A 57,671-nucleotide genomic window follows, 5' to 3' on the forward strand; every position below is an offset into this window, starting at 1 on the left:
TCCCCAGGCGGGCACTTGTACATCGATCGATCTGAGGGGAGACCCTAATGAATTACAACTGGGATTGGGGCGTGTTCTTCAAGTCCACCGGCGTGGGCAGCGAGACCTATCTCGACTGGTACGCCACAGGTTTGGGCTGGACCATCGCCATCGCCGTCGTGGCCTGGATCGTCGCGTTGCTGCTGGGCTCCGTGCTCGGCGTCATGCGCACGGTGCCGAACCGCGTGGTGTCGGGCATCGCCACCTGCTACGTGGAACTGTTCCGTAACGTGCCGCTGCTGGTTCAGCTGTTCATCTGGTACTTCCTGGTGCCCGACCTGCTGCCCGAGAACCTGCAACAGTGGTACAAACAGGACCTCAACCCGACCACCTCGGCCTACCTGAGCGTTGTCGTGTGCCTGGGCCTGTTCACCGCCGCCCGAGTCTGCGAGCAAGTGCGCACCGGCATCCAGGCGTTGCCACGTGGCCAGGAATCGGCCGCCCGCGCCATGGGCTTCAAGCTGCCGCAAATCTACTGGAACGTGCTGCTGCCCCAAGCCTACCGGATCATCATTCCGCCGCTGACCTCGGAATTCCTGAACGTTTTCAAGAACTCCTCCGTAGCCTCGCTGATCGGCCTGATGGAACTGCTCGCGCAGACCAAACAGACCGCCGAGTTCTCTGCCAACCTGTTCGAAGCCTTCACCCTGGCGACCCTGATCTACTTCACCCTGAACATGAGCCTGATGTTGCTGATGCGCATGGTCGAGAAGAAAGTCGCGGTGCCTGGCCTGATTTCTGTGGGGGGTAAATAATGGACCTCGATTTCAGTGGAATCGTCCATGCCGTCCCCGGCATGTGGAACGGCATGGTCATGACCCTGCAACTGATGGTGCTCGGCGTCGTTGGCGGGCTCATCCTGGGCACTATCCTGGCGTTGATGCGTCTGTCCCACAGCAAACTGCTGTCGAACATCGCCGGCACCTACGTGAACTACTTCCGCTCGATCCCGCTGCTGCTGGTGATCACCTGGTTCTACCTGGCGGTACCGTTCGTGCTGCGCTGGATCACCGGCGAAGACACGCCGATCGGCGCGTTCACCTCGTGCATCGTGGCCTTCATGATGTTCGAAGCGGCGTACTTCTGCGAAATCGTCCGTGCCGGTGTGCAGTCGATTCCCAAAGGTCAGATGGGCGCAGCCCAGGCGTTGGGCATGAGCTACGGCCAGATGATGCGCCTGATCATCCTGCCGCAAGCGTTTCGCAAGATGACGCCGCTGTTGCTGCAACAAAGCATCATCCTGTTTCAGGACACCTCGCTGGTCTACACCGTCGGCCTGGTGGACTTCCTCAATGCTTCGCGGGCCAGTGGCGACATCATCGGCCGCTCCAATGAGTTCCTGATCATCGCAGGTCTCGTGTACTTCACAATCAGCTTTGCCGCCTCGCGGCTGGTCAAGCAACTGCAAAAAAGGTTTGCCGTATGATTTCTATCAAGAACGTCAACAAGTGGTATGGCGACTTCCAGGTACTGACTGATTGCAGCACCGAGGTCAAAAAAGGCGAAGTGATTGTGGTGTGCGGGCCGTCCGGCTCCGGTAAATCCACCCTGATCAAATGCGTCAACGCCCTGGAACCGTTCCAGAAAGGCGACGTGGTGGTCGATGGCACCTCCATCGCCGACCCGAAGACCGACCTGCCGAAACTGCGTTCGCGCGTCGGCATGGTGTTCCAGCATTTCGAACTGTTCCCGCACCTGACCATCACCGAAAACCTGACCATCGCGCAGATCAAGGTGTTGGGCCGCAGCAAAGAAGAAGCCACCAAAAAAGGCCTGCAACTGCTTGAGCGCGTCGGTCTCTCGGCTCACGCTCACAAGCACCCGGGCCAGCTCTCCGGTGGCCAGCAACAGCGTGTGGCGATTGCCCGCGCGCTGGCCATGGACCCGATCGTCATGCTGTTCGACGAACCGACCTCGGCGCTGGACCCGGAAATGGTCAACGAAGTGCTGGACGTGATGGTGCAACTGGCCCACGAAGGCATGACCATGATGTGCGTGACCCACGAAATGGGTTTCGCTCGCAAGGTGGCGGACCGGGTGATCTTCATGGACCAGGGCAAGATCATCGAAGACTGCAAGAAAGAAGAGTTCTTCGGTGACATCAACGCCCGCTCCGACCGTGCGCAGCATTTCCTTGAGAAGATTCTGCAGCACTGATAACAGCACCGCCCCACCCTGTGGGAGCGGGCTTGCTCGCGAAGAGGCCATCACCTTCAACATCGATGTTGGCTGATACACCGCTTTCGCGAGCAAGTCCGCTCCCACACTGGATCGGTGGTGATCTGGAGATTTGTGTTGTGGTTGACCCAAGGCATCTGTGATGAAATGCGACCCCACTCTCTATCGCGCAGCAAAGCCATCACTTGCCGTGAAACCCCGTCTGATTCGCCATCTGTTTCTGCCACCGCTGGTCATCTTGTTGATGGTCGGGCTGGGCTATGTCGGCTTCTGGGTCAGCGAACACTACGGAATTCGCAGCCTCAGCGAGAACGGTCAACGTCAGCTGGAACTGCACGCCCGTGCGGTCGAAAGCGAGATCAGCAAATACACCTATCTGCCCAGCCTGCTGGAACTCGAATCGAGTGTTTCAGAGCTGCTGGCCGACCCGTCGCCTGAACACCGGCAAGCGGTCAATGACTACCTCGAAGGCCTGAACCGGCGCAGCCGCAGTCGGGCGATCTACGTGATGGACACCACCGGTCGGGTGCTGGCGACCAGCAACTGGCGTGATGTCGACAGCTACCTGGGTGAAGACCTGTCCTTCCGTGCCTATTTCCAGAATGCCGTCCGCGGCCAGCCGGGGCGGTTCTACGGCATCGGCAGCACCAACGGCGAACCCGGTTACTACCTGGCCCATGGCCTGGAAGAGCAAGGCAAAATCATCGGCGTCGCGGTGGTCAAAGTCCGCCTCGAAGCCATGGAAGAACGCTGGCAGCGTGCACGCCTGGAAGCCTTCGTCAGCGACGAGAATGGCATCATCATTTTGTCCAGCGATCCGGCGCGCCGGCTCAAATCGGTTCGCCCGCTCAGCGACGACACCAAAGAACGCCTGGCCCGCAGCCTGCAATATTACTGGTACCCGCTCAACGAACTGGAACCGCTGGCCCGTGAGCGACTGTCCGAAGGCGTGGAAAAAATCACCTTCCCGGCCAACGCCGAGCTGGTCTCGGATGAACAGGAAATCAGCTACCTGTCGCAGACCCGACCGTTGAGCGATACACCGTGGAATTTCACCCTGCTCACACCGCTCCAGGATTTGCGCCGTGAAGCGATCAATCAGGGCATTCTCGTCGCTGTGGCCTTCGCACTGGTGGCGTTCCTGCTGATCGCCTGGAACGAACGGCGCAAAGTCATCGCCACCCGCCTCGCCGCCCGTGAAGCGCTGCAAGAAGCCAACAGCCAGCTGGAACGCAAGATCACCGAGCGCACCACCGACCTGCGCGCCAGCAACGAACGCCTGAAAAGCCAGATCCGCGAACGGCGCCAGGCCGAAGAAACCCTGCGTCGGGCCCAGGATGAACTGGTCCAGGCCGGCAAACTCGCGGCCATCGGCCAGATGTCCACCAGCATTGCCCACGAATTGAACCAACCGCTGGCCGCGTTGCGCACCTTGTCCGGCAATACCGTGCGCTTTCTTGAGCGCGGTCAGCTGGACATCGCCAGTGCCAACCTGAAAACCATCAACGAACTGATCGACCGCATGGGCCGGATCACTGCCAGCCTGCGCTCCTTTGCCCGGCGCGGTGACGACCAGGGCCAGGCCAGCCTCGGCAAAGCGGTAGAGGCGGCCTTGCAGTTGCTCGGTGCGCGCCTTGAAAGCGCTCATTTGCTGCTGCACCGCGAGTTCAGCGATGTGCAAGTACAGATCGACCAGACCCGCCTGGAACAGATCCTGGTCAACCTGATCGGCAACGCGCTGGACGCCATGCAAGCGCAGCCACTGCCCGAACTGTGGCTGGAGGGTGACGTCGTCGACGGCAAATATCGCCTGCGTGTACGCGACAACGGCCACGGTATCGACGCCGAAACCCGCAAGCACTTGTTCGAACCTTTCTTTACCACCAAACCCGGCGAACAGGGCCTGGGCCTCGGCCTGACCCTGTCGGCGAGCCTGGCCGCCGCCACCGGCGGTCACCTCGGTGTCGAACACCCGGCCTGCGGTGGTACCGCTTTCGTCCTCAGTTTACCGTTGGTAAGCCCCCTTCCCGCCGAGCCGATATGAACAACGACCTTAGTGTGCTGATCGTCGAAGACGATCCCCATGTCCTGCTCGGTTGCCAGCAGGCCCTGGCCCTGGAAGATATTCCCTGTGAAGGCGTCGGTAGCGCTGAAGAGGCACTGGCGCGGGTCGGCGACAACTTCGCCGGGATCGTCATCAGCGACATTCGCCTGCCGGGTATCGATGGCCTGGAGCTGCTAAACCGGCTCAAGGCGCGCGATCGCAGTCTGCCAGTGGTGCTGATCACCGGCCATGGCGACATCTCGATGGCGGTCGGCGCGATGCAAAAAGGCGCCTACGACTTCATGGAGAAACCGTTCTCCCCCGAACGCCTGGTCGATGTCGCGCGCCGTGCCCTGGAGCAACGCAGCCTGGCCCGCGAAGTGACCTCCTTGCGTCGGCAACTGGCCGAACGCGACTCCCTTGAGGGGCGGATCATCGGCCGCTCACCCGCCATGCAGCACCTGCGCGAGCTGATCGCCAACGTCGCCGACACCTCGGCCAACGTGCTGATCGAAGGCGAGACAGGCACCGGCAAGGAGTTGGTCGCGCGTTGCCTGCACGACTTCAGTCGCCGTCACTCGCAGCAATTCGTCGCGCTGAACTGCGGTGGTCTACCGGAGAACCTCTTCGAAAGCGAAATCTTCGGTCACGAAGCGAATGCGTTTACCGGTGCCGGAAAACGGCGAATCGGCAAGATCGAACACGCCAACGGCGGCACGCTGTTCCTCGACGAAGTAGAAAGCATGCCACTGCCGTTGCAAATCAAATTGCTGCGGGTCTTGCAGGAACGCACGCTGGAGCGGCTCGGCTCGAACCAGAGCGTCGCGGTCGACTGCCGGGTGATCGCAGCAACCAAGTCCGACCTCGACGATTTGAGCAAAGCCGGCCAGTTCCGCAGCGACCTGTATTACCGCTTGAACGTGGTGACCCTGGAACTGCCGCCGCTGCGTGAACGCCGTGAAGACATCCTGCAATTGTTCGAACACTTCCTGCAGCAATCGTCCCTGCGCTTTGACCGCACGCTGCCTGAACTGGACAACCAGACCCTGTCGACCCTGATGAGCCACGACTGGCCCGGCAATGTGCGCGAACTGCGCAACGTCGCCGAGCGTTTTGCCCTCGGCTTGCCAGCCTTCAAGAAATCCGGCAGCGGTGGCGCCGCCCAAGGCCTGGCATTCTCCGAAGCGGTGGAAGCCTTCGAGCGCAACCTGCTCAATGACGCCTTGCAGCGCAGCGGCGGCAACCTGACCCAGGCCAGCCTGGAACTGGGCATGGCCAAGACCACGCTCTTTGACAAGGTCAAGAAATACGGGCTGAGCCACTAACCCGAAATCGAGAATACCCGTGGATCTACTGTTGAAAGCTGCACTGGGCGCCGCCGTGGTGGTGATACTCGCCTTCCTCGCCAAGACCCGAAACTATTACATCGCAGGCTTGGTGCCGCTATTTCCGACCTTTGCGCTGATCGCCCATTACATCGTCGGCAAGGGCCGTTCGCTGGACGACCTGAAGACCACCATCGTGTTTGGCATGTGGTCGATCATTCCGTATTTCGTTTACCTGGCGACCTTGTATGTCATGGTCGATCGGCTGCGACTGGAGGCATCGCTGGCGGTGGCTGCGGTTGCGTGGCTGATGGCGGCGACGGTGTTGGTCAGTGTCTGGGTGCGTATTCACGCCTGATAACGTGTCGCGCTGCAAAAGATCATCCGAACGCAGCCCGAACCTTCGGCAGCTCCGGTCATTGATTCAATTGAATTTGTAGCTGATCGCCGCCTGCACTTCGGCCTGGTTCACGCGGCCTTCTTGCTTGACGATACTGCTGTCCGCCGCGGAGTTGGTCAGGTGAGTCCAGGTGGCACTGGTCACCAGCGACCACTGTGCTACCAGCGGGAACTCGAAGCTCTGGGTCAACGCCACATTCTGCAAGCCGCCACTGGCCTTGTACGGACGGAACTCCGAATCCCGGGCATCTTTGTTAGAAACGCCAAAGAACGTCTGAGTCTGCCGGCCATCGGCAAATTTCGCGGCCAGTTCGCTACTGCCAATGATCCCCAGCCCCAGCGGATAACCCACTTCCCCGCCCACACGACCGAGCACACCACCCTGGCCGCGATTAGCACCCACGGTATGGCCGACGAAAGCGAAAATTCGCCAGAAATCAGCCGGGCTGTACTGAACGAAGCCACCGGCATCGCCCATGGCCGACACATTGTGCAGGCCCCGCAGCGTGCCGTTGGAATTGCGTCCAGGAATGTAATTGATAAACGGCCCGGCGCTGAAACCGTTGGCTTTCACGGCGCTCCAGGTCAAACCGTCGTCGGTGCTGAGGCTGACATCGCCCCAGTCCAGATCAAAGTAAGGCACCGGCACGACTTCATAACGACTGCCGCTGGGATCATAAGGCTGAGAGCTCACGCCGAGACCGGCCTCACCGGTTATTCCGGCCGCCTGCGCGGTGGCGCAAAAGCCGCCCAGGCACAGCAGGACAGCAAATACGACAGAGGTAATCCTGAACATAGAACGATTCCTTAGCAGTACATGCGCGCATCAATCCCCAGGTCGATTTTCCCGCGCCTGCACTCATGTTGTTTGTAGCGACCTACAAAAATTGTAGCTCGGCGGACACATTTTCCGCACAGCATACCCCAGAGCCCCAGCCTACAGGGCGTGAAACAACTTGGCACACTCCCTGCTCTACCCCGTTGCAAGCGCAACAGCGCGCCCCTGCCCAATAGGTAATGCAGATGATTGACTGGCATATCGTGTGTGATTTCGACGGGACCATCACCCGCACCGACGTGATCGACAGCATCCTCCAACGTTTCGCCGACCCAAGCTGGGAAGCGATCGAGGACGAGTGGCTGAGCGGTGCTATCGGTTCGCGTGAATGCCTCAGCCGCCAGCTATCGCTGGTCAAGGCCTCCCCCGCCGAGCTGCTCGAGTTCTTCGACAGCGTCGAGATCGACGCCGACTTTCCGGATTTCGTCGACCACGTGGTCGGTCTCGGTGCTTCCCTGGAAGTGGTCAGTGACGGCATCGAGCAAGGCATCGCGCGAATTCTGGCACGCAACTACGTCAGCCTGCTGCCGATCCTCGCCAACCGTCTGCGTCAGGTCGACCACAACAGCTGGCGCATCGACTTTCCGTATTCGAGCGACGCCTGCCGTGCCGCCTCCGGCAACTGCAAATGCAAATCCACCCCCAGCAGCAAACGCGTGCTGGTGATCGGTGACGGCCAGTCCGACATGTGCGTGGCGTCCACTGCCGACTTCGTTTTCGCCAAGGACCGTCTGGCTGAACATTGCGAGCGCAATGGCATCGCCTACGCCCGCTTCGACAGCTTCGCCGAAATTCCCGCCTTGCTGGCCAAACTGCCAAACGGCAGCGCCGCCAACGCCACCTCCTTCAATATTGATGAACAGCAGGAACTCTTCCACCATGTCTGATATCCGAATCGCTACGCCAGAAGACCAGATCCTTCTGGACAAAGAAGCCAAGTACTGCTCCTACGGCGACACCGTTCACTACATCGATCCGCCGCGTATTTTCAGCCGTTGCGAAGGCTCCTACGTCTGGGACACCGAAGATCAGGCTTACCTCGACCTGCAAATGTGGTACTCGGCGGTCAACTTCGGTTACGCCAACCCACGCCTGAACAACGCCCTGAAACAACAGATCGACACCCTGCCGCAAATCGCCAGCCAGTACCTGCACAAAGGCAAGATCGAGCTGTCGGAAATGATCGCGGTCGACGCCAAGAACAAGTTCGGCCTCGACGGTCGCGTGCACTTCAACGTCGGCGGTTCGCAGTCCATCGAAGACTCGTTGAAAGTGGTGCGTAACGCCACCAACGGCAAAAGCCTGATGTTCGCCTTCGAAGGCGGCTACCACGGCCGTACCCTCGGCGCCTCGTCGATCACCTCGAGCTACCGCTACCGTCGCCGCTACGGTCACTTCGGTGAGCGTGCCAACTTCATCCCGTTCCCGTACCACTTCCGTGGCCCGAAAGGCATGACCAAGGAAGAATACGGCAGCCAGTGCGTGCAGCAATTCGCCCGTCTGTTCGAGACCGAATACAACGGCGTCTGGGACCCGAAAACCAACCAGTGCGAATACGCAGCCTTCTACGTCGAGCCAATCCAGGGCACCGGCGGCTACGTGATCCCGCCGATGAACTTCTACAGCGAACTCAAGCAAGTGCTGGATCAGCACGGCATCCTGATGGTCGTCGACGAAATCCAGATGGGCTTCTGGCGTACCGGCAAGCTGTGGTCGATCGAACACTTCGACGTCAAACCGGACGTGATCGTCTTCGGTAAGGCGCTGACCAACGGCCTCAACCCACTGGGCGGCATCTGGGCTCGCGAAGAGCTGATCAACCCGAAGGTTTTCCCGCCAGGCTCGACTCACTCCACCTTCGCCTCCAACCCGCTGGGTACGGCGGTCGGTCTGGAAATGTTCAAAATGACCCACGAAGTCGACTACGGCTCGATGGTCATGGCCAAGGGCAAATACTTCCTGGACGGTCTGCAGGACCTGCAGAAACGCTACCCGATCATCGGCGACGTCGACGGCCTGGGCCTGGCACTGCGCTGCGAAATCTGTGGCCCGGACGGTTTCACTCCGGACAAGGCCACCCTGGACTTCATGGTTGATGAAGGCATGAAGGGCGACATCGAAATCGACGGCAAGCGTCTGGGCCTGATTCTCGATGTGGGCGGCTACTACAAGAACGTCATCACCCTGGCTCCATCGCTGGAAATCAGCTACGCGGAAATCGATCTGGGCATCGCCCTGCTCGACCGCCTGCTTGACCGGGCCATGAAACGATGAACCAAACAGAGATCGATCTCGGCGAAGGTAGTACCGGTTTCGTTCTCGGCAGTGGCGAGGTCGCGGTGTTGTTGATCCACGGCCTGACCGGCACCCCGACGGAGTTGCGTCGGGTTGCCATCGGCCTGGCCAAATCGGGTTGCACGGTGTACGTGCCAACCCTGGCCGGGCACTGCGGTGACAACACCGACCTGCAAGCCACTGGCTGGCAGGACTGGTACGAAGGTGTACGCAAGACGTTCGTGGGCATACGCCAGCGGCACGAGCAGGTGTTCGTCGGCGGTCTGTCCATGGGCGCGGTCATGTCCATGTACGTCGCCTCCGAGCATCCGGGGCAGGTCGCCGGCCTGCTGATGTATTCAACCACCCTGCGCTACGACGGCTGGAACATCCACAAGTTGGCGTTCCTGACCCCCTTGCTGATGAAGATTCCATTCGGCGTGAACATCTGCAGCTTCGAAGAAACGCCGCCCTATGGCATCAAGAACGAGCGTCTGCGGGCGATCGTCGAACGCCAGATGAAGGACGGCGAAAGCAGCAATGCCGGGCTGTTGACCATGGAAGGCGTCACCGTGCGCGAATTGCACCGGATGAATGCCGTGGTCAAGAAACGCATGCCGTCGATCAAGACACCGGCTCTGGTGCTGCATTCCATCGAGGACGACATCACCAGCCGCTGGAACGCCGATTACGTCGAACGCCATCTCGGCGGCCCGGTCACCAAGGTCCTGCTGGACAACTGCTATCACATGATCACGGTCGACCTGGAGTATCGCCGCGTTGTGGATCTGAGCGCGGACTTTGTCCACCAGCTTTCCATGAAGCCGGGCGAGCGTGAAGAGTATCGACAGCTGGCGTAGCTTAAGGACAAGACGTGATCACCGCCCGTGCCTATTCAACCATCGAGGCCATCGAACGCTGCGCCTGGAATGACTGCTTCCCCGGGGAACTGGAGGACTGGAATTACTATCGGGCCGTTGAACAGGCAGGTATTGGCGACTTCCAGTGGCGTTACCTTGCGCTCTATGAAGGCAGCACGTTGATTGCCGCGGCAGCGGCATTTACCACCCAGTACTCGCTCGACACCACGGTGCAGGGCGTAGGCAAACGCGTCAGGCAACGCTTGCGCCAGTGGTTGCCGGGTGTGCTGGATATTCGCTTGTACACCCTTGGTTCGCCGCTGACCGAGCAAGGCCACACTGGCACCGCCAGCCATATTACTGACGACCAGCGCCCGGCGCTGCTGCGTCAGTTACTGACGCTGGCGCGCAATGATGCCGATGTGGCCGGCATCGGCCTGCTGGTGATCAAGGATGCGCCCAGCCACGATCAGCAGTGGATTGACGTCTGCCGCGAGGCCGGACTGCAAACCATCCCCGGATTACCGAGTGCAGTGCTGCCAATCACCTTCGGCTCGCTGGACGCCTATCTCGGCACCCTGGGCAAATCCACCCGCAAAGACCTGCGCCGCAATCTTCGGGCACCCGGGCCGCGCATCGAATGGCGACGTTCAATAGACGATGTGCTGCCGCAGATGATGGTGTTGTACGAAGCCACCCTGGCGCGCAGCGAGATTGAGTTCGAATGGCTATCGCCGGCGTATTTCAGTGGCATCCTCGAACACCTCGACCAACGCGCGGCGTGCGTGCTGTATTGGGTGGGCGAGCAACTGGTGGCGTTCAATCTGCTGCTGCTGGATGAACATCGACTGGTGGACAAGTTTTTTGCCCACGACCTGGAACAGACCCGCGAGTACAACCTGTACTTCCGAAGCTGGCTGGCCAATGTCGACTACTGTATTCAACACAAGATCCCGCTGTATGAGTGCGGCCAGGCTGGCTATGCCAGTAAGCTGCGGCTCGGCTGCAAGTTCGAAGGCAATACGCTGTTTTTTCACCACCGTAACGCGCTGCTCAACGCTTTGCTCAAACTCGTGAAACTGTTTGTCCGACCGGATAAGTCCGACCCTGCCATGGCTGCCGCGATAAGCGAAACCTGATGATCAAAGACCGACGCCGTAAAGCCCTGCCCTTCGCCATCTCCCGCTGGAGTGTCCAACGCAAGCTGGTATTGGCGTTCTGGCTGGTCAGTGTGATCCCGACCATGATTGCCGCCGAACTCGCGGCCACCACGCTGTCGCAGATTTTCGATAGCAACGTGCGGATCTGGTTGCAGGAATCGACCAAGATCGTCGAGGACGAAATCAGCGAGATCGTTCATGGCAACGCACGGATAGCACGTTTGTTCCTGCGTTTGACCCGGCCACCGACTGACCGCTCGGCCACCAGGCACGACAAAATGACCACCGAAATCGCTGATGCCATGGGCATCGATCTGGTGGCGCTGACTCGCCTCAGCGATAAGAAAATCGTGTTCAGCACGGCGGACGAAAACATCGTCGAACAAATCAGCACCGCCCCCAATGCGGTGTTGCAGACTATTCAGATAGGCGGAATTTCGACCGGCACGGTGGTCTCGACCTTCCGCACCACGCTCGATGGCGTGGACTACCAGATGCTGATAGCGACCTATCTGGACAGCAGCTTCCTGACCAGTGTTGCCGACGTCCACTCGCTGGACCTGCGCCTGTACCTGGCCAAGGGCGATACGTTCTCCGAGATTTTCTCCAGCCAGCGCTCCGAGGATCGTCCGGCTCACATGCCTGAGAATATCGAAGCGGCACTGAAACAGACCAAGCAGCCTATCGAGCAGTTTACCAACCGCTACAGTGGGCTCTATCGGCCGATTCTCAACAACAACGGTGAGCTGCAAGGGGTTATTTTCAGCGGTTTGCTGCGCCACAACAGCCTGGTGGGCCTGGTCAACCAGACCAACCTGTTCCTGGCGATCTTCCTGCTGGGTTCGGCCCTGTCTCTGTGCGTCGGCTGGCTCGTCTCGCAACGCCTGACCCAACCTTTGCGCAATCTCTCCAAAGGCGTACGGGCGGTCATCGACGGTGATTATCGCCAGCGGATACCGGTCACCGGCAGCGATGAACTGGCCGAGCTGAGCAGCACCTTCAACCACATGACCGAACGCCTTGGCGAGTTGCAACACCTGGAATCGCAACTGCGCCGCCGCGATCGCTTGCATGCACTCGGTGAAGTGGCCATGGGCCTGGCCCATGAAATTCGCAACCCGCTGGGCATCATCAAAACGGCGACCCAATTGCTGCACCGTCGCGCCGACCTGCCCGACACCGACAAACGGCATCTGGAATACGTGATCAGCGAAGTGAGCCGGATCAACGACCTGATCACCGAATTCCTCGACTTTGCCAAACCCAGCGCGCCCATGCGCTCCACCCAACTGGCGCGGCCACTGGTTGATGAATTGATCGGTTTTTGCGCACCTGAGCTGGCGACCCACAACATCGACGCGCGGATCGAAGACAACGCGCCGGCCGCGACCATGTACGCCGACGCACGGCAACTCAAACAGGCCTGCCTGAACCTGGTGCTCAATGCCATCGACGCAATGCCCGACGGTGGTCGCCTGACCCTGGGCATTGCCAGCGACAAGCAGTACACCGTCATCAGTGTTTCCGACACCGGCCAAGGCATCGAGCCGGACATGCTCGAACGGATTTTTACCCCGTTCGTCACCACAAAGGCTTCAGGTACGGGTCTTGGGCTGGCAAAAGTCTTCTCGATCATGGAAAACCACGACGGACGGGTCGAATGCATCAGCGAAAAAGATGCTGGTGCAACATTCAGCCTGTACATTCCGGCCAACGGTGAAAACAACAGCGACGACGAGGACAGTGATGACGCATAACATTCTGGTGGTCGATGACGAGCCCAAACTCTGCGACCTGTTGGCCTCTGCCCTGAGCCAGAACGACCTCCAGGTGTTCACCGCGAGCAATGGCCTGCACGCGCTCAAGGTGCTGGAACAGGAAGACATCGATCTGGTGATCAGCGACTGGCGCATGCCCGGCATGGATGGCCCGCAGTTGCTGGCAGAAGTCAAAGTGCGCTTTCCGCAACTGCCGGTGATCGTCATGACGGCCTACAGCACGGTAAAAAACGCCGTGCAGTCGATGCGCAACGGCGCCTTCGACTACATCGCCAAACCATTCGACATCGATGAGCTGGACATTACCGTCAGCAAGGCCCTGCAGTTTCGCGACATTCTCAAAGACAACCAGCGCATGCGCGCCGAGCTTGAGGAGCACGCGCAGATCGACAGCCTGGTGGGCGACAGTCCGACCTTCCGTCGAGTGCTGCAAGCAGTGGATTCGGTGCGCGAAAGCAACGCGACCATCCTGCTCACCGGCGAAAGCGGTACCGGCAAGGAAATGGTCGCGCGGGCCATCCACAAACACGGCAACCGCGCCGACAAACCCTTCATTGCAGTGAACTGCGCGGCAATCCCCGAAGGCTTGCTGGAAAGTGAAATGTTCGGCCATCGCAAAGGCGCTTTCACCGGCGCCGTGGCCGACCGGGTCGGGCGCTTCATGCAGGCCGACAAGGGCACGCTGTTTCTCGATGAGGTTGGCGACATGCCGCTGGCGTTGCAGGCGAAGATTCTGCGCGCCTTGCAGGAGCGCGTGATCGAACCGGTTGGCGATCCGCGCGAACGCAAAGTCGACGTGCGAGTGATCGCTGCCACCAACAAAAACCTGCTGGAAGCGGTGGCCAACAAAGAGTTTCGCGAAGACCTTTACTATCGCCTCAATGTGTTCCCGATCCCCCTGCCCGCCTTGCGTGAACGGATCGAAGACATCGCCCCATTGGCCCGGTACTTTGCACACACCCTGGGCGCCACCGCCGGCAAACGCATCAACGGCTTCAGCCCGGAAGCCTTGCAGGCCATGGCCAATTATTCGTGGCCGGGAAACATCCGCGAACTGCAAAACTGCGTTGAACGAGCCACCATCGTGGCCTCGGGTGCAGTGATCGAGGAAGACGATCTGCCGGCCTATCTGTTCGCCTCAAGGCGCTCCGGCGACGGCGCCAGCGCGGTCCTCAACGATAGTACCGGTGTGCCGTCCGACCTCGACGCCGCACTGGCCGAAGTCGAAAAGAACTACATCCTGGCGGCCCTGCAACAAAGCAACGGCGTGCAGGCGGCCGCCGCGCAGCTGATCGGTATCTCGGAGCGCAGCTTCTGGTATCGGCTGAAGAAACTGGGGATTCATGTGGACAAGATTGTCCGCTGATCCTGTCAGAGCAGATTCGGTGCCTGCACCGGATCGATCTGCGCCCAATGCGAGGTGTCTTCACGATGGGTTTTCAGGTACGGCAACACCGCCGCCAGTAACGGCGCCTTGAACGCTTCCTGAAAACGATGGGCCAGCCCCGGAATCAGCTTCAACTGACTGCCCTGGATATGTGCTGCCAGGTGAATGCCATGCATCACCGGCAACAACGGATCGGCGGTGCCGTGCACCACCAGGGTCGGCACCCGCAACTGGTTGAGCAGCGCCACCCGGCTCGGTTCGGCGAGGATTGCCATGATCTGGCGTTTCACGCCGTCGGGATTGAACGCCCGGTCGTACGCCACCGCCGCCAGATGCAACAGTACCTGACGATCATCACTCACCTGCGGGCTGCCCAGCGCTGCCAGCAGATCAGCCTGTTGCTCCAGCGCCACCTCACGGTTCGGCGCACTGCGCCGCGAGAGCAATTGCACCAGCGCCGCGTTCGGCGCCGGCAATCCTTCGGCGCCGGAACTGGTCATGATCAGCGTCAGACTTTCGACCCGCTGCGGCGCCATGGCTGCCATGTGCTGGGCGATCATTCCACCCATACTCGCGCCCAGCACATGGAATTGCTCCACGTGCAGCGCATCCATCAGCCCTAGCGCGTCGTCTGCCATATCGGTCAGGGTGTACGGCGCCGCTACGGGTAAACCGAGTTTGTAGCGCAGCACCTCAAAGGTCAGGTTGGCATTGGCAGGCAGCCGACGCCAGGTCGACAGCCCGACATCGCGATTGTCGTAGCGAATCACCCGAAAACCTTGCTCGCACAGCGCAACCACCACCTCGTCCGGCCAGTGAATCAACTGGCCACCCAGGCCCATCACCAACAGTAATGCCGGATCGCTCGCACGACCGATGCTCTGGTACGCCAGGCTCACCTGTGGAAGATCGACCCGTTCGGTCGGAACATTGACATCGCAGCGCGACGCCGCAAAAGACGGTAGGCCGAACAGCAGTGCGGCCAGAAAAACCGCCGTTGAAAAAAATCGTACCCGCATGAAAAACACCGAAACGCAGAACCCCAGTAGAGCGCGAGTCTGATGAACTTTGTTAAAGCGCGCTGCCACAGTTACGTGACAGTTTGATGAAGGGTGCCGAACGGTCGTATTCAAGACCGAGTTATCGTTCATCGCGAGCAGGCTCGCTCCCACAGTTGATCTTTAGTGAACACAGAATTTGTGCATGACAAAGATCCAGTGTGGGAGCGAGCCTGCTCGCGATGGCGTCCTTAAGCCAGTTGACTACGCAGTTGGCGAGCGGCGGCCACCATATTCACCAACGCCGCTTCGGTCTCCGGCCAGGCGCGGGTTTTCAGGCCACAGTCCGGGTTGACCCACAGCCGTTCGGCCGGGATCCGCTGCACCGCCTTACTCATCAAATTGACCATCTCGGCGGTGTCCGGCACCCGTGGCGAGTGAATGTCGTAGACGCCCGGGCCGATGTCATTCGGGTAGTCGAAGGCCTTGAAGGCTTCCAGCAACTCCATGTCCGAACGCGAGGTTTCGAGGGTGATCACGTCGGCGTCCATGGCGGCGATCGACGTGATCACGTCGTTGAATTCGCTGTAGCACATGTGGGTATGGATCTGGGTTTCATCGCGCACGCCAGACGCGCTCAAGCGGAACGCTTGCACCGCCCAGTCGAGGTATTCCTGCCATTGCGCCCGGCGCAGCGGCAAGCCTTCGCGGAACGCCGCTTCGTCGATCTGGACGATTTTGATCCCGGCCTGCTCCAGGTCGACCACTTCATCGCGCAGGGCCAGCGCCAACTGTTGCGCCTGGACTTTGCGCGACACGTCTTCACGCGGGAACGACCACATCAGCATGGTCACGGGACCGGTCAGCATGCCTTTCATGACCTTGTCGGTCAGGCTCTGCGCGTAGGTGATCCAGTCGACCGTCATGGCGTTCGGACGGCTCAGGTCACCGTAGATGATCGCCGGTTTCACACAGCGCGAACCGTAGCTCTGAACCCAGCCGTAACGGGTGAACAGGTAGCCGTCGAGTTGCTCGGCAAAGTACTCGACCATGTCGTTGCGCTCGGCTTCACCGTGCACCAGCACGTCGAGGCCAAGACGTTCCTGGATTTGCACCGCGTGGCGGATTTCGCTGTGCATGGCGTCGGTGTAATCGTTGGCCGAGAGCTTGCCCTGTTTGAACGACTGGCGCGCCAGACGAATCGACGCGGTCTGCGGGAACGAGCCGATAGTGGTGGTCGGGAAGGCCGGCAAATTCAGGCGTGCGCGTTGCAACTCGATACGCTTGGCAAACACTGAGTGACGCTGACTGTCGGTGTCGCGGATGGCCCGGATGCGCGCCTGCACCTCGGCTTTGTGGATGCGTGGCGACTGCGCACGGCTGGCCTGCACGGCACGGCTCTGCGCCAGCGCAGCCTGGACCTTCGGCGCTTGCGGATCATTGAGTGCATCACGCAGCACGGCGATTTCAGCGCATTTTTGTACAGCGAACGCCAGCCAGCTCTTCAGCTCGGCGTCGAGTGTGTCTTCACGGTCCAGATCCATCGGGCTGTGCAGCAGCGAGCACGAGCTGCTGACCCACAGGTTGTCGCCGTAACGCTCTTGTGCCGGTTTCAGTTGCGCCAGCGCCTGTTCCAGCTCGCAGCGCCAGACATTGCGACCGTTGACCAGGCCCACCGACAGCACTTTGTAGGTCGGCAGGCGATCAAGCACCTGACCCAGTTGTTCCGGCGCTCGCACCGCGTCGATGTGCAGACCGTCCACCGGCAGGCTCACCGCCAGCCCGAGGTTGTCTTCCAGTCCACTGAAGTAGGTGGCCACGAGCTTCTTCAACGGTGAATATTGAAGGATGTGATAGGCGCGTTCGAAAGCATTTTTCCAGGCTTGCGGCAGGTCGAGAGTCAGGATCGGTTCATCGATCTGCACCCATTCCACACCTTGAGCCTTGAGGCGATTGAGGATTTCGCCGTAGAGCGGCAGCAGGCGCTCGAGCAGGTCGAGTTTGTCGAAGTCGTTACCTTTTGCCTTGCCCAGCCACAGGTAAGTCAAAGGGCCGATGATCACCGGCTTGACGCTGTGACCAAGGGCGTGGGCTTCATCGACTTCGTCGAACAACTGTTCCCAGCTCAATGTGAACGGTTGGTCAGCGCTGAATTCCGGGACCAGATAGTGGTAGTTGGTGTCGAACCACTTGGTCAGTTCCTGCGCATGGTGCGTCTTGGCAGACTCACCGCCGCAGCACCTCGCACTGGCGCCACGGGCCATCGCGAACAAGGTGTCGAGGGTCGGCAGGCCCTGAGCATCCCTGGCACTGTCGAAGCGCTCGGGGACCACGCCGAAGGTCAGCGAGTGCGTCAGCACCTGGTCATACCAGGCGAAGTCGCCCACGGGCAGCAGGTCGATGCCGGCGTCTTTCTGCAATTGCCAGTGTTTGGCCCGCAGTTCACGGCCGACGATTTTCAACCCGGCCTGATCGAGGTCGCCCTTCCAGTAGGATTCCAGGGCTTTTTTCAGTTCGCGGTCGGCGCCGATACGTGGAAAACCGAGTGTGTGGGCCAAGGCCATGGCGTATGTGCTCCGGAGTAAAATATGGCCCTATTGTCGACAGCCCACCCAACATGAGACAAACTCAATCTTTTCGTGTTGATCACAAAGTTTACTCATGGAGGCCCTGGTGCTCGAAATCCGTCACCTGAAGACCCTGCACGCTTTACGCGAAGCCGACAGCCTGGTCGAAGCCGCCGAACGTCTGCACCTGACCCAATCCGCCCTGTCCCACCAGTTCAAAGAGCTGGAAGAGCGCATGGGCATGCCGCTGTTCGTGCGCAAAACCAAACCGGTGCGGTTCACCAGCGCCGGCCTGCGCCTGCTGCAACTGGCCGACGCCACCCTGCCGCTGCTGCGCGGTGCCGAACGTGACATCGCACGATTGGCCGGTGGCACCGCCGGGCGTCTGCACATGGCAATCGAATGCCACAGCTGCTTCCAGTGGCTGATGCCGACCATCGACCAGTTCCGCGATGCCTGGCCGGAAGTCGAGCTGGACCTGGCATCGGGTTTCTCCTTCGCCCCGCTGCCGGCCCTGGCCCGTGGCGACCTGGACCTGGTGGTGACGTCCGACCCATTGGAACTGGCCGGGATCACCTATGTGCCGTTGTTCACCTACGAAGCGATGCTCGCAGTGGCCAACCAGCATCGGCTGGCGAGCAAGCCGTACATCGTCCCGGAAGACCTGCTCAGCGAAACCCTGATCACCTACCCGGTAGAGCGGGATCGGCTGGACATCTTCACCCGCTTCCTGGAACCGGCCGACATCGAACCGGCGCAGGTTCGTACTTCGGAACTGACAGTGATGATGATGCAATTGGTCGCCAGCGGCCGTGGCGTCTGCGGCATGCCCCATTGGGCGCTGCACGAGTACAGCTCACGGGGTTACGTGAAGGCCAAGCGGCTGGGGGAGAAAGGTTTGTTTGCCACGCTGTACGCCGGGATCCGCGCCGACATGCTCGACGCACCGTACATGCGCGACTTCCTGCTGACGGCCAAGGACACCTCGTTCTCGACCCTGGATGGTGTCAGCGCGGTGCGCTGACTCAATAAAAAGCCAGCGGAGGGAACAACTCTCCGCTGGCTCTGTTTCGTCTGGCTGAGTCTTCTCCTGCCTCACTGCCACAGTAAATTTCCAGACATTTGAGCTATAGCAACTGCCTGACCATCACACGGACCTTGACGACCTGTCATCCGGTACATCGGCCAAAAAGTTACATAGTGCAAAGCCTCGGCATCACGAATAAATGTCAGGCAGTTGCGCTCAGATCGGATCGACGGTGAAGGTCCAGGTGTTTGAACTGACACCACTGACAGCGTCCCGAGCTGAGATGTTGTACGTTTTATTAGGCATATTACCCAGCCCTGACAGGGTGCACGTCCAAAAACCGTTGTCTCCTGCATAGGCCGCACCCAGTTGGCCTGAAAAGTGAATAATCTTGACTTGATGCTTGCGGGTTGCCTTACCTGTCACAGTCACAGTCGTATACCTGGTATTGCCTCCATGCGGTATAGGATGGCCAAACCCGTCCAGGACAGCGGTGATCTGCGGTGTTATTTCCCCGATAACCGTCACCGTCCAGACCTCTGACTTCAACCCGCTCGCCTCCACACGGAGTGCGTATGTATTCGGGGTCAAGTCCATCAGTGTGTATGCCCACTTCCCTTCTTCGGCCGTCACCGTGTCCCTGGGTTGATCGTTGACGAAGATTTTGACCTCACCGTCGCGGGCCTCTCCCGCCAGTTTCAAAAGGATATCGAGGGTACTTTCCCCATCAGCGACATCGACGTCCTCGGAGTCCGTCACTTCGCCAATCGTGGGTTTCTCCACCTCCACCGCCTCCACGGTAACGATCCAGGTGTCTGATTCCTGCCCACCGACACCCTGTTCTTTGGCCTTGAGCACATACTCTTTTGGAGACAAGACCTGCGTGCCGAACTCCCACGCTGTCTCCGTCACCGTGGCCTCACCCAGCTTATTTTCGCCTTCATAAATGTCGACTTTTTGACCGGCAGCCACCGTGCCTTTGAGCTTCAACGGTGTTTTAGTGGTCGTGCCGGGATTGGTGATCGTCACGCCATCGGCGTCCTTCACTTCACCAATCGTCGGTATCACCACCGCCGCCACGGTAACGGTCCAGATGTCTGACTCCAGCTCATCGCCATCCTGCTCTTTGGCTTTGAGCATATACACGTTTACAGGTAATACCTGCGTGTCGAACTCCCACGCGGTTCCCGTCACCGAGGCCTCGCCCAGCCGATTGGCGCCATCGTAAATGTCGACTTTTTGACCGGCAGCCACCGTGCCTTTGAGCTTCAACGGTGTTTTAGTGGTCGTGCCGGGATTGGTGGGTGAGTGACGTGCCATCCGCGTCCGCCACTTCGCCAATCGTGGGTTTGACTAACACGACATTTTTAACGGTATAGACCCGCTCCTCGAAATCAAACGCCTGAGCCTCATCGCTTTCCTGGTTCAGCGCGACCTTGACGATGACCTTCAACGGCGAGCCATTGAGCAATTCCCTGAAGTAGTCGTAAGGCACCTTCACCTCGCGATAACCGCGAGTGATCCAGACCCCATCCACTGGATCCGATTGCAGCACAGGGAGACTGTGCTCCTCACCACCGGATTTTTCGCCCACCAGGTCAATCCAGCAGCGTTGCTGTTCGGCAATCAACGGCCAGACTCCCAAGCGCACGGTAAGGTTGGCAGTGCTGCCGGTCAGATCCAGCTCGGCCCCATTCCCGTCGTCCTGCGCCTCAAGGATTCGGGCCGCCTTCAACTCGCTTTGGGGCAGGGGAAGTACGTTGAGCTCTAAAGGTGGAGAGGTTTTATCGTCCTCGCCCACACGTTGGATGGTGTACTTCACCGTCATTTTTTTGCCCAGAAGGAACGCCACGACCTCTTTCTTCACATTCAAGGTTCTGGGGTTTGTTGTCCCCAGCGTCAACGTAGGGCTGTTGTACTTCCCACCGTCTGGAGTGCCGGGCTCGCCGGTAATCTCGACATAAAACCGGTCGTTAGGCTCCAGCCCCGTAGTAGGTATCAGCACGGTCAGGCTGATCTCCGCCGCAAGCGGGTCCAGCGTGGTGTCATCCGGCGCCTGCCTGATCTTCAACTTGTAAAGATCCGGAATAGGCGCGCGGGTTTTGGGAGCGGTTTCCTGGGCGGTCATGAGCAATCTCCTTCTCGCAAGAGTCGCCGCAACATGAGCGGCAGGGCTGACGCTCATCTAACACCCGGCGCCAATGGGCTGCCTACTGTCAGAAATAACAGGGTGGCGGTGGTTTCCGACCAGCGGCAAGAGGCATTTGATGGCCTGGGCCTTCACGACCTTGAATCTGAATGAGGCTCACCGCCCGACGCTACGCACCGCTGAAACGGTGCGCGGTGCCCTTTGCGCCGGGCAGCTACAAGCTCCAGGCTTGTGGCTTATAACTGCCGCCACATATGAATTTTATCGAAGTACTCCTCGCCAACCCGCACTGCCAACGGTTCGAGGCCGAATTGCACGAAACCGCAACGCTGATACAACGCCAATGCGGCATCATTGCCAGCCGTGACAGTCAGTTGAATCAGCTTCAATTCCGGCCGTCCTCGGGCCTCGTCGAAAAGCGCCTGAACCAGTTGATGGGCGAGCCCGCGCTGCCTGACCTTGTCTGTCACGTACAGGCCGAACAGCGTTGCCTTGTGTCGGGATTTTTCTCGAGCCTCGAAGGCCAGGCCGACAATGCCCACCAGTTCGCCCTCTTCAAACGCGCCGAACAGCACGTCCAGCGGGCTGGTCAATCGTGACTCCCACCAGCTCAGCGGCATGACCGCGCGCTCCCGGACACTGGAGGTGAACGCCTGCGGATGGCGGTCATAGGCTTCAAGCATCAGCGCCCGGTAAGCGAGCGCATGGTTGGCATCGAGTCGTTGGATCGCCATGGGTTTCAGGCCATACGCCGTGGTTCAGCCATCAGGCGCACCGCCAGGCCAACCAGCACGAAGCCCATGAAATAACGCTGAGCCGCCAGCCAGGTCGGGTTGTTGACGAACCACGAAGCAATTCCGGCAGCAAACAGCGCGATCAGCAGGTTGACGCTAAAACTCACGCTGATCTGGGTCAGGCCCAGGGCGATACTTTGGGTGAATATCGAACCGTGTTCCGGGCTGATGAACTGCGGGAACACCGAGAGATAGAACACCGCGATTTTCGGGTTCAGCGCGCTGGTCAAAAAGCCCATCAGCATCAGTTTGCGCGAAGAGTCCGGCGGTAGCTGCTGAGCTTCAAAGGGCGAGCGCGCCCCCGGCTTGACCGCCTGCCAGGCCATCCACAGCAGATACAGGGCACCGGCCCACTTGAGCGCCTCGTAAGCCATCGGCACCGCCATGAACACTGCGGTCAAACCGGCCGCCGCGGCAAACAGATGCACGAAAAACCCCGCGACCACCCCGAGCAGCGAGGTCACGCCCGCCTTGCGTCCCTGGCAAATCGAACGGGAGATCAGGTAGATCATGTTCGGTCCCGGTGTCAGCACCAACAGCAGCGACGCAGCAGCAAAAATCAACAGATCGTGGGTTGGAATCATGACGTAATCCTTGTCGTTGAACAGGTCAGGCCGGAGCCTTCAGGGAGGTTCGATAAAACGGCAGGATCAGGTCCCGTGTCAATGGCGCCAGCATCACATCGACCACATTGTGCGGGTCAATCCACAGCAGCTCTTCGATTTCCGCCGCCGCAGAGACTTGTTGCTGGATATCCAGCTGAAAAACCTCGGCCTCGACCACGAACCCCGGCTCATTGGCTGCCGGAGCAGAAAATTCACCCAGATAGCTCGCTTGGGTGGTATCGATGAGCAAACCCAGTTCTTCTTCCAGTTCGCGGGCCAGCGCATCGACCGGTTGCTCGCAGGCTTCGATCTTGCCACCCGGCTGCATGAAGGCCTGGGTCCCGCGCTTGCGCACCAGCAAGGTTCGGCCGTCCGGGCCGATCAACAGGGCGGCGGCGATGCGGATAATGCGCGGCGAAACGGAGGATGAAAGCGTCATGGATCAACAATGGCCTTGGACAAAGGAGCCAAGGATCACATGAGCACAGGTGCTGCGTCACCTCGAAAAGATCCCCGTGCGTAGGCGCTGGCGAAGCCTGCGATCTTTTCGTTACACAGGTCAAAAGATCGCAGCCTTCGCCGAAATCGCCGTTTCAGACTCTTCGGGGATATGGACAAACACACTGTACCTGGCGCCCTCCATGGCTTCGAAGGCGATGAGTTTTTCCACCAGCGGGCCGTTGAGCAGCTTGCCGGCATTGAGCAGGAGCATGCCGTTGTCGGCATTGAGGTTGCGCGCCAGCACCATGCCGGGCGCCAGATCACGGGTGGTCAACACCTTGACCGTCGGATCGCCGAGCGTGACATCACGCAGGTAAGTGGCGCAGACCTGAACGAAATCCTCCACCAGTTCAGGGTCGTAGAAACGCCCGCTGTATTTACGGATGAACAACAGCGCTTCATCGCTGTTCATATGTCGCTCAAGAATCAGCCCACGCTGCAATTCGATGAAGTCCACGGCCAGCTTCAGCAGGCGCGAACCCAAGGGGATCGCCTCCCCCTTGAGACGGTCGGGAAACCCGGTGCCGTCCCAGCGCTCCTGGTGGTGCAGGATCAGGCGTGCGGCATCTTTCATCGGATCAAGGGTCATCAACAGCGATTCGCTCTGTTTCGGATAACCGCGATACAGCTCCCGTTCGGTGTGATGCAGCAGGTCCGAAGGGGCTGTCATCATGCTGTCGGTCCAACTCAGCTTGCCGATGTTGTAAAGCGCCGCGGCCATCGTCAGGTCTCGGCTGCTGGCCTCGTCCAGCCCATGGGTCTGGCAGTAGATACGCACCAGATCGATGATTTGTCGGTTGGTTTGCTTGGCGGCGGGCAGACGCAGGTTGGCCAACAGCGAAAACACCTCGGTGCCAGTGACATAGCTGTGCTTGAGCTCTTCGTAGGCCAGATCGAGCATGTCAGCGGTCTGCTGCAACTCGGCAGTGCGTGCCGCGACGCGTTTTTCCAGGTTCCCGTTGAGCAGCTTCAGTTGCTCGTTCTGATCCCACACCAACTGCACCAGACGCAGCCGCTCACGCTCGGAGTATTGATACGCCAGGGCCTGACGCAACGTCAGCAGCATTTCCTCGTCGTCCCAGGGTTTGCTGATGTAGCGGTGAATCTTCCCCTCGTTGATCGCCTTGATGATCATCGACAGGTCGGCATACCCGGTCAGCAGAATGCGTACGGTGTCCGGATACCGCTCGTGGATGTGCGCCAGCAGGGTCGCACCGTCCATATTGGGCATGCGTGCATCGGTCATCACCAGATCAATCGGCTGCTGCGCCATGATTTCCAGCGCCTGGGCGCCACTGGAGGCCAGCAGCACCTCATAGGGTTGGCTGCGCAACAGCCGGCGCAGGCTATTGAGGATCAATTCTTCGTCATCGACCAGCAGCACTCGCGGTTTAAGCAGCTCATCCATGGCATTACCTCAGCTAAAACAGAGCAATCGTTTCGTGAGCACCCAAGGCAATTCCCCCTACTCCATGGGCCTGAACTACAGGCTAGACGGTTTTTCAGAACAGTCCGCAATAGATTTTCCACACAGCGGGCTGCGAACTCAACAGCAGCGGACTATGCTCTGGGCACCTGGATCCAAGATCTGCACCCGTAACACTCCTTGATCAGGAAGGGATGCCGCATGAATACAACGCAGCGATGGGTCATCTGCAACGGTGCATTGCAATGAAGGCACCGTTTGCGCGGAGCAACCGACGGATCCTGATCGTCGATGACACCGCCTCTATCCATCAGGATTTTGCCAAGATCCTCAGCCCCCACGCGCTCGATGACGATGCATTGAGCAGCGCCGAAGAAGCCCTGTTCGGCACACCCGTGGTGGCTTCAGATCTGGGATTCGTGCTCGACAGCGCCTTTCAGGGCCTCGAAGCCCTGGGCAAGGTCGAAGCCGCTCTGGCCAGGGACCTTCCCTATGCGATGGCCTTTATCGACATGCGCATGCCGCCCGGCTGGGACGGCCTGGAAACCATCGAACGGCTCTGGCAGGTCGATCCAAAGCTGCAAGTCGCGCTGTGCACCGCGTATTCCGACTATTCCTGGGACGATATTGCCGAACGGCTGGAACTCGGCGATCGCCTGCTGATCCTGAAGAAACCCTTCGATGCCATCGAAATCCGTCAGATGGCCAGCACCCTGACCGTCAAATGGCAAATGACCGAAGACGCTGCACTGAAGATGAACCTGCTGGAGCAGGCGGTCGAAGATCGAACCCGCGAGCTGTCCGACGCCAATATCATCGTGCAAAACAGCCCGACCATTCTGTATCGGCTGCGCGGCGAACCCTCATTCCCGTTGATGTACATCTCCCACAACATCACCAAGTTCGGTCACGTGGCAGCGCACTTGGTGGCGTCGGCAAACTGGGCTCAGGAGCTGATTCATCCCGAGGACCAGGGCAAAGTCGACAACGCCATGGCCCGGGTCCTCGACCGGCACGCCGCCGGGGCGTCCATCGAGTTCCGTCTGCGCACCGGCACAGGCGACTGGCGCTGGGTCGAAAACCGCTACGTGCCGGTGCGTGACCACGACGGACGCTTGCTGGAAGTCGAAGGCATCATCATCGACATCACTGAACGCAAGCTGGCTGAAGAGAAGATTTCCCTGCTGGCACGCACCGACGGGCTGACCGGGCTGGCCAATCGCGCGACGCTCCTCGAACGCCTGCACCAGGCGTTCGCTGCCGCGCGTCGGGGTGCGGCAACGTTCGCCGTGTTCTACCTGGACCTCGATCATTTCAAACGCATCAACGACACCCTTGGCCATCCCATCGGGGATTTGCTGTTGCAGGAGGTCGCCCGCCGCATCAAGGCCTGTGTCCGCGAAAACGACGTGGTGGCGCGCCTGGGCGGCGACGAATTTGCAATCGTGCAGCTCGACGCCGGCGACCCGACACAGTCGGCGACGCTGGCGGGCAAGGTCCGCGATGAGCTGGTGCTGCCCTACACACTCGATGGCAACAACGTGCGGGTTTCGGTCAGCATCGGCATCAGCACTTACTCCAGCACCAGCTTGAGTGCCGAGAGTCTGTTGGCTCAAGCCGACATGGCGCTGTACCGCTCCAAGGAAAAGGGCCGCAACCAGTACCACTTCCACTCCGAGGAGATCAATCAGGAAGTACTCGACCGGGTGTCGATTGCCAACGATTTGAAACAAGCCATCGAGCAAAACCAGCTCGAACTGCATTACTTGCCCGAAGTCGACCTGAGCACCGGAAAAATCCTCGGCATGGAAGCTCAGGTCCGCTGGAGTCATCCAGCGCGAGGATTGCTGGAGCCCGAAATGTTTCTTCCCGCAGCGGAAAAAACCGGTGTCATCATCGCGCTTGGGCACTGGTTGCTGGATCGGGCCTGTCAGCAAATGCGTCAATGGCGCGATGAAGGGATGGCGCCACCGGTGATTGCGATCAAGCTCTCGCTGGCCCAGCTCAAGAGCGGTCCGGACCTGATCTACGACGTGCTGCGCACCACAGCCCTGTGGAACCTCTGCCCCTGGGACCTGCGCTTCGACGTCACCGAAGCGACGCTGGCGCAAACCAAATGGACCCACAACGATGTGCTGCCACGCTTGCGTGAGCTAGGGGTGAAAATAGCCATCGATGACTTTGGCACCGAGTACTCCTCGTTCGACTACCTCAAGACCTATCGGGTCAATCACCTCAAACTCGCCCAGGCCTTCATCGACACCGCGACCCGCGATCCCGCCAGCGCCACGACCCTGCGCGCGATCATCAATTTTGCCCGCGAAGTGGGGATCGGCATCATTGCCGAGGGCGTCGAGACCCAGGAACAGCGCAGCTCACTGATCGCCACCGGCTCGCCCATGAACGCTCAGGGCTTCTACTTCAGCAAAGCCGTCAGCAGCCAGCAGGCAGCTACGTTGCTGATGGCCGGCAGCATCGTGCCACCAACGTTCCCTGGCGCAACAAACCCGCTGCTCGAAGACTCGCCCCACCTACCGGAGGACCGGGGATGAAACTATCGCTCGCCCCCACCAACCGGCGCATCCTGATCATCGATGACATGCCTTCGATCCATCAGGACTTTCGCAAGATCCTCAGCCCCGACGCGCCAGACAAGCAGGCGCTGACCAGTATCGAAGAGGCGTTGTTTGGCACTGAACAACCCTCTCGCCAGACGTTTATCCTCGACTCGGCCTACCAGGGAGAAGAAGCGCTGGAGCTGGTTAAACGTGCCCAGGCCGAAGGCCGTCCCTACGCCCTGGCGTTTACCGATATGCGCATGCCGCCGGGTTGGGACGGTCTGGAAACCATCGAACGACTCTGGGAGGTCGACCCGCACCTGCAAATCGCCTTGTGCACCGCCTTCTCTGACTACTCCTGGGAGGCGATGGCCGAACGGCTGGAATTCGGCGACCAGTTACTGGTGCTGAAAAAGCCTTTCGACAGCCTGGAAATCCGCCAGATGGCCAGTGCTTTGACCTGGAAATGGCAGATGGCCCAGGACGCTGCGATTAAAATGCTCAGCCTGGAGCGAACCATCGAGGACCGCGTTCAGGAGCTGCTCAAAGTCTCCCATCTGCTGCAATACGACGTACTCACCGACCTGCCCAACAGCACCCTGCTGGGTGACCGGCTGACTCAGTCTCTGGCCCTTTCACGGCGGCACGACAAACAACTGGCGGTGATATTTCTGGGGCTGGACCGCTTCAAGCGCATCAACAACGCACTGGGTCATCCGGTTGGCGACGAAATGCTCAAACGGGTCGGCCAGAGTCTCGTGGCTACGGTGCGTGAGTCCGATTCAGTGTTTCGTTATGGCTCCGACGAGTTCGTGGTGATCCTCGCGGACATCAACCATCCCCAGCAAACCAAAGGGGTTGCCGAAAAGCTGCTGAAAGCCGTCAGTACCCCGCAACACATTGCCGGTCATGACCTGAGTGTGACCGCCAGCCTGGGCATCAGCATCTACCCGGACGACGGCTTCGATGCCGTGCCGCTGATCAAGAAAGCCGAAACCGCGATGCACAACGTCAAGGAGAACGGCACCAACGATTTCAGCTTTTTCATCGACAACATGAATCAGCGTGCCCGTGAACAGCAAAGCATCGAATCCGGCCTGCGTCTGGCGCTGGAGCGCGATGAGTTCGTCCTGCATTACCAACCCAAACTGGATCTGCGCACCGGCAAGGTGGTCGGTGCGGAAGCCTTGATCCGCTGGCTCAAACCCGGTCACGGCTGGGTGTATCCAACAGACTTCATCGGGGTGGCGGAAGACAGTGGGCTGATCGTTCCGCTGAGCAAATGGGTATTGACCCAGGCCTGCCAACAGGCCCGCGCCTGGCAGCTGGCTGGATTGCCACCGATCAGCATGTCCGTCAACGTTTCCGCCATCGACTTCCGTCAACGCGACTTTGTTGACGGTATCGTGAAGATCCTCGAACAGACCGGCTTCGACCCAACGCTGCTGGAACTCGAAATCACTGAAAGCGTGCTGATGCAGAACGTCGAGGCCACCGTGCAGACCTTGCATGCCATCAAGGCATTGGGCGTGCGCCTGGCCATTGATGACTTCGGTACCGGCTATTCCAGCCTGAGCTACCTGCGACGGTTCCCCGTCGATGTACTGAAAATCGACCAGTCATTCGTTCGCGGGCTGAACAGTGACAACAACGACGCTGCGCTGGTCAGCGCCATCATCAGTCTGGGCAAGAGCCTCAACCTCAATATCATCGCCGAAGGCGTGGAAACCCTGGAACAACTGGACTTTCTCAAGGCCCTTCAGTGTGAGGAAGGTCAGGGTTACTTTTTCAGCAAAGCCGTGCTCCCGGGAGAGTTCGTGCAGATGCTCACCGATAACCAGCAGATGCCACCGCGCACGTAGACCGACAACCCAACGGTGCAGGCACTCAAGCCAAGGAATCATCAGATGTCGCCCTATGGATTCACGCTGCTCACCACACTGATGCTCGGACTCTGTCTGACGGCGAGCGCCGCGCCTTTGGACGAACCCCTCAAACCGCTGCCACCGGTGCCGGTTCAAGACCCTCAACGTGTCGAGCTGGGTCGTCAGCTGTTCAACGAAACGCGGTTGTCAGTCAACAACAGACTGTCCTGTGCCAGCTGCCATCACCTGGAAAAGGGCGGTGCCGATGACAAGGCATTTTCCATCGGTTTCAACGGCCAGCCGCTGAGCATCAATACGCCCAGCGTGTTGAATGCCAGCCTGAATTTCAGGCAATTCTGGAATGGTCGCGCCGACACCCTGGAAGCCCAGGTCCATGCCGTGGTGCAAAGCCCGACCGAGATGGGCAGTACCTGGGAACACGTGGTACAGACACTCTCGACCAATCCGGCCTACCACTTGGCATTCAGCAACGCTTACCCCGACGGGGTCACGGCCGCCAATGTGCAAAACGCCCTGGCCACCTACGAGCGCACATTGCTCAGCGCCAATTCGCGTTTCGACCAGTACCTGCAGGGCAACACCGAGATTCTCAGCCTCGATGAAAAATACGGCTACCAACGCTTCAAGGACTACGGCTGTATTGCCTGCCACCAAGGCGTGAACATTGGCGGCAACATGTTCCAGAAGTTCGGGGTCATGGGCGACTACTTCCAGGCCCGGGGCAACCCGACCGAATCGGACCTGGGGCGTTACCTGGTCACCAAGGAGGAAGAGGACCGCAACGTGTTCAAGGTCCCCAGCCTGCGCAACGTCGCGGTCACCGCACCGTACTTTCACGACGGCTCGGCGAAGACCCTCGAAGACGCCGTTGATGTGATGTTCAAGTTTCAGCTGGGACGCGTCCCTTCCGAAAAAGACAAGGCCCTGATCATCAAGTTCCTCGGGACCCTGACCGGCGACTGGGGAGGTAAACCGCTATGAAAGTGTCCCGTCGACTCAGCCTGCTGCTGCTCAGCGGCATGACCGTGTTGCTGGCCTCGATCCTGCTGTTCCTGTATCTGAAGTCCAGTTCGGATCAAACCTCGACCTATAGCGAATCGCGGGATCTGATCCGCCAGATAAAGCAACTGGACGCGCAATGGGAAACCGAGATCCTCAAGGCCCGGATCGCCCTCATCCACAACTACGATCCATTGGTTTCGCCGCTGTCTGAAATGAGCCGTCTGTGGGAGCGATTCGACTCGATGGAGTCCCGACACGGTCGCAACGACTCAACGCAGTGGCAGACCAGCCATGACGCTTACCTGAGCGCGATCAAGGAAAAGACCCGGTTGGTCGAACAGTTCAAGTCGCACAACGCGGTGCTGCGCAATTCACTGGCGTTCCTGCCCACCGCCGAAGACGACATTCAGAACCAGCTCGCACGCCTTGAGGACAACAACAAACTACAACTGCAGAACATCGCCACCGACACCTACGACCTGCTACTCAGCGGCCTGGAGTTCGCCCAGGTCATGTCCGACGACAAAGCCGCCGACATCCTGCTCGGCCTGAACAAACTGGCGGTGAACAGGGGGCGACTGCCTGCCGAGTTCCACACACCGGTGGACATTCTCAACAACCACATTGCGCTGATCCTGCGTGAACAACCGCTGGTCAACAGCCTGCTGGAACGGATCGAAGCGATACCGGTGTCCGAGCGCCTGGACGACATCACCAGCCTGCTGGACAAGGATCAACAACAGGTCGATGCAGTCGATCAACGCTACCACTTTTACATGGCGGTTTTTTCGGCGCTGCTGATGCTGTTGCTGCTGTACCTGGCCATCGGGCTACTGCGCAGCTTCGCAGTGATCAACCGGGTCAACAAAGACCTGCAAGCGGCCAATGAAGGCCTGGAACAACGGGTCGAAGCACGCACCCGCGAACTCAAGGACACCCAAAGCGAACTGCTGGACACCGCACGCCAGGCCGGGATGGCCGAGATCGCCACCAATGTGTTGCACAACGTCGGCAATGTGCTCAACAGCGTGAATATCTCCGCCGACCTGGTCACCCGCAAACTGCGCACCAGCAAGGCACTGGGGCTGGGCAAGGCGATGCAACTGATCAATGAGCACCAGGACGACCTCGGCCACTTCATCACTGAAGACGAAAAAGGCAAATTGCTGCCCGGATACCTGAATCAACTGGTGGAGGCCATTGCCCTTGAGCAACAGGGCATCACCGACGAACTGGCGCAATTGAGCAAAAGCGTCGACCACATCAAGGACATCGTTGCCACTCAACAGTCCTACGCCGGCGCCAACAGCCTGATAGAACCACTGCAAGTCAGCGAGCTGCTCGAGGACGCCCTGCGCATGAACTCGGGCGCCCTGACCCGCCACCACGTAACCGTGGTCAAGGACTACGCCGAGGTGCCCAGAGTGATGGGCGATAAACACCGGATGTTGCTGATTCTGATCAATCTGATCAGCAACGCCAAATACGCCATGTCCGACCTCAGCGACCGCCCCCGGGAAATGACCCTTGGGGTCAAGATGGTCGACGACACCACACTGCAGGTCAGCGTCAAGGACGAAGGCGAAGGCATCTCTGCCGAAAACATGACCCGGATCTTTGCCCACGGTTTCACCACACGCAAGGAAGGTCACGGTTTTGGTCTGCACAGCTGTGCCCTCGCCGCCATCGAGATGAATGGCCACCTGACGGCCCACAGCGACGGTCCGGGCAAAGGTGCGCTGTTCACCTTGAAAATCCCCTTGAAAATCGCCGTAGGTGAAACATGAGAGAGCCATCGAACCGACGCATCCTGCTGATCGACGACACACCGTCGATCCATGACGACTTTCGCAAGATCCTGACACCTGCGCCGCCGCAACACGACGAACTGGATGAAATGGAGTCAGCGCTGTTCGGTACCGAAGTCAAAGCGACGAGCCCCCGCTTCGAACTGGATTCGGCCTATGCTGGCCAGGAAGGCTTGAGCAAACTGGTCCAGGCCCAACAGGACAATCGCCCCTATGCACTGGCGTTCGTCGACATGCGCATGCCCCAGGGCTGGGACGGCGCCGAAACCATCGAGCATTTATGGCAAGCCGATCCGCGTTTGCAGGTGGTGGTCTGTACCGCGTATTCCGACTACTCCTGGGATGAACTGCTCAATCGCTTGCAGGCCCACGACCGACTGCTGATCCTGAAAAAACCCTTCGACAACATCGAAGTCCAGCAGATGGCCAACACCCTGACCAGCAAATGGGACATGAGCGAGCGCGCCAGCGTGAAACTGGATCAGTTGGGGCACCTGGTAGAGCGGCGGACCCGGCAGTTCCAGCAAGCGAGCGTCGAACTGCAACAGGAAATCGACGAGCGCAAGCAACTCGAAAGCCAGTTGATACAGTCGGAAAAACTCGCTTCCCTGGGGCAACTGGCGGCCGGTGTCGCCCATGAGATCAACAACCCCATCGGCTTCATTTCGTCGAACCTCGGCACCCTGGATGGCTACTTCAAGCAGTTGCAAGGTGTACTCGACGCCTATCAGCAGGCCGAAGAAGCCATTGGCTCCGTTGAGCTTCTCGATCGTCTCAAAGCGCTGCGTAAACAGGTGGAACTGGACTTCCTGCGTGAAGACATTCCGCTGCTGATCAAGGAATCCAAGGACGGCATCAACCGGGTCGGGCAAATCGTCAGGGACCTGAAGGACTTCTCACGCGTAGACACCAACCAGGAGTGGCAGCGGGTCAACCTGCAAGTGGGCATCGATTCGACACTGAACATTGTCGCCAACGAATTGAAGTACAAGGCCGACCTGATCAAGGAATATCAGCCGCTTCCCGAGATCGAGTGCCTGCCCTCGCAGATCAATCAGGTGGTGATGAACCTGATCGTCAACGCCGCCCAGGCCATCGGGCCCGAACGCGGGACCATCACCCTGAGTAATGGGGTGGTCGGGGAAAGAGTCTGGGTCGAAGTCGCGGACACCGGCTCAGGCATCGCGCCCGAAAGCCTGCAGAAGATTTTTGACCCCTTCTTCACCACCAAACCGGTGGGCCAAGGGACGGGGTTAGGCCTGTCATTGTCTTACGGCATTGTGAAAAAACACCGTGGGGACATTACGGTACGCAGCGAAGTCGGGGTGGGGACAACCTTTCGAGTGGAGCTACCGCTGCGCCAAACCCAATCCACCCGCTGAGCGACACGTCAATCATGTGGGAGCGGGCCGGACGGCGTTCCGATGCTCCCACAGGTGACTCACCAGGCTGGGGTTATGTGGCTTCCTGGAAATCCATCTCCGGTGGCTGGCGGCGGAACCCGCCAGTCAGCACAGCCAGGTACATCACGCCAATCGCCAGCCAGCTCAGGCCCAGGTAAATCGCCAGGTGATCGAGGCTGACCATCAGCCAAAGGTCAGCGACCAAGCCAATGAACGGGCACAACAGGAACAGCGCAAACTCTCGCGCACCACGTTTCTCGCCACCGATCCAGTAGTGGAAGATCACCGACAGGTTCACCAGGCTGAAGGCCAGGAACGCGCCGAAGTTGATGAACGAGGTCGAGGTGGTCACGTCCAGTTTCAGCGCCAGCAACGCCACCACCGCGCACAGCAGGATGCTGTTGACCGGCGTGCCGAAGTGCTCGTGCAAGGTGCCGAAGAACGACTTGGGCAGCACACCGTCGCGGCCCATGGCGAACAGCAACCGCGATCCGCTGGCCTGGGCCGACAGACCCGACGCGAACTGGCCGACAATCAGGCCGATCAGGAAGATCGACACAAACAGGTCGCCACCAATGTTGCGAGCAATCTCATAGGCCGCCGAGTCGGCATTGTCGAACTGGAACGACGGATGCGCGATCTGCACGAAGTAGGACACACCGACGAAAATCAGCCCGCCAATCAGGGTAATCAGCATGATTGCCCGTGGGATGGTGCGGCGCGGGTCGCGGGTTTCTTCGGTCAGGGTACTGACCGCGTCGAAGCCGAGGAACGAGTAACAGGCAATGGCCGCGCCGCTCATGATCAGCGGCATTTGCATGTCGCCGTTGAAGAACGGTTTGACCGTCCACAGCGGTGTGCTCGCATCACCGCCGATGTAATGGATGCACAGCGCGACGAAGGCTATCAACACCAGGAACTGCACCAGCATCAGCAAGGCGTTGATGCCGTTGGCCAGTTTCAGGCCGACGATGTTGATCGCGCTGGTGATACCGATGAACGCCAGCACCCAGATCCACTGCGGCACCGCCGGGAACGCGGAGTTGAGATAGGCGGCGCCGATCAGCCAGATTGCCATGGGCAGGAACAGGTAATCGAGCAACACCGCCCAACCGGCGATGAAACCGAGTTTCGGGCTGATGGCCTTGCGTACATAGCTGTAGGCCGAACCGGCCACCGGGAACGCTGCGGCCATGCGGCCGTAGCTCATGGCGGTGAAAAACATCGCCACCAGCGCCGCCAGATAGGCTGCCGGAACCATGCCGGCGGTGGATTGAGCGAGGATGCCAAAGGTGCCGAGCACAATGATCGGCGTCATATAAGCGATGCCAAACAGCACTACCGACCCCAATGACAGGGTGCGTTGCAAACGAGCCATGAGCGACTACTCCGAATTTATTAGATTTATGGCAGAGCCGAGTTCGGCGCAAATTACGGGTGTTGCGTTGTTGTTCTTGGGGCAAACAGGTGTGTTGTCTGTGAGGGCCTCTTCGCGAGCAAGCTCGCTCCCACAGGGGTACGCATTCCAAATGTGGGAGCGAGCTTGCTCGCGATAGCGTCAGCCCTGACGACACAGAAACCGAATCAGTTCGAAGGAATCAGCAGCTCCCGCAATCCAGAAGCATGCTCGACAATCTCCCCCGGCAACTTCAGCCGCTGGTCATCCAGGTAGCGATAATCCTGCCGCGCCGCCGTCAGCTGATTCAGGTCCAGCTCCACCGCAAACTGACCCTCCTCCCGGCCAGCTTCGAACAGCAGAGTGCCCAGCGGATCCACCAACGAACTGCCGCCCGCAAACAACAACCCGCCATCGCCCTCTTCCACCCGGTTGACCATCAGCGCGAACGCCTGATTTTCCTGAGCGCGAGCCATGATTGCGGTGCGGTGAGTCGGGCCGTAGGGGTCCATGTTGCCGTTGGTGACGATGAGCAACTCGGCGCCCAGTTGCGCCAGGGCCCGGGCGGTCTCGGGGAATTCGATGTCGTAACAGATCAGCAGGCCGACCCGCACACCGTTCCACAGGCAAGTGGCGTAACGGTCGCCGGCCTCGAACACGCCGCGATCCGACGCCCACAAGTGTGTCTTGCGATATTTCAGTGCAATGCCTTCGGGGGTGATCAGCAGCGTGGTGTTGTAGAAACGACCGTTGTCGTTCTCGGCCGTGCCGATCACCACGGCAATGTTGCGCTCACGGGCCGCCGCCAGCACCGCGCTGACGGTCGGGCCATCCAGCGGTTCGGCGGTCTGGGCCAGGGCTTCAAGGGACGGGAAGCCCATCAGATGGGTTTCGGGAAACACGATCAGTTGCGTATCGGCAGCACAGGCAGCAATCGCCGCCAGGGCGCGTTCGAGGTTGTAAGCCGTGTCGTTGTCACGGCCCGCCAATTGGGCGAGTTCGACTTTCATCTGTAGTCCTTGTTCTTCGCGCCGGGCTGGGAAAGATTGCCCGGCCGCTGTCTGTGCGCCAGTATGCGCAGCAAGCAACCGGCCAGGGAATTACGCGGCTGGGGTAACCCTATAGGGGTAGATACATGACACTTTCGTTAGACGACATCGCCTGGCACCGCTCGGTGGGGCAGCTGATCGACGCCCTGGACAAGCCCAACTTCTGGACGCAGCTTGTACGGTTGCTGGATCAGTACGTGAATTTCGACAGCTGGGTGGCGCTGCTATTCAGCGCCGACCGCCACCCGCAGGTGTTCGCCGAATGCCCCGGCGAGGATGGCAGCCCCGATCAGTTGTTCCAGGACTACCTGCGCGGCTTGTACCTGCTCGACCCGTTCTACATCGCCTGCCGCGAACAGTCGCGCACCGGGCTCTATCGCCTGTCGGAAGTGGCGCCCGAGCACTTCGAGTTGACCGAGTATTACCAGCGCTACTTTCGTCTGAATGTGGTGGCCGATGAAATCCAGTTCAATTGCCAGCTCGAAGGCGATCGTACGCTGTGCCTGTCGCTGGGCAGCAAACAGTGTTTCAGCGGCCAGCAGATCGCCTTGCTGTCGTTGATCCAACCTTGGGTACTGGGTCTGTTGCGCCAGCGCCTGCCCTATGAAATCAACGAAGTCGTGGCCCTGGCACCTGCACCGCCGCAGGCCGACTGGCGGGTGCAGCTGGAAGCCTCGGTGCAGCAACTCAAAGGCGCACAGTTGACCGCCCGGGAGCTGGACGTCGGGCGCTTGATGCTCAGCGGTTGCTCCAGTAAGGAAATCGCCCGTAAGCTGGAAATCTCTGTCGAAACCGTGAAAGTCCATAAGAAACACATGTACAGCAAGCTGGGGATCAAATCCCTGTCCGAGCTGTTTTCGATTTTTCTTCAGGCACAAAATGCCTGATTGCCCCACCGAGTCCGAACCCAAGGAACCCGTATGAGCCTGTCACTTCTGAGCCGCTACGCCTTCTTTGCCGTCTGTGTGATCTTCACCCTCGCCAGCCTGCCGTTTCTTGAATACGACTGGCTCTGGCCAATCTCCATCGTCACTGGCCTGCTGAGCCTGCTGGGTATTTTCGACCTGCTGCAAAGCCCCCACGCCGTACGCCGCAACTACCCGATCCTGGGCAATATCCGTTATCTGGTAGAAGGCATTCGCCCGGAAATCCGCCAATACCTGCTCGAATCCGACAGCGACGCCCTGCCCTTCTCCCGGGCCCAGCGTTCGTTGGTCTATTCGCGGGCCAAGAACGAAAGTGCCGACAAACCCTTTGGCACGCTGATCGATGTGTACCAGTCGGGTTTCGAGTTTATCGGCCATTCGATGCGCCCGGCGCCCGTCAGCGACCCGAGCGGTTTTCGAGTGATTGTCGGCGGCCCGCAATGTACAAAACCGTACTCGGCCTCAGTCTTCAATATCTCGGCGATGAGTTTTGGCTCGCTGAGCGCCAACGCGATCCGTGCCCTCAACCAGGGCGCCAAACTCGGCAACTTCGCCCATGACACCGGCGAAGGCAGCATCAGCCCCTACCACCGCGAACACGGTGGCGACCTGACCTGGGAACTGGGCAGCGGCTACTTCGGCTGCCGCACCGCCGACGGTCGCTTCGACCCGGAACGCTTCGCCGTCCAGGCCCAGGACCCGCAAGTGCGGATGATCGAAATCAAAATGAGCCAGGGCGCCAAACCCGGTCACGGCGGTATCCTGCCCAAACACAAAGTGACCCAGGAAATCGCCGACACTCGCGGCGTTCCGATGGGCCAGGACTGTGTATCGCCGTCATGCCACAGCGCATTCTCCACGCCGATCGAAATGATGCACTTCATCAAGCAACTGCGGGAGTTGTCGGGTGGCAAACCGGTGGGCTTCAAGTTCTGCCTTGGTCACCCGTGGGAGTTCATGGGCATTGCCAAGGCCATGCTGGAAACCGGCATCCTGCCGGACTTCATCGTGGTCGACGGCAAGGAAGGCGGCACCGGCGCGGCCCCCGTGGAATTCACCGACCACATCGGCGTGCCGATGCGCGAAGGCCTGTTGTTCGTGCATAACACCCTGGTGGGCCTGAACCTGCGGGACAAGATCAAACTCGGTGCCAGCGGCAAAATCGTCAGCGCCTTCGACATCGCCAGCGTCCTGGCGATTGGCGCCGACTGGGCCAACTCGGCCCGTGGTTTCATGTTCGCCATCGGCTGCATCCAGTCGCAAAGCTGTCACACCAACAAGTGCCCGACCGGCGTTGCCACGCAGGACACCCTGCGCCAACGCGCGCTGGTGGTGCCGGACAAGGCCCAGCGCGTCTTCAATTTCCACCACAGCACCCTCAAAGCCCTGGCCGAAATGCTCGCCGCTGCCGGCCTCGAACACCCGTCGCAGCTGTCGGCCAAACATCTGGTACGGCGCATGTCGGCCACTGAGATCAAACTGTTCTCACAGCTGCATGTGTTCCTCAAACCCGGCGAATTGCTGACGGGTGACGTGAATGGCGAGTTCTACTCACGGATGTGGCAGATGGCGCGGGCGGATAGTTTTGAGCCTAACGATGTGGTTGCTGCGTAAGGAGTGTTTGCGCGCCAACCTCAAGGGAGTTTGGCGCGCTGTCCAGGATAAACAAACGAGCTTCAACCATCCCTCCCTCGATCATCAGTGCTTGTTGCCATCCATTTGGAAACTCAAAATGATCTTCGGGCCGGGGTTTGGGCGCTACCCACCAGACCCTCCTGGAGTTCAGCTTCAACACTGATACATCGTTGAAAGAGATTCCATCCTGAGGTTGGGGGACGAGAGCCCAACCGCCGTAGTTGGAGGGCCCCCAAGATGCACCAGTAGGTGATTTGAATACGTAAATCCTCGGCTGGATACCTGTTGTGTTGTAGTACATGAACGGTAAATACCAGTACACATTATCGATCACGATCTCGTCATCCGGACGCAACTCCCGCCGGATACCCGCCGCCAATGCATCCATCCTGGCCTCTTTGCGAATCGCTGTTCCGTCCAAACCATCCTGCTGCTCGTAAACCGCCAACAGGCCTTGGACTTCTCCGAACACAAAAAGAACCGTGGCAATAACGGCAAGGGCGGGCCGACGTTGGCCCCATGCATCCAGTGTCACCGCAACGATCAACGGCAGACCGACCGCTGCGAATACAAGGTATCTGGGGACGAATAACGGAGAGATCAGTGACACCAGATAGACAGTGAGTACCGGAACAAAAAAATAGCCAACCAGCAACACGCTAGAACGGCACTCACTACGATCCTTCAAGACCACCGTCGCCGCACAAATAACGATCAACACTGACGGCACGACACGCCAAACTAACGAGTTGTCCGAAAAATCAGTCATCACCGTGAACTGCCAAACGATGGTCGACACTGCCTGCCATGTGGTAGGCGGGATCCATCCTCCCCCCTCCATTCTCAGAAGTTGATCAATTAAATGGGGTAACCACGGCAAGTACAACACGATGATCGCGCTATTGGCCAACATCCACACACCAACGGGCACGGCTGTACCGAAACCTCTGCGCCGCAGCCTCCACCAATAAAACCAGTGAACCAATACACCTAGCGCGGCGAAGTAGTGCGTATAAAAGGCAGCCGTCATCAGCAGCACATAAATGACCGGAAAACGCCTTTGTCCTGGCGCATTGACCCAACACACCAGCGCCACTGTCGCCCCCATGAGCCAGAAGCCAAGCAAGGTGTACATTCGAGCTTCCTGGCTATAGCGAACCGCCATGGGCAACAACGCAAACAATAATGCAAATATCCAGGTAGCCCTTCGCGTTGCAACCAGACTCATCAGTTTCATGCCAAGTAGCAGCGTGCCCATATCGGCCAGTACGCTCAGGGACCGTGCAGCCAAGACGCTGTCACCGAACAACATCGTCCAGTAATGCAATAAGACATAGTAAAGAGGTGGATGGACGTCCCGCGCGGTAATGGACCAGATTTGCCAAGGTGTTTCCCTGGCAAGCAGCAGACTGAACGCCTCGTCATACCAGATGGCCGGCACGGTGATCGCGTGAAATCGCATCATCAGCGCGATGGCTACCACTGCAATCAGAATGGCCACCTCCATGAACAAACTCAGAGTCTTTCTTCGGCAGGTGGAAAAATATCTCATCGATCAATGATCCTTTTCAGATGAGTGCGTTCGCCCTTTTCGGTATCACGCCCAACCGTACTACAAGGCTCAACAGTGAAAACACCACCACCATCACCAGACCGATGTCGCTCAAACCAGGCGCCAGACGAGGTATTCGTCTACTGTCAGAAATAACAGGCAGGCCATCGTCTCGGACGAAAGGTCCCACCGCGCCCCCGGAAGTTGCTTGCTGGAGAGGTCAATGGCGAGTTCTATTCACGGATGTGGCAGATGGCGCGGGCTGACAGTTTTGAGGCCGCTGCTGTGTAACGCATACTCGTGACCATCCGGTGGCTGGGTAGAACAGCCACCGCTGGTACGGCCCGCAGAGGTGCTGGTCACATAGAGTCGAAGCTCCATGTCCCCCACGCCTTGTGCGAACAGGCACTGCCAATTGCCTGGAAAATGGTTTTCATCATCCGCCAGGCGAGTCGATGTCACCCACCACACTCGCTTGGTCTCTGGCGATACGCTGACAAGGTTGTCGAGAAAGACTTTATCCCGATCCTGGTAAATCAACGTGGACGCGCCATAGCCGTTGGGTCGGTTATCCGTGCTGTTATCCCAGGGCGCCTGATACAGCCGTGGTTGAATGTCGGAGCGATTGTAGTAAGCCACGCTGTAATACCAGTACGCGCCATCCACAATGATGTTATCCCCGGCGATAGCGTTCTGATTGATACGGGACACAATATCGTCAAGCGGATACAGGGACTCATTGCGCGGATCATCCAGATCATCGTGTTGTTTATAAATTGTATTCAGCCCCATGAGTTGAACGCCGACGATCAACAGGACAGACGTCCACGCCAGGACACGCGTGCGACGGGCAATCCGGTTTATTGCCAACGCCGCTATCATCGGCAAGCCAAGCGCCGCAAACGCCATATACCGTTCAACAAATATGGAAAAACCGAATGACACCATAAAAACAACCAGCACTGGCAACAGCACATAGATAACCAGCAATAACTCAAGTTTTAACCTGCTTCTTTCCTTGAGCCCGACCCACACCACCGATGCCATTACCAGCGCTGGAAGCATTAGGTAAACCGGGCTTGCAAACTCCAGTCCATTCTTCACCGTTAAAAATTTCCAGACCGCTGAAGGCAACGTATAGATCGTCAATTCAGGTATCCAGAAAATATCCCCTCCGGTCTTTAACTTCTCTGTATTTAAAAACACCTCATTACCCAGGCTGATCAACCAAGGGATATACAGAACAACAATGACCACATTAGCGGCCCACCATATCGGCCGTGAGAGGTAATAAAGCGTTTCATCTCGCTGAAGGCGCAAGACAACAAGGTATAACCAGTGAGACAGCAAACATAAAACAGCCAGGTAATGGGTATATACAGCGGCCGTCATAAGCACGACGTAGCCTGCCAGGTATCGGTTACGAGCGCTTTTGATCCAATAGACCAGGGCGATAGTTGCTCCCAGCAGCCACACCCCCTCCAGCGTATACATCCGGGCTTCCTGGCTGTAGCGAACAGATATCGGCAACAAGGCCAGAAACAGCCCGGCCAACAAGGCCACCCTTGGCGTGGTGATCAATCGCATCAACCACACACCGAGCGCGACTGTCGCGACACCCGCGAGCGCGCTCAGAGCCCGAATCGCAACCACACCCTCACCAAAAACAGACATCCAGGCATGGAGAATTAAAAAATACAGCGGCGGATGAACGTCATGCCCCAGGTGAAACCAGATACGCTCCGGCGACTGAACCCCTACCAGCGCCGAGAACGCTTCATCAGTCCAGAAATAGGGAAGGCTGATGTCGTGAAACCGAACAATGATCGCGAGCATCATGACCAGCACCCACCCACCGCTGTCTAGCGATGAGCGCAGGGACGCAAAGCCCGTAGGGTACTTAAAGCTCATATTTTCGCCCTGAAAACATAACCCTGATAGAAACAGGAGCCTCCCCACGGACTACTCACCTTCGTCGTGGATCCGTGTTTACGCTAAACGTTCTCGATAAAACGGCTTACTGTCATAGGTAAAGGCTAGCTAACGGGGCTGCTCAGGTCGGTTTTTTTTTTAGGTTCTTCACGGAATCCCCGGACACACTGAAAATAAGCGGACGTCTCCATCACCCTCGGAAAAGGTATCGAGCAGCTGCCAGCTTTCAGGAATAACTATTTTTTGCGCCCCCTCACCATGACCGTCCAGCACCCACACTCGACCTGAGTTCGGCGTTAGCCATTCAAGGTTATCGAGATAGACCTTCTCTGCGTTTTGTTGAGTCAACGTCGATGTTTGATAGCCGTCGGGGCGTCCGGAGGTGCCGTCCTTATGGGCTGGCGTATAAAGCATCGGTGTCACGCCGGTCTTGTTGTAGTACGCGAAGGGATAGTAAAGAAACCTATTGGCAACCACTATACCGTCGTCAGGGTGAACCCGTGCATTGATGTATTCTGCCAGGGCATCCACCTTGTTCACCTCGTCATATACAACATGGCCCCTTTGATGAACGTTATATAATCCGACACTTTCCGTCGACACCATCAATACCAGCAGGATAAAAAACAACACTTTTGCGCGCCCCCACAGAGCCTCCAGTGCAACCGCCATGATCATCGGCAGGCCCAACGCAGCGAATATAAAATAACGATCAACAAACAGCGGACGAACGAGTGAGACCATCGCAATCAAAAGCAGCGGAAACCAGGTATACATGACGAGCAGCATGCTGAACTTCTTATCACTCCTGTCCCGCATGACAATCACTGCCGAAACGGCCAACGCCAACAGCGGCAAGCTATAGAACATCCCCATCGATTCTTTTGGTCCATCGCTATAACTCACAAACTGCCAGAGCGCTGAAACCACAGTAGAAACATCCAGCGGCGCTATCCAGTTGAACCCGGAAAACCTCAACTGATTGATCAGACTCGGAACCCAGGGCACGAAAAGCAACATGACGGCCCCATTGGCCACCCACCATGCGGGCGCTGACAACGGTTGGTGTTTTGCTTCGCGCTGAAACCCCAACACCAACAGATAAGCCCAGTGTGACGCCATACTGACGGCCGCAAAATAGTGGGTATACAGTCCAGCCACCATCAGCACTGCATAGACCGCAAGAGGCCGATGACCGCCTGAGCCTTTTACCCAGTAAACGAAAGCAATCGTTGCCCCGACCATTAACAGTCCGAGCAACGCATACATGCGAACTTCCTGACTGTAGCGAACCGCGATGGGCAGTAACGCCAACATAATGCCGGCCAGCATCGCCGCACGGCGTGTACTGACCAAGCGAACCAGCCAGATGCCCAGCCCTACGGTCGCGACGTCCGCCAGAGCGCTCAGACTTCGAGCAACAAAAACTCCACTTCCGAACACATTCATCCATTCATGCAACACCAGATAATACAGCGGCGGGTGCACATCCCGGGCCGTATGAAACAGGATTTGAGACGGAGAATATGAACTCAACAGCAAGGTAAACCCTTCATCGGCCCAGATGGCGGGTTTACTCAAGTCGTGAAAACGCACCCATGCCGCCAATAGAATAATCGACAGTGTCCAGCACTTGCCCTGGAAAGTGCTGAGGCTCGTGCCATTGACCATCCTTACCACTTATCCTCTCCAGAAGAGGGTACTTCCTTCATAACAATAAAACCATAATCACCAATCAGGTACATAGAATAGAACTTGCTGTCCACCACCGGCGTGTACCTTCGATAACCCACCAGCGTCGCATTTTTTCGTTCCTTTTCCGGAACGACATTGGTAACACCTGCCCTGAGTAGATTTTCAGGCAGCATATAAAAATCAATATTAAGTATGTATTTCAGCACCGGAATCTGCTCAAAGCTTCCCTTGGCGCTTAGCAACCAACTATTTGAATAGTTGATTGCCATGTATATCCGCTTTGCCTCGCGCAAGCGCTGATGGGAAACAATATCATAGGCCATCGTGAACTCGGCATTCAGCCCAAACTCTTTCTGCAGATTCAACACCCGCCCGTACGCATACGAAATCGAAAGCATACTGAGCAACGGCACAACCAATAAAACACCCAGCGTGGCGTTAACCGTCACTAACCACTGATGAGCCAGATAAAACAAAAACACCAGAAGCACACCAAAACCCAATAACGTTCTGGCTCCCTCATTGAAAAACCTGAATAACAGGGCCGAACCTGACACCAGAAAAACCAAGAGTAAAATCATCAAAAAACACAAAAAAACCAAACATATCTTTTTTAACAGCGTCTCTTCTCCTTGAGTGATTTTTCGCCCAACCCACCCTCCACCAACGATAGCAAACAACACTACAACCCACGACACTTCACGATTTCCCCCCTGAAATAGCAATCCGATTTTTTCGACTAATACTCCTGCATTACTCAGGATCAGCCAAAGCCCGCTCACATTGAACGGAATCATCTCCACGCGTTCATGGCTCATGAGTGGATAGGCCAGCAAAAAATAAATGATCACACCTGCGACCAACTGCAAAGCTTTCAATCCTGCCATTGACGACAAACAGGCAAGGGACTCTTTATTGTTAATACCTCTCACGAACTCCATGCAGCACAATCCCAAAAACACATTGACACTCAGCTGATACAAACCGAGTCCAACGGCAATCAGTGCACCGGGCACCACTACCTGCACGACGCCAGCTTTACTTCGAAATGCAATTGCATAAATAACCGCCACCAGGCTCAACGCTGTTGCCGGCCCGTCATATTGATAAGATAAATTTTGCAGAAAAAACGGGTTGTACCACAGTGGCAGAAGTACCAGGCAGCATGAGATGTTGGGTATTTTGTAGTAATGCGTCGTCAGTTTCGTCAAGGCAAAGGCCATGGCCAGCGTGGCGATCAACAGTGGTAACGGGAAAATATTGGGCGCACTCGAGGTAAAGGTCAGGGCATTGTAAAAAATTTCGGTAAATAGCCGTCCCTGCCCCGTCCAGGCGGTACCGGCAGACAAGGACCGCCAGTTATCATCTATATAGTAATAATCAACCAGTATCAGAGGAAATACGTAAACAAACGTGGCCATTAAAAAAAACACAAATACTTCACAACCGAGCAACTCCTTACTCAATAAACTCGCCACCTTCATTTCGGCGCTCCTTTCTCAGCCGGACCTCACGGACGTCTTTACAGCTTGCGCTTACCTTTATCGCCAACAATATCTTTCACGACATACCTCGGCCGATGTTTCGATTCAATATAGATTCGACCCACATACTCACCCAATATGCCAATACCAATCAGCTGAACACCGCCCAGAAATAAAATAGCCGTCATCAAGGAAGGATAACCCGGCACGTTATTGCCAAAAAAAATCTTGTCCAGCACCATGTAAATGGCATAGAAAATTGCAAACAGGGAAATCGCACTACCGACATAGGTCCACAACTGCAACGGCACTGTACTAAACGAAGTAATCCCTTCCAGCGCCAGGTTCCAGAGTTTCCAGAGGTTGAACTTGGTGGTGCCCGCCACACGTTCGGCCCGTTCATATTCGATGACCACCGTATTGAAACCCGCCCACGACAGGATGCCCTTCATGAATAGCCGGTGCTCCGGGAGCGTGCGGATCACGTTCACGACCTTGCGGTCCATCAACCGAAAATCACCCACGTTTTCTTCAATACGGGTGTAAGCGATCCGGTTCAACAGGTGATAGAACAGTGCGGCGCTCTGCCGTTTCAGGTAACTGTCGGCGGCGCGGCCGTGGCGTTTGGCGAGTACCACATCAGCGCCGTTCTTCCACTCCCTGATCAACAAAGGAATCACATTGATCGGGTCCTGCAAATCGACATCCATCGGTATCACCGCATCGCCACTGGCGTACTCCAACCCGGCAAATAACGCGGGCTCCTTGCCAAAGTTGCGCGAGAAGTTGATGACCAGCACATGCTCGTCAGCCAATGCGAGGGCTTTGGCCTGCTCTGCAGTCTGGTCAGAACTGCCGTCGTTGATGAACACAATCTCGACTTCACAATCAGCCAGCGACAATTCCTGACGGACAGCCTGATAAAACAGGTTGATCGCCTGCTCTTCATTGAACACTGGAACGATCAGCGAGATCTTCACTGCTCGCGCTCCCGAAAGATGAAAAACTTCGAGTAAAAGAAACCACAGACCAGACTGATGCCGGAAAAGACCATCAGGGTAATCAGCCCCGGCAGCAGTAACTGATCCGCCACAGACCCCACGCCATAGCTCAATACGCCCATGAACCCGACAAACAATAGATAGCGTGAAATACTGGTTTTTTGTTTGAAGGTGTATCGCGCATTGGCATAAAAGGAAAAAGAGACGGCCAGACAAAAACCCACAAAGTTGCTGGGTGCCTGACGAAAACTCATGACGGTGTGCAGAACAAAAAACGTCGACCAGTGGATCAATGTATTCAGCAGGCCAACTGACACAAATCTGGGGAAACCGTGAAATGCGGTTCTCAAGTCCATTGTTTTTTTCCAATCTGAATGCGTGCCCTGGAGAGAGCTTGGCACCCCTGCCCCGCTTGTCTACTTTCCAGTCAACGATTAGACCAATGGCTAAAAAATGCCGTTCTACCGACTCGCCTCAACGTTCAGTTGTATACCCCAGCCCTGCCCGTCCTGCCGCTGAGACATCCGGTAATATCCGGCCTTTGCAATTACCGCCGAATCACGCCACCCTGCGCGCCACCACCCTTTGCGCCACAGACCACTCGTTACTCCCCCCTGTTTTCAAGAGCCCGTTGTCATGACCCAAGGACGCGACCTTCGCATCGATTTCTTTCGCGGACTGGCGCTGATCTTCATTTTCTGGGATCACGTACCACAGAACCCCCTCGCCCATTTCACAGTGCGCAATTTCGGCTTCAGTGATGCGGCGGAGCTCTTCGTGTTTCTGGCGGGCTACGCCGCGGTTTTGGCCTACGGCAAGATTGCCCGGCGCGAGGGTTTACTGGTTGCCACCGTTAAAATCCTGCGCCGCGCCTGGGTGCTGTACGTGGTGCATATCTTTCTGCTGGCGGTGCTGATGGGCATCGTGTTCTTCGCCAACAGCCACGTGGAAACCCGTGATCTGGTGCAGGAAATGGGCCTGCACTACTTCCTCGGCAACCCGCAACAAGCCTTGGTCGATGAACTGCTGCTGCGCTTCAAGCCCAACCTGATGGACCCGTTGCCACTGTACATTCTGCTGTTGCTGGGTCTACCACTGGTGTTGCCGATATTGCTGCGCAAGGCCGAGTACGTGGTGGGGTTGTCGGTGGTGCTGTACATACTGGCGCCGTGGTTTCAATGGAACCTGGCGGCGACAGACGGAGGTGTGTGGTTCTTCAACCCGATGGCCTGGCAGTTGCTGTTTATCCTCGGTGGCGCTGCGGCGATTCGCAGTCAGCGACCGCTTGTACCGGACGTCCGCACCTTGCCGCGTCAACCGCTGTTTGTCGCAGCAGCGCTCTATTTATTGATCGCCGGGTTAATCGCGCTGTCGTGGAAATGGCCGGTGGTGCATGACGCGTTCATGCCCCGGATGCTGGGCGAATGGCTGTACCCGATCAGCAAGACCAACCTGTCACCGGCGCGACTGCTGCACTTTTTGGCACTGGCCTACGTCATTGCCAAACTCTTGCCCAACAGCGGCTGGACGCAAAACTGGCTGGCGCGGCAAAGCTGCCGCATGGGCCGTTACTCGCTGGAAGTGTTTTGTTTGGGTGTGCTGCTGGCACCGCTGGCGGACATGCTCAACGCGCTGGCCGGGGATGCGTTGGCCATGCAGATTTTCAGCGCCCTGTTGGGGGCGGGATCAATGGCCGTCCTGGCGGCGTGGCTGGATTGGAACAAACGGCTGAACCGACCGGCGCAAGTGGCCGTGATTTAAGTCAAAAACAAAAAGCCCTGCTCATAAAGACCGGGGCTTTTGCTCCCTCGCCACAGTCAATCATCCGTTCACAAAATTTCTGCGCTCACAAAATTTTCACCGATTCCAACCAGCGTCTAAGCTTCAGACAAGTCCGATCAATCTGCGTGAATGGATCAATCGACTATGGGCGCTTTATGGCAATCCGATTCGAGTAAAACTGTGGAACCAACTGATCGCGTGGAAGAAGCGCCTTTACCAAAAAAACCTCGCCGCCCCCGTTATGCCTGGCGGATGTTCTGGTTGTTGTTATTGATCATTCTGGTCGCGCTTGGTTTTGCCGCCTCCAGGGAAATGCGCACCTCAAAACTGCAGGCGCGCGAATTCAGCCAATTTGCCGCATCGCTGAGCTATTCGATGCAACCCGGTCCCAGCAATTCGATTTTCTATCCGGGCGCAGGGCCTTTCGACAAACGTCTGGGCTACAGTTCTCTGGGTGAGTTTTTGCCACGCTTGCTCAAGCGTAACTACATGATCGCCGCACAAACCCGATTTTCACCGAAACTGTTCGACTACAGCGAAAAAGGTTTCTTCGTGCCCTACACGGAGAAAATCCAGGCCGGTTTAACCATTACCGACTGCCGCGCCTTGCCGTTATATCAGTACAACTATCCGCAGCAACTGTATTCGAGCTTTGCGGCGATCCCGCCACTGGTGGTGCACAGCCTGCTGTTCATCGAGAACCGCGACCTGCTTGACCCCAAACAACCCTTGGCCAACCCCGCCGTGGACTGGCCGCGCTTTGGCAAGGCGGCCTGGTCGCAAGTCGCCAAACTGTTGCACCTGCCGGGCCAGACTGCCGGCGGCAGCACCCTGGCCACTCAGCTGGAAAAATACCGCCACTCGCCCGATGGCCTCACGGTGTCAGGCAGTGAAAAAATCCGGCAGATGATTTCCGCCAGCGTGCGCGCTTATCAAGATGGCCCGCAAACCTTCGCCGCTCGTCAAAACATCGTGCGCGATTACCTCAACAGCGTGCCGCTGTCGGCGGTGCCCGGTCACGGTGAAGTGCATGGCATGGCCGAAGGGTTGCGCGTGTGGTACGGCGCCGATTTCAATCAGGTCAATAAAACCCTGACGAGCGTTGCCAGTGACCCGTTGAGTCTGTCTCAACGCGGTCTGGCCCTGCGTCAGGTGCTATCGCTGATGATCGCCCAGCGCCGGCCTTCACACTATTTGTTCAAGGGCCATGACGAACTGGCAGACCTCACCGACAGCCACATCCGCCTGCTCGCACAGAACGGTGTGGTCGACGCGCCTCTGGCTGACGCCGCACTGGCCAGCAAAGTGACCTACCGCGACTGGCAGCAACAACCGACCCTCCAGCCGATCGAAACCAACAAGGGCATCAGCGTCGCCCGCAGTCGACTGGGTGCCCTGCTCAACCGGCCGCTGTATGACCTCGATCGCCTCGACCTGTCGGCCACCAGCACCTTGCAATACGACCTGCAAACCAAGGCCACCGAGTACCTTAAGCACCTGGCCGACCCGGCCTACGCGGCGCAATTGGGTCTGCTGGGTGAACACTTGCTGACCCCTACCAGCACAACGCAAGTGCGCTACAGCTTCACCCTGTTCGAGCGGACCCCTGATGGCTCGCGCGTACGTGTGCAAACCGACAGCACCGATCAGCCCTTCGACATCAACGAGGGCAGCAAGCTGGAGCTGGGCTCCACCGCCAAACTGCGGGTGCTCACCATGTATCTGCAGATCATCTCCGAACTGCACGACCGTTATGGCGACAAGACACCCGCCGAGCTGAAAAAAACCGAAGTCCCCGAGCAGGATCACATTAGCCGCTGGGCCGTCGACTACCTGATCCAGAACACTGACCGCAGTCTGCCGAAAATGCTCGATGCGGCGCTCAACCGTACCTACTCAGCCAACCCCGGCGAATCGTTCTTCACCGGCGGCGGCCTGCACACCTTTCACAACTTCCGCAAAGAAGACAACGGCCGCAGCCCGACCCTGCGCGATGCCCTGCGCGAATCGATCAACCTGCCGTTCATTCGCCTGATGCGCGACCTGGTGCGCTACAGCACTTACTCGGGGCCCAACAGCAGCGGCCAATTGCTCAATGATGACGAGAACCCGCGGCGCCAGGAGTATCTGGCGCAATTCGCCGACCACGAGGGCACCGCGTTTTTACTGCGCTTCTGGAAGAAGTACCAGAAGAAGGACACCCAGGCTCGCCTCGAGACCTTCCTCGACGGCATGCACCCGACGGCGATTCGTCTCGCGGCGGTGCACCGCTACCTGCTGCCCGAGGCCAGCCAGGAGAGCTTCAACAGCTTTGTGCGGGCGCATCTGAAAACGGCCAAAAAACCCGATAAAAATATCGAAAAAGCCAGCGGAAAACCCAACGAAAAACTCACCGACGAGCGCCTCGGAAAACTCTATAAAACCTACGGGCCAGGCGCCTTCGACCTGCCCGACCAGGGCTTCATCGCCAAGGTCCACCCACTGGACCTGTGGCTGATGGGTTACTTGCTGAACAACCCCGACGCCAAGTTCAGCCAGATCGTCAAAGCCAGTGAATTCGAGCGTCAGGAAGTCTACAGCTGGCTGTTCAAGAGCCGGCACAAGAGCGCCCGCGACAGCCGCATCCGGACCATGCTGGAGATCGAAGCGTTTCTCGACATTCACCAGCGTTGGCAAGCCGTCGGCTACCCGTTCGACCACCTGGTGCCATCACTGGCCACGGCCATCGGCAGCTCCGGCGATCGGCCAGCGGCGCTGGCCGAGCTGATCGGTACGATTCTCAACGATGGCGTGCGGATGCCGACCCTGCGCATCGACAGCCTGCATTTCGCCGCCGACACACCCTATGAAACACAGGTGATCAACGACCCGGGCAAAGGCAAACGCGTCATGCCGTCCGAAGTGGCGACGGCAATGCGTGAAGCGTTGTCGCAAGTGGTGGATGCCGGGACCGCCAAACGCGTGGCGGGCACCTTCAAACTGCCGAACGGCACCCCGCTGGCCATGGGCGGTAAAACCGGCACCGGCGACAACCGCATTGAAGCCTTCGGTTCCGGTGGACGGGTTCTGAGCTCGAAATCGATCAACCGTACGGCGACCTTCGTGTTCTATATCGGTAACAACCACTTTGGCACCTTGACCGCGTTCGTCCCCGGCGCTTCGGCGCAAGCCTACAAATTCACCTCGGCGTTGCCGGTGCAAGTGCTCAAGGGCATGGCGCCGATTCTTATGCCTTACCTGCAACCGGGAACGGAAACGCTGTGCCAGAAAACCCTGGCCACGGCCAAGATCGAGTAGGCGACAAACCATGAGATCGAATACCGGGTTGGCGAGGCGGTAACTATGTGTTTTTTACTCTTCAATTTTGAAAGTGTGGTGCCGGGAAAGGCGTCCTTCCCAACCGGTATTTGAACTTTTTTTCTGCCCCCTCTTTTCATAGGCTGGTCGTCCTACTATTGATCACGGACGATCCAGCCATGCCCACTCATCCCCCCGCCGATCCTGGCAAAAGTGTTCATCACGAACTGATCGGGAACGCCATCCCTTCGTGGCTTGCCAATGCTTCAGCGCACAGGGTCGCGGCGTTGAAAAGCACTCGCCTGAGGCTTCCCGACTGGCACCGGAACGCGTCGACTGCCGACCACCGACAGCTGAAAAATGCAGTCAAGGATCACTGGCTCGCGCAGAACAGCGTGGATCAGATACTCAGCGGCCTGCAAGACGTTCACGCCTTCGCCGAGCCCTTGCTGCAAAAGGCCTTGAAGGATCGTTTCGGCATTGAAGACAACGTCAGGGACATCTGGCTGCATCTGTATGTGCCGGTGAGCGGCTCATGGTGGGTGCATGACCTTGCGTCTGCCACCCGAAGCCGAACCCTGTCCCTGCTCGATGCAGCACTGCACAACTTTTCCAGTGACGAAACCTTCCATGCCGATTCCGACTTCATCACCCGGCCCGACGCCCGTGGCCATTTCACTACCAAACGCTTCAAGCGCAGTGTAACGATCGAGCAATTCCAGGCGCTCTGTCGCGAACTGAACCTCGGCGCGCAATACGAACGACACCTGAAGACGTTTTTACAACCGACCGATCCGTTGGCCAGGAATGTCTTGCGCTACAAAGTCATCCACAGCCAGAAAAGCACCCTGGCGGCCGCCGCAAAAATGGCGCTACTGAAAAATGACATCAGCCAGCAGGCCTATACCGTGGTGCAGGGGATGCTCGATGACCGCAAGGATCTGCAATGGCATGGCAAGCCCCTCCACTACTACAACCTGAGCATGATGGATGCGGCCCTGACCGGCATTGTCGTGATTAGCGCAGACGTATGGGCGGCCACTACCCCCACACCGCTGATTGCCTATGTGCCCCATGACCCCGAGCATCCGCTCAAGGAATATGCCTCGGGACTCGAATTCATCGCCGAGCTGACCCGTCAGTTGCGCAACGGTTCGACGAGCGAGACCACGGCTGCCGATAACTATCAGGTGTTTTTCAGCCAATTCGTTGCGCACCGGCAGCGCGGGCACTTTTTCGCCCGCCTGAATGACCGGTTGAGCCGGGTGAAATGGCAGCAGACCCCGCCAGGTAGCAGCCTGCCCTCCTGGCGAGAGACCCCGGTGGATAACCCGAACCTGCAGTTCAGCCTGTCGAAGATCCAGGATGACCACCAAAACCGCTTTACCGGCGATCTGTGGGGTTATCTCTATCAGCAGAATCTCAACAAGATTCTCAACGATGCGCGGGAGATCGCGATTTCCACTGAGTACGCCGACCGCATGGCGCGTTGGGCCTGGTGGGACAACCTGGAAAAAATGCTCTCGGACATTCTCAATGTCGCCCTGCTGGTGGCCACGCCGTTCGTGCCCTATCTGGGTGAATTGATGCTGGCGTACACCGCCTTTCAACTGACCGATGAAGTATTCGAGGGCATTGTCGACCTGGCCGAGGGGCGGTTGGCGGAGGCCGGTGAACAGGCCATCGGCGTGCTGGAAAGTGTTGTACAACTGGCCGCATTCGCCGCCGGGTTGAAAGTTGGCAGCCTGATCGGCGTAAAGCTCTCGTCATTTGTCGAAGGGCTGAAACCCGTGGAGTTGGCCGATGGCCAGACGCGTTTGTGGAATCCCGACCTATCGCCCTACCAACAATCAGAGGTCTTGCCCGAGAAGGCCGAACCGGATCAGTTGGGCATTTATCAACACCAGGGCAAGCAAATGCTGCCATTGGACGACCGGCTTTTCGAAGTGGAAAAAAGCCCGGTCACGGGTCAATACCGCATCAAGCATCCGCAGCGGCCCGACGCTTATGCCCCCACCCTCACCCACAACGGTCACGGTGCGTGGGTCAGCGAAACGGAAAATCCGCGTCAGTGGGAAGGTTCGGCACTGATGCGACGCCTCGGTCACACCACCGACGGCTTTAGCGACCTACAACTGGAACAGATTCGCCAGATCAGCGGCACCGATGAGACCGTACTGCGCAGGATGCACGTTGAAAACGCGCCGCCACCACCGCTGCTGATCGATACCCTGCAACGCCTCGGCTCCCCCGTAAACGCCGATGAAGCGTTATCCCCCGACATTGCGCTGCTGTTCACCGACGTCCCCGAGCTGCCTGCCAGTGTTGCGGAAAAAATCATGACGGGCGCCACGCCATCGGAGCAACAGCAGATCGCGCAAAACCGTCGTCTGACCTTGCGCCTGAAAACCCAGGCGCGAGAGCTTGAGTTCGAAACCCGGTCGGTTAGAGCCACCCAAGGCCTTTACCACGACTCATTGACTAACATCGACACCGAACGCCTGGTGCTGGGCACCTTGCGAACCTACACCGACACATTCGGCGACCTGCGCATTGAAATCCGTCAGGGTGCGTTCGATGGGGAGCTGCGTTGCAGCGCGGGTGCCGAAGATGAGACACAGGTTCGGGTATTGATTCGAGACGACTCGGGGAAATACCAGGTGCGTGATGCCTCGGATCAGCCGATCCATGAAGCCGATGGTCTTCTGGACGCGATCCTCCAGGCCACGCAAAAGAACGGGCGCAACGCGTTGGGCTACAAGCCGAGTGATGGCGAAATCTTCAGGCAATGGGTGATCGCCAAGACGGCGCCCCCCAGTGAGCGCCGGACCGTTCTGGCCCTGCCGCCGATCCGCGCCGTTGCCGAGCGTGATACCGAGCTACTGGTGCGCGGCGGCGCCCTCAGCCGTGGTGGAGTCACCCTGCATGAACGTATCGAGGACCTGCATCCGCATTTCAGCGCCAGCGAAATCGACGCCTTCGCCGAAGCCTTGATCGCCAAAGGTGAGTCACTGAGGGCCATTGAACAACAGGAAAACGACCTCGATGAATTGCGCGTGATCGTCCATCGCTGGGAGTTCCAACAACCCGAAACATGGGGCCCTGGCGGGTTCGATTTTCGCGACAACGGCGGACGGCACATTGCCGAACGCCTGATCGACTGTTTCGAACGCAAGAACATTGACCTCGGTAGCCGAACTGACCCGGACAGCTACTCACTTGACCTGTCCAGGGAGTTGCTGCCACTGGATCTGCAAACCTGGTGGTCGAAACGTCCGGAACTGAAGAAGTTTCTCGACAAGGTCCGCGTGCTGAAGCTCGACAACACTCGGTTTTCCAGCAAATCGAACGGTTTGTTGAAGGACTTCCCAAACCTGCGCGAACTCAGCGCCAAGGGCTGTGAACTGACCGGTTTGCCCAAGAGCATCGGTTCCATGCACAGACTTGAGCGCTTGCGGCTGAGCGACAACCAAATCGTGCTGGACGCCCCGGCGGTGGAGCAGTTGAAAAACCTGACCTACCTGGAAATTCTCAGGCTCGAGAACAATCCGCTGGCTTTGTCGCCGCACATTGGCCGAATGCCACGGTTGACGGTGGTAACGCTGAAAAACACCGGGCTCTCGACCTGGCCCGAGGGAGCATTGGCCAAACCGCGACCGCGTGGATTTTTTCTGGACCTGCGGGATAACCCGATCACCCGGATACCTGAGGTAGTACCTGGCTCGTCGCAAGCCGCCATCGTGGCCCGCACACGACTGAGCCTTGATCGCCTGACGGAGCCGGATCGGTTGCACGTTGAAACGCTGCGTCGCTCCGTTGGATTGCCTGCCGAACCTGTATTGCCATCTACTCAAACGAACCCGGTGCCGATCATTTCGAATGAGTACGCTTCGCTTTGGCGAGACGTGCCGGGATGGGGGGTTGATCGCGATATCTTACTGTCGGAGCTGATCGACGAGCCGGATGCAGAACGCTTCGCGGCCGTGCTGCTCGACATGCAAAACTCTGCGGATTATCGGGTCGGCGGTGAAACACGGGCCAATCTCTTGCAACGCTTGTGGCGAATGATGGACGCCGTTCACATCGACACCCGTCTTCGGGAAAAGCTATTCACCATGGCGATCGACCCGGTCCGCTGCGCCGATGCCGGTGCACAGTTGTTCAACAACATGGGTATCGAAGTCCTGGCCTCGGAGGCCTATTCCTACTCCACCAGCGCAGCGCAACTGGAGCAGAAACTGGTGACCCTGGCCAAGGGCGCCGCACGCCTGGAAACGGTCAACGAGATCGCCCGGGCCGACATGGCCAGTCGTCCGGGCAACCCGGATGAAGTCGAGGTCTACCTGGCCTATCAAACTGGTCTGGTACGGCGCCTGAATCTGCCATGGCAATCGGAGTACATGCTGTTTCGGGAAGTGTCAGGGGTCAGTGACGAGATGATCGATCAAGCCTATGACACGGTTCTGGCCCTGAGCGAAGGCGACGGTCTGGTGAACCGGATGCTGGAGCAGGAATTCTGGGAAAACTACCTGCTTGAACGCAATCCGGTGCGGATGGAAGCCAACAAGCGGCGCTTCCAAAGCAAATCCGAACAGCTCGAGAACCTGCAAACCGAACAACGGCAATGGGCCGACAAAACACTGACCGAACTTCAACGCCGAGAATTGAAAAACCGGCTTGCAACGCTGATGGATGGATTTTCGATTGCAGAAACCGAGGTCTTCGTCGAAGAGCCCATCGGCGATGCCATCATCAATCGTTTGCTGGTTGATCTGGGGGATCAAGAAAAAGAACTGGCCAGAAGCCTGACCCGAGCGGCTCTGCGCAAGGCCGGACAGTAAAACCCCAATACCTGCCTGACAGACATCGCTGTCAGGCAGGTGTCTCTATCAGGGCGCCGCGGCATTGAAGATCAGCCGGACACTTCCATAGTAAGCACCCGGCTTATAGCCGCCGACAGGCGCTTTCGGTTGTATTTCCAGGGGAAAGCGCCCCCCCGCGACCGCCTGCGCTACGGGCACCACTTCCCGAGGTTGGGGATCATGGCTCAACGCCCGGCCATTGAAGCTGACATGCAAATAGATGTTCTGATCGTCACGGCCATTGGACAGGTACGGTTCGCTCTCCAACCGGGCTTCGATCGCGCTGGTGTCGTGCTTGACGTCGAAGTTCTTGCGCAACCCACCCAACGTCGACGTATTCAGATTCCACGGCAACGTCTGTTCGAGATGAATCCAGTTGGTCTCGGCCGGTATCACATAAAACCCCAGCGTCGGAATGTCCACCGACACCTCAAAAGTGCGTTCCTCCCGCGCCGCGAACGTCGAAACACTCGTCAGCGCCACGACGCCCACCCACAAGGCGATGGCCGATTGCTTGATCATGTCAGGTACCTGTTGCATCGAAAATGAAGGTCACGAGCGACACTGCTCGCTCGCGATCACCCGGGTATTACTGGCTGGCGATGCGCAACGTCTTTTTGGCGTGACCCTCGACCAGGTTGAAGCGGTATTCGCGTCCGGGCTTCTTCTCGAACTCGAAGGTCTTGCCCGCCAGGATGTGGTGCTTGGTGGTCGGCTCGCACTCGGTTTCGTTTTTCAGCGAACAGTTACGAAACTCATCGACCACCACCACCGTGTTGCCGTTATTGCGCAGCCGGTAGAGGCCCGGACTGTCCTCGATCACGCTGTCGAAACGGCTGTTCTTCGGCCTGACGAAGAACACCGTGCCAAACCCGGTCATGACGTTGACCCCCGCCGACAGGTTCTTTTTGTACTCATCACGCTCGTCGCTGGAGACCGCAAACTCGTCTTCCTTTTCCGGTACCACCGGCACGAAGCGCACGCGGAAATAACGCTCGGTGTCACGCTCGCCCATGTGCAACAAACGCGTTCCCTGCATGCCATTGGCCGGCACGATCAACCGCGCAGGGCTGGCCATCAAACCATCACGGCCGCTTGCGTCCGCCTGTGTCTTGACCGGCACTTCACGGGATGTGCCATCGGCGTCGTAAATGATTTCCAGGATGTTGACCTTGACGAACGCCGTGCTGTCACCGCTGTTGAACACACGCTTGAGGTACGTGCTCTTGTCGCCATCCAGATAGTCGTAAACCGTTCCGACGTTGATCTGCGGCCCGGCTGAAATCGCCAGGGAAAACCCACTCAAACCCAACAGTGTTAGCAGATGCCTCATAACCTTGAACCTCATGATTTTGATCACAACATCGCGCTGACTGGTCGATACACCGGCCATCAGACTTCCGAATCCCAGATCACCGTGACACTACCGGAATAAGTACTCGCCACACCGGGCTGCAACATGAACGCCATCTGCTGCTGGGGGATCTCGAAGTGCAGAACGCCAGGCGCTCTGTCCACGTAAAAACCGGGTTGAAAATAATGCGCGTTGATCGCTCCCGCCCGTAGCCGAACACGCTTGACCGGTTGCCCGGCCATGTCAGTCAGGCCATTGGGCAGACTGACGCTGACCTGCAATTCCACCGAGCGTTTCGAGACCGGATCTTTGATCAGGCAGTCATAGGGAAACCCGCTGATTTCACATTCCAGCTGCATCTTGAAACGCGACGACGCGGAAATGTTGAAGGTCTGATCACGAAACAGCCGCACCGGCCGGCGTCCCGCTTGCAACCAGCTCTGCCAACCGCCTGCTGGTACCAATTGAACGTTTTCGCCACCAGGGGGAATGTCGACTTTCAGGGTGTGCTGAACATCGAGATTGAAGTCGAGGGTCAACGCAGTGTCATCGGGTCGCATCACATCGCCCATATCGAAGTCTTGACCCGGTCCGACGCTGAAGGTGACCGAACCGGTGTAATGACCACTTTGCATCTTCAATGGATCAGGCGTGGTCATCTGATATCCGAACACGAAGTATTGATACTTGAAGGCCAGCG

43 protein-coding genes (1 of these 43 only partly in view) are annotated in these 57,671 nt (G+C 58.2%); 23 read left to right on the forward strand and 20 right to left on the reverse strand.

Going from position 1 to position 57,671, the window contains the following annotated elements:
* Positions 1 to 47: 47 nt before the first annotated feature.
* The 6 genes from AC1RPZ_RS06470 (at position 48) to AC1RPZ_RS06495 (ending at position 5,944) form a co-directional block, all read left to right on the forward strand.
* Positions 48 to 794: an amino acid ABC transporter permease gene (locus tag AC1RPZ_RS06470; RefSeq protein ID WP_493135956.1), complete on the forward strand. Its 747-nt coding sequence runs from the start codon at positions 48 to 50 to the stop codon at positions 792 to 794.
* Positions 794 to 1,465, forward strand: coding sequence for an amino acid ABC transporter permease (locus AC1RPZ_RS06475; protein ID WP_493135958.1), 672 nt, complete (start codon positions 794 to 796; stop codon positions 1,463 to 1,465). Before AC1RPZ_RS06470 ends, AC1RPZ_RS06475 begins: the two co-directional genes overlap by 1 nt.
* Positions 1,462 to 2,196 (forward strand): amino acid ABC transporter ATP-binding protein, encoded by a 735-nt coding sequence (locus tag AC1RPZ_RS06480; RefSeq protein ID WP_401116171.1) that lies wholly within the window; start codon positions 1,462 to 1,464, stop codon positions 2,194 to 2,196. The genes AC1RPZ_RS06475 and AC1RPZ_RS06480 overlap by 4 nt, the downstream gene beginning before the upstream one ends.
* 163 nt (positions 2,197 to 2,359) lie before the next feature.
* Positions 2,360 to 4,261, forward strand: a complete 1,902-nt coding sequence (aauS, locus tag AC1RPZ_RS06485) for a two-component sensor histidine kinase AauS (protein WP_493135960.1) — start codon at positions 2,360 to 2,362, stop codon at positions 4,259 to 4,261.
* Positions 4,258 to 5,586, forward strand: a complete 1,329-nt coding sequence (gene aauR, locus AC1RPZ_RS06490; protein ID WP_493135962.1) for a two-component response regulator AauR — start codon at positions 4,258 to 4,260, stop codon at positions 5,584 to 5,586. The genes aauS and aauR overlap by 4 nt, the downstream gene beginning before the upstream one ends.
* Positions 5,587 to 5,614: 28 nt before the next feature.
* Positions 5,615 to 5,944 carry a GlpM family protein gene (locus tag AC1RPZ_RS06495; protein ID WP_262113433.1) on the forward strand — a complete coding sequence of 110 codons (330 nt, stop codon included), beginning with the start codon at positions 5,615 to 5,617 and terminating at the stop codon, positions 5,942 to 5,944.
* 66 nt (positions 5,945 to 6,010) lie between these two features.
* Here AC1RPZ_RS06495 and AC1RPZ_RS06500 read toward each other — a convergent pair whose 3' ends face one another.
* Entirely contained in the window at positions 6,011 to 6,781 is a 771-nt protein-coding gene (locus tag AC1RPZ_RS06500) for a MipA/OmpV family protein (RefSeq protein WP_493135964.1), read from the reverse strand.
* Positions 6,782 to 7,008: 227 nt separating this feature from the next.
* Between AC1RPZ_RS06500 and AC1RPZ_RS06505 the strand changes: the two genes are divergently transcribed.
* Genes AC1RPZ_RS06505 through AC1RPZ_RS06530 form a run of 6 tightly spaced genes read left to right on the forward strand, consistent with a single transcriptional unit; the run spans position 7,009 to position 14,261 of the window.
* Entirely contained in the window at positions 7,009 to 7,710 is a 702-nt protein-coding gene (locus AC1RPZ_RS06505; protein ID WP_493135967.1) for an MtnX-like HAD-IB family phosphatase, read from the forward strand.
* Positions 7,703 to 9,097: an aspartate aminotransferase family protein gene (locus tag AC1RPZ_RS06510; RefSeq protein ID WP_493135969.1), complete on the forward strand. Its 1,395-nt coding sequence runs from the start codon at positions 7,703 to 7,705 to the stop codon at positions 9,095 to 9,097. The genes AC1RPZ_RS06505 and AC1RPZ_RS06510 overlap by 8 nt, the downstream gene beginning before the upstream one ends.
* A complete protein-coding gene (locus AC1RPZ_RS06515; RefSeq protein ID WP_493135971.1) occupies positions 9,094 to 9,957 on the forward strand; it encodes an alpha/beta hydrolase in 864 nt (287 codons plus the stop codon). Before AC1RPZ_RS06510 ends, AC1RPZ_RS06515 begins: the two co-directional genes overlap by 4 nt.
* Positions 9,958 to 9,971: 14 nt before the next feature.
* Entirely contained in the window at positions 9,972 to 11,096 is a 1,125-nt protein-coding gene (locus AC1RPZ_RS06520) for a GNAT family N-acetyltransferase (RefSeq protein WP_493135973.1), read from the forward strand.
* Positions 11,096 to 12,874 carry a sensor histidine kinase gene (locus AC1RPZ_RS06525; protein ID WP_493135975.1) on the forward strand — a complete coding sequence of 593 codons (1,779 nt, stop codon included), beginning with the start codon at positions 11,096 to 11,098 and terminating at the stop codon, positions 12,872 to 12,874. The genes AC1RPZ_RS06520 and AC1RPZ_RS06525 overlap by 1 nt, the downstream gene beginning before the upstream one ends.
* Positions 12,864 to 14,261 (forward strand): sigma-54-dependent transcriptional regulator, encoded by a 1,398-nt coding sequence (locus AC1RPZ_RS06530; RefSeq protein ID WP_493135977.1) that lies wholly within the window; start codon positions 12,864 to 12,866, stop codon positions 14,259 to 14,261. The genes AC1RPZ_RS06525 and AC1RPZ_RS06530 overlap by 11 nt, the downstream gene beginning before the upstream one ends.
* 5 nt (positions 14,262 to 14,266) lie before the next feature.
* On the opposite strand, the gene AC1RPZ_RS06535 is transcribed toward AC1RPZ_RS06530, so the two are convergent.
* Together AC1RPZ_RS06535 and metE are read right to left on the reverse strand one after the other, a co-directional pair.
* A complete protein-coding gene (locus AC1RPZ_RS06535) occupies positions 14,267 to 15,301 on the reverse strand; it encodes an alpha/beta fold hydrolase (RefSeq protein WP_493135983.1) in 1,035 nt (344 codons plus the stop codon).
* Between the two features lie 230 nt (positions 15,302 to 15,531).
* Positions 15,532 to 17,844, reverse strand: coding sequence for a 5-methyltetrahydropteroyltriglutamate--homocysteine S-methyltransferase (gene metE, locus AC1RPZ_RS06540; protein WP_493135984.1), 2,313 nt, complete (start codon positions 17,842 to 17,844; stop codon positions 15,532 to 15,534).
* A gap of 109 nt (positions 17,845 to 17,953) precedes the next feature.
* Here metE and metR point away from each other — a divergent pair, with 109 nt between their 5' ends.
* Positions 17,954 to 18,871 (forward strand): transcriptional regulator MetR, encoded by a 918-nt coding sequence (gene metR, locus AC1RPZ_RS06545; protein ID WP_103400858.1) that lies wholly within the window; start codon positions 17,954 to 17,956, stop codon positions 18,869 to 18,871.
* A gap of 219 nt (positions 18,872 to 19,090) precedes the next feature.
* Here the strand turns inward: metR and AC1RPZ_RS06550 are convergent, their stop codons facing one another.
* The 6 genes from AC1RPZ_RS06550 to nosR all read right to left on the reverse strand — a co-directional run bounded on the left by AC1RPZ_RS06550 (position 19,091) and on the right by nosR (position 24,331).
* Positions 19,091 to 20,194, reverse strand: a complete 1,104-nt coding sequence (locus AC1RPZ_RS06550; protein ID WP_493135986.1) for a hypothetical protein — start codon at positions 20,192 to 20,194, stop codon at positions 19,091 to 19,093.
* Entirely contained in the window at positions 20,154 to 21,002 is an 849-nt protein-coding gene (locus AC1RPZ_RS06555; RefSeq protein WP_493135988.1) for a hypothetical protein, read from the reverse strand. Before AC1RPZ_RS06555 ends, AC1RPZ_RS06550 begins: the two co-directional genes overlap by 41 nt.
* Positions 21,003 to 21,259: 257 nt before the next feature.
* Positions 21,260 to 21,757 (reverse strand): GNAT family N-acetyltransferase, encoded by a 498-nt coding sequence (locus AC1RPZ_RS06560; protein ID WP_493135991.1) that lies wholly within the window; start codon positions 21,755 to 21,757, stop codon positions 21,260 to 21,262.
* A gap of 5 nt (positions 21,758 to 21,762) precedes the next feature.
* Positions 21,763 to 22,401 (reverse strand): LysE family translocator, encoded by a 639-nt coding sequence (locus AC1RPZ_RS06565; RefSeq protein ID WP_493135992.1) that lies wholly within the window; start codon positions 22,399 to 22,401, stop codon positions 21,763 to 21,765.
* Between the two features lie 25 nt (positions 22,402 to 22,426).
* On the reverse strand, positions 22,427 to 22,861 hold the full coding sequence (locus AC1RPZ_RS06570; RefSeq protein ID WP_493135994.1) for an NUDIX hydrolase: 435 nt from the start codon (positions 22,859 to 22,861) through the stop codon (positions 22,427 to 22,429).
* A 120-nt stretch (positions 22,862 to 22,981) separates the two neighbouring features.
* Positions 22,982 to 24,331 (reverse strand): response regulator c-di-GMP phosphodiesterase, NosR family, encoded by a 1,350-nt coding sequence (nosR, locus tag AC1RPZ_RS06575; protein WP_493135996.1) that lies wholly within the window; start codon positions 24,329 to 24,331, stop codon positions 22,982 to 22,984.
* Positions 24,332 to 24,594: 263 nt separating this feature from the next.
* Between nosR and AC1RPZ_RS06580 the strand changes: the two genes are divergently transcribed.
* Genes AC1RPZ_RS06580 through AC1RPZ_RS06600 form a run of 5 tightly spaced genes read left to right on the forward strand, consistent with a single transcriptional unit; the run spans position 24,595 to position 32,985 of the window.
* Positions 24,595 to 26,901: a GGDEF/EAL domain-containing response regulator gene (locus AC1RPZ_RS06580; protein ID WP_493136000.1), complete on the forward strand. Its 2,307-nt coding sequence runs from the start codon at positions 24,595 to 24,597 to the stop codon at positions 26,899 to 26,901.
* Positions 26,898 to 28,769 carry a putative bifunctional diguanylate cyclase/phosphodiesterase gene (locus tag AC1RPZ_RS06585; protein WP_493136003.1) on the forward strand — a complete coding sequence of 624 codons (1,872 nt, stop codon included), beginning with the start codon at positions 26,898 to 26,900 and terminating at the stop codon, positions 28,767 to 28,769. Before AC1RPZ_RS06580 ends, AC1RPZ_RS06585 begins: the two co-directional genes overlap by 4 nt.
* Before the next feature lie 45 nt (positions 28,770 to 28,814).
* Positions 28,815 to 29,774 carry a cytochrome-c peroxidase gene (locus AC1RPZ_RS06590; protein ID WP_493136005.1) on the forward strand — a complete coding sequence of 320 codons (960 nt, stop codon included), beginning with the start codon at positions 28,815 to 28,817 and terminating at the stop codon, positions 29,772 to 29,774.
* Complete coding sequence (locus AC1RPZ_RS06595; RefSeq protein WP_493136007.1) at positions 29,771 to 31,582, forward strand: DAHL domain-containing protein; 1,812 nt, start codon at positions 29,771 to 29,773, stop codon at positions 31,580 to 31,582. The genes AC1RPZ_RS06590 and AC1RPZ_RS06595 overlap by 4 nt, the downstream gene beginning before the upstream one ends.
* On the forward strand, positions 31,579 to 32,985 hold the full coding sequence (locus tag AC1RPZ_RS06600) for an ATP-binding protein (protein WP_493136009.1): 1,407 nt from the start codon (positions 31,579 to 31,581) through the stop codon (positions 32,983 to 32,985). Before AC1RPZ_RS06595 ends, AC1RPZ_RS06600 begins: the two co-directional genes overlap by 4 nt.
* Positions 32,986 to 33,058: 73 nt before the next feature.
* Here AC1RPZ_RS06600 and AC1RPZ_RS06605 read toward each other — a convergent pair whose 3' ends face one another.
* The gene (locus AC1RPZ_RS06605) at positions 33,059 to 34,384 is read right to left on the reverse strand and encodes an APC family permease (RefSeq protein ID WP_493136011.1); all 1,326 of its coding nucleotides are present in this window, start codon (positions 34,382 to 34,384) and stop codon (positions 33,059 to 33,061) included.
* A 206-nt stretch (positions 34,385 to 34,590) separates the two neighbouring features.
* Positions 34,591 to 35,412 carry a carbon-nitrogen hydrolase family protein gene (locus tag AC1RPZ_RS06610; RefSeq protein WP_493136013.1) on the reverse strand — a complete coding sequence of 274 codons (822 nt, stop codon included), beginning with the start codon at positions 35,410 to 35,412 and terminating at the stop codon, positions 34,591 to 34,593.
* 125 nt (positions 35,413 to 35,537) lie between these two features.
* Here AC1RPZ_RS06610 and AC1RPZ_RS06615 point away from each other — a divergent pair, with 125 nt between their 5' ends.
* Both AC1RPZ_RS06615 and AC1RPZ_RS06620 read left to right on the forward strand, forming a co-directional pair.
* Positions 35,538 to 36,338, forward strand: a complete 801-nt coding sequence (locus AC1RPZ_RS06615) for a helix-turn-helix transcriptional regulator (RefSeq protein ID WP_493136015.1) — start codon at positions 35,538 to 35,540, stop codon at positions 36,336 to 36,338.
* A gap of 33 nt (positions 36,339 to 36,371) precedes the next feature.
* Positions 36,372 to 37,991 carry an FMN-binding glutamate synthase family protein gene (locus tag AC1RPZ_RS06620; RefSeq protein WP_493136017.1) on the forward strand — a complete coding sequence of 540 codons (1,620 nt, stop codon included), beginning with the start codon at positions 36,372 to 36,374 and terminating at the stop codon, positions 37,989 to 37,991.
* Here the strand turns inward: AC1RPZ_RS06620 and AC1RPZ_RS06625 are convergent.
* The 6 genes from AC1RPZ_RS06625 to AC1RPZ_RS06650 all read right to left on the reverse strand — a co-directional run bounded on the left by AC1RPZ_RS06625 (position 37,969) and on the right by AC1RPZ_RS06650 (position 46,077).
* On the reverse strand, positions 37,969 to 39,564 hold the full coding sequence (locus AC1RPZ_RS06625) for a glycosyltransferase family 39 protein (RefSeq protein WP_493136019.1): 1,596 nt from the start codon (positions 39,562 to 39,564) through the stop codon (positions 37,969 to 37,971). The two genes, AC1RPZ_RS06620 and AC1RPZ_RS06625, sit on opposite strands and share 23 nt — an antisense overlap.
* A gap of 237 nt (positions 39,565 to 39,801) precedes the next feature.
* Positions 39,802 to 41,475: a glycosyltransferase family 39 protein gene (locus AC1RPZ_RS06630; RefSeq protein WP_493136021.1), complete on the reverse strand. Its 1,674-nt coding sequence runs from the start codon at positions 41,473 to 41,475 to the stop codon at positions 39,802 to 39,804.
* A gap of 168 nt (positions 41,476 to 41,643) precedes the next feature.
* Positions 41,644 to 43,167, reverse strand: coding sequence for a glycosyltransferase family 39 protein (locus tag AC1RPZ_RS06635; protein WP_493136023.1), 1,524 nt, complete (start codon positions 43,165 to 43,167; stop codon positions 41,644 to 41,646).
* A 2-nt stretch (positions 43,168 to 43,169) separates the two neighbouring features.
* A complete protein-coding gene (locus AC1RPZ_RS06640) occupies positions 43,170 to 44,675 on the reverse strand; it encodes a glucosyltransferase domain-containing protein (protein WP_493136025.1) in 1,506 nt (501 codons plus the stop codon).
* A 38-nt stretch (positions 44,676 to 44,713) separates the two neighbouring features.
* The gene (locus tag AC1RPZ_RS06645; RefSeq protein ID WP_493136027.1) at positions 44,714 to 45,655 is read right to left on the reverse strand and encodes a glycosyltransferase family 2 protein; all 942 of its coding nucleotides are present in this window, start codon (positions 45,653 to 45,655) and stop codon (positions 44,714 to 44,716) included.
* A complete protein-coding gene (locus AC1RPZ_RS06650) occupies positions 45,652 to 46,077 on the reverse strand; it encodes a GtrA family protein (RefSeq protein ID WP_493136029.1) in 426 nt (141 codons plus the stop codon). Before AC1RPZ_RS06650 ends, AC1RPZ_RS06645 begins: the two co-directional genes overlap by 4 nt.
* A gap of 235 nt (positions 46,078 to 46,312) precedes the next feature.
* Between AC1RPZ_RS06650 and AC1RPZ_RS06655 the strand changes: the two genes are divergently transcribed.
* From AC1RPZ_RS06655 to AC1RPZ_RS06665, 3 genes are all read left to right on the forward strand, one after another.
* Complete coding sequence (locus tag AC1RPZ_RS06655) at positions 46,313 to 47,437, forward strand: OpgC family protein (protein WP_493136031.1); 1,125 nt, start codon at positions 46,313 to 46,315, stop codon at positions 47,435 to 47,437.
* A 165-nt stretch (positions 47,438 to 47,602) separates the two neighbouring features.
* Positions 47,603 to 50,755 carry a transglycosylase domain-containing protein gene (locus AC1RPZ_RS06660; protein WP_493136035.1) on the forward strand — a complete coding sequence of 1,051 codons (3,153 nt, stop codon included), beginning with the start codon at positions 47,603 to 47,605 and terminating at the stop codon, positions 50,753 to 50,755.
* Between the two features lie 179 nt (positions 50,756 to 50,934).
* A complete protein-coding gene (locus AC1RPZ_RS06665) occupies positions 50,935 to 55,596 on the forward strand; it encodes a dermonecrotic toxin domain-containing protein (RefSeq protein WP_493136038.1) in 4,662 nt (1,553 codons plus the stop codon).
* A 48-nt stretch (positions 55,597 to 55,644) separates the two neighbouring features.
* Here the strand turns inward: AC1RPZ_RS06665 and AC1RPZ_RS06670 are convergent, their stop codons facing one another.
* The 3 genes from AC1RPZ_RS06670 to AC1RPZ_RS06680 all read right to left on the reverse strand — a co-directional run.
* On the reverse strand, positions 55,645 to 56,139 hold the full coding sequence (locus AC1RPZ_RS06670; protein WP_493136040.1) for a CS1 type fimbrial major subunit: 495 nt from the start codon (positions 56,137 to 56,139) through the stop codon (positions 55,645 to 55,647).
* 67 nt (positions 56,140 to 56,206) lie between these two features.
* Positions 56,207 to 56,950 (reverse strand): molecular chaperone, encoded by a 744-nt coding sequence (locus AC1RPZ_RS06675; RefSeq protein WP_493136042.1) that lies wholly within the window; start codon positions 56,948 to 56,950, stop codon positions 56,207 to 56,209.
* 59 nt (positions 56,951 to 57,009) lie between these two features.
* Positions 57,010 to 57,671 carry the 3' portion of a hypothetical protein gene (locus tag AC1RPZ_RS06680; protein ID WP_493136044.1) on the reverse strand. 604 nt of this gene lie beyond the right edge of the window, so only the last 662 of its 1,266 coding nucleotides appear in the window; the start codon falls outside the window, past its right edge — the gene reads right to left on this strand; it ends in the stop codon at positions 57,010 to 57,012.

Source organism: Pseudomonas sp. GW822-FHT02D10 (assembly GCF_058802345.1).

What these genes read in the sequence shown, in the direction of transcription:
- AC1RPZ_RS06655 (WP_493136031.1), top strand. Translation starts at nt 46,313, where the DNA reads ATGACCCAAGGACGCGACCTTCGCATCGATTTCTTTCGCGGACTGGCG.
- AC1RPZ_RS06515 (WP_493135971.1), top strand. Translation starts at nt 9,094, where the DNA reads ATGAACCAAACAGAGATCGATCTCGGCGAAGGTAGTACCGGTTTCGTT.
- AC1RPZ_RS06500 (WP_493135964.1), bottom strand. Translation starts at nt 6,781, where the DNA reads ATGTTCAGGATTACCTCTGTCGTATTTGCTGTCCTGCTGTGCCTGGGC.
- AC1RPZ_RS06550 (WP_493135986.1), bottom strand. Translation starts at nt 20,194, where the DNA reads ATGGCACGTCACTCACCCACCAATCCCGGCACGACCACTAAAACACCG.
- AC1RPZ_RS06535 (WP_493135983.1), bottom strand. Translation starts at nt 15,301, where the DNA reads ATGCGGGTACGATTTTTTTCAACGGCGGTTTTTCTGGCCGCACTGCTG.
- AC1RPZ_RS06530 (WP_493135977.1), top strand. Translation starts at nt 12,864, where the DNA reads ATGACGCATAACATTCTGGTGGTCGATGACGAGCCCAAACTCTGCGAC.
- AC1RPZ_RS06480 (WP_401116171.1), top strand. Translation starts at nt 1,462, where the DNA reads ATGATTTCTATCAAGAACGTCAACAAGTGGTATGGCGACTTCCAGGTA.
- AC1RPZ_RS06630 (WP_493136021.1), bottom strand. Translation starts at nt 41,475, where the DNA reads ATGAGCTTTAAGTACCCTACGGGCTTTGCGTCCCTGCGCTCATCGCTA.
- nosR (WP_493135996.1), bottom strand. Translation starts at nt 24,331, where the DNA reads ATGGATGAGCTGCTTAAACCGCGAGTGCTGCTGGTCGATGACGAAGAA.
- AC1RPZ_RS06600 (WP_493136009.1), top strand. Translation starts at nt 31,579, where the DNA reads ATGAGAGAGCCATCGAACCGACGCATCCTGCTGATCGACGACACACCG.
- AC1RPZ_RS06560 (WP_493135991.1), bottom strand. Translation starts at nt 21,757, where the DNA reads ATGGCGATCCAACGACTCGATGCCAACCATGCGCTCGCTTACCGGGCG.
- AC1RPZ_RS06640 (WP_493136025.1), bottom strand. Translation starts at nt 44,675, where the DNA reads ATGAAGGTGGCGAGTTTATTGAGTAAGGAGTTGCTCGGTTGTGAAGTA.
- AC1RPZ_RS06615 (WP_493136015.1), top strand. Translation starts at nt 35,538, where the DNA reads ATGACACTTTCGTTAGACGACATCGCCTGGCACCGCTCGGTGGGGCAG.
- aauR (WP_493135962.1), top strand. Translation starts at nt 4,258, where the DNA reads ATGAACAACGACCTTAGTGTGCTGATCGTCGAAGACGATCCCCATGTC.
- AC1RPZ_RS06665 (WP_493136038.1), top strand. Translation starts at nt 50,935, where the DNA reads ATGCCCACTCATCCCCCCGCCGATCCTGGCAAAAGTGTTCATCACGAA.
- metE (WP_493135984.1), bottom strand. Translation starts at nt 17,844, where the DNA reads ATGGCCTTGGCCCACACACTCGGTTTTCCACGTATCGGCGCCGACCGC.
- AC1RPZ_RS06660 (WP_493136035.1), top strand. Translation starts at nt 47,603, where the DNA reads ATGGGCGCTTTATGGCAATCCGATTCGAGTAAAACTGTGGAACCAACT.
- AC1RPZ_RS06595 (WP_493136007.1), top strand. Translation starts at nt 29,771, where the DNA reads ATGAAAGTGTCCCGTCGACTCAGCCTGCTGCTGCTCAGCGGCATGACC.
- AC1RPZ_RS06470 (WP_493135956.1), top strand. Translation starts at nt 48, where the DNA reads ATGAATTACAACTGGGATTGGGGCGTGTTCTTCAAGTCCACCGGCGTG.
- aauS (WP_493135960.1), top strand. Translation starts at nt 2,360, where the DNA reads ATGAAATGCGACCCCACTCTCTATCGCGCAGCAAAGCCATCACTTGCC.
- AC1RPZ_RS06625 (WP_493136019.1), bottom strand. Translation starts at nt 39,564, where the DNA reads ATGAGATATTTTTCCACCTGCCGAAGAAAGACTCTGAGTTTGTTCATG.
- AC1RPZ_RS06610 (WP_493136013.1), bottom strand. Translation starts at nt 35,412, where the DNA reads ATGAAAGTCGAACTCGCCCAATTGGCGGGCCGTGACAACGACACGGCT.
- AC1RPZ_RS06525 (WP_493135975.1), top strand. Translation starts at nt 11,096, where the DNA reads ATGATCAAAGACCGACGCCGTAAAGCCCTGCCCTTCGCCATCTCCCGC.
- AC1RPZ_RS06570 (WP_493135994.1), bottom strand. Translation starts at nt 22,861, where the DNA reads ATGACGCTTTCATCCTCCGTTTCGCCGCGCATTATCCGCATCGCCGCC.
- AC1RPZ_RS06605 (WP_493136011.1), bottom strand. Translation starts at nt 34,384, where the DNA reads ATGGCTCGTTTGCAACGCACCCTGTCATTGGGGTCGGTAGTGCTGTTT.
- AC1RPZ_RS06475 (WP_493135958.1), top strand. Translation starts at nt 794, where the DNA reads ATGGACCTCGATTTCAGTGGAATCGTCCATGCCGTCCCCGGCATGTGG.
- AC1RPZ_RS06635 (WP_493136023.1), bottom strand. Translation starts at nt 43,167, where the DNA reads ATGGTCAATGGCACGAGCCTCAGCACTTTCCAGGGCAAGTGCTGGACA.
- AC1RPZ_RS06510 (WP_493135969.1), top strand. Translation starts at nt 7,703, where the DNA reads ATGTCTGATATCCGAATCGCTACGCCAGAAGACCAGATCCTTCTGGAC.
- AC1RPZ_RS06555 (WP_493135988.1), bottom strand. Translation starts at nt 21,002, where the DNA reads ATGACCGCCCAGGAAACCGCTCCCAAAACCCGCGCGCCTATTCCGGAT.
- AC1RPZ_RS06505 (WP_493135967.1), top strand. Translation starts at nt 7,009, where the DNA reads ATGATTGACTGGCATATCGTGTGTGATTTCGACGGGACCATCACCCGC.
- AC1RPZ_RS06585 (WP_493136003.1), top strand. Translation starts at nt 26,898, where the DNA reads ATGAAACTATCGCTCGCCCCCACCAACCGGCGCATCCTGATCATCGAT.
- AC1RPZ_RS06580 (WP_493136000.1), top strand. Translation starts at nt 24,595, where the DNA reads ATGAAGGCACCGTTTGCGCGGAGCAACCGACGGATCCTGATCGTCGAT.
- AC1RPZ_RS06675 (WP_493136042.1), bottom strand. Translation starts at nt 56,950, where the DNA reads ATGAGGCATCTGCTAACACTGTTGGGTTTGAGTGGGTTTTCCCTGGCG.
- AC1RPZ_RS06670 (WP_493136040.1), bottom strand. Translation starts at nt 56,139, where the DNA reads ATGATCAAGCAATCGGCCATCGCCTTGTGGGTGGGCGTCGTGGCGCTG.
- AC1RPZ_RS06620 (WP_493136017.1), top strand. Translation starts at nt 36,372, where the DNA reads ATGAGCCTGTCACTTCTGAGCCGCTACGCCTTCTTTGCCGTCTGTGTG.
- AC1RPZ_RS06565 (WP_493135992.1), bottom strand. Translation starts at nt 22,401, where the DNA reads ATGATTCCAACCCACGATCTGTTGATTTTTGCTGCTGCGTCGCTGCTG.
- AC1RPZ_RS06590 (WP_493136005.1), top strand. Translation starts at nt 28,815, where the DNA reads ATGTCGCCCTATGGATTCACGCTGCTCACCACACTGATGCTCGGACTC.